This window comes from Streptomyces sp. NPDC058683 (assembly GCF_042716195.1).
GTDB lineage: Bacteria > Actinomycetota > Actinomycetes > Streptomycetales > Streptomycetaceae > Streptomyces.
Genome location: NZ_JBHXSK010000010.1, coordinates 168,686 through 225,218, shown reverse-complemented (window position 1 = coordinate 225,218; position 56,533 = coordinate 168,686). Strand labels below are relative to the sequence as shown.

At 69.5% G+C, this 56,533-nt stretch carries 48 protein-coding genes and 1 riboswitch (2 of these 49 cut by a window edge); of the genes, 22 read left to right on the top strand and 26 right to left on the bottom strand.

The features are described from left to right. Positions 1-200: the beginning of an HNH endonuclease signature motif containing protein gene (locus ACFWXC_RS13550; protein WP_384477823.1), read on the bottom strand. It extends 442 nt beyond the left edge of the window; only the first 200 of its 642 coding nucleotides appear in the window; its start codon is at positions 198-200; its stop codon lies beyond the left edge, outside the window. 139 nt (positions 201-339) lie between these two features. Further along, the gene (gene bcp / locus ACFWXC_RS13545; RefSeq protein ID WP_384477820.1) at positions 340-807 is read right to left on the bottom strand and encodes a thioredoxin-dependent thiol peroxidase; all 468 of its coding nucleotides are present in this window, start codon (positions 805-807) and stop codon (positions 340-342) included. A gap of 96 nt (positions 808-903) precedes the next feature. On the opposite strand from bcp, the gene ACFWXC_RS13540 reads away from it, so the two are divergent. The 3 genes from ACFWXC_RS13540 (at position 904) to ACFWXC_RS13530 (ending at position 2,088) form a co-directional block, all read left to right on the top strand. Continuing rightward, the gene (locus ACFWXC_RS13540) at positions 904-1,233 is read left to right on the top strand and encodes a DUF3618 domain-containing protein (RefSeq protein WP_384477817.1); all 330 of its coding nucleotides are present in this window, start codon (positions 904-906) and stop codon (positions 1,231-1,233) included. A 72-nt stretch (positions 1,234-1,305) separates the two neighbouring features. Then, a complete protein-coding gene (locus ACFWXC_RS13535; protein ID WP_382536575.1) occupies positions 1,306-1,608 on the top strand; it encodes a GroES family chaperonin in 303 nt (100 codons plus the stop codon). A 53-nt stretch (positions 1,609-1,661) separates the two neighbouring features. Beyond that, positions 1,662-1,735, top strand: a riboswitch (guanidine-III (ykkC-III) riboswitch). Positions 1,736-1,767: 32 nt separating this feature from the next. Further along, a complete protein-coding gene (locus ACFWXC_RS13530; RefSeq protein ID WP_384477815.1) occupies positions 1,768-2,088 on the top strand; it encodes a DMT family transporter in 321 nt (106 codons plus the stop codon). A 20-nt stretch (positions 2,089-2,108) separates the two neighbouring features. Here ACFWXC_RS13530 and ACFWXC_RS13525 read toward each other — a convergent pair whose 3' ends face one another. Next, positions 2,109-4,856 carry a transglycosylase domain-containing protein gene (locus tag ACFWXC_RS13525; protein WP_384477812.1) on the bottom strand — a complete coding sequence of 916 codons (2,748 nt, stop codon included), beginning with the start codon at positions 4,854-4,856 and terminating at the stop codon, positions 2,109-2,111. A 221-nt stretch (positions 4,857-5,077) separates the two neighbouring features. Between ACFWXC_RS13525 and ACFWXC_RS13520 the strand changes: the two genes are divergently transcribed. From ACFWXC_RS13520 to ACFWXC_RS13505, 4 genes are read left to right on the top strand one after another with little or no spacing between them, the layout of a single operon-like run. Next, the gene (locus tag ACFWXC_RS13520) at positions 5,078-5,863 is read left to right on the top strand and encodes an ABC transporter permease (protein WP_384477919.1); all 786 of its coding nucleotides are present in this window, start codon (positions 5,078-5,080) and stop codon (positions 5,861-5,863) included. A 43-nt stretch (positions 5,864-5,906) separates the two neighbouring features. Continuing rightward, a complete protein-coding gene (locus ACFWXC_RS13515; RefSeq protein WP_384477917.1) occupies positions 5,907-6,671 on the top strand; it encodes an ABC transporter permease in 765 nt (254 codons plus the stop codon). Positions 6,672-6,711: 40 nt separating this feature from the next. Next, positions 6,712-7,758: an ATP-binding cassette domain-containing protein gene (locus ACFWXC_RS13510; RefSeq protein ID WP_384477914.1), complete on the top strand. Its 1,047-nt coding sequence runs from the start codon at positions 6,712-6,714 to the stop codon at positions 7,756-7,758. A gap of 32 nt (positions 7,759-7,790) precedes the next feature. Then, positions 7,791-8,570 (top strand): DUF1707 domain-containing protein, encoded by a 780-nt coding sequence (locus tag ACFWXC_RS13505; protein WP_384477810.1) that lies wholly within the window; start codon positions 7,791-7,793, stop codon positions 8,568-8,570. A 287-nt stretch (positions 8,571-8,857) separates the two neighbouring features. On the opposite strand, the gene ACFWXC_RS13500 is transcribed toward ACFWXC_RS13505, so the two are convergent. Next, a complete protein-coding gene (locus ACFWXC_RS13500) occupies positions 8,858-10,198 on the bottom strand; it encodes an SGNH/GDSL hydrolase family protein (protein WP_384477808.1) in 1,341 nt (446 codons plus the stop codon). A gap of 171 nt (positions 10,199-10,369) precedes the next feature. On the opposite strand from ACFWXC_RS13500, the gene ACFWXC_RS13495 reads away from it, so the two are divergent. Both ACFWXC_RS13495 and ACFWXC_RS13490 read left to right on the top strand, forming a co-directional pair. Beyond that, positions 10,370-11,725 carry a DUF445 domain-containing protein gene (locus ACFWXC_RS13495; protein ID WP_384477805.1) on the top strand — a complete coding sequence of 452 codons (1,356 nt, stop codon included), beginning with the start codon at positions 10,370-10,372 and terminating at the stop codon, positions 11,723-11,725. Between the two features lie 79 nt (positions 11,726-11,804). Next, entirely contained in the window at positions 11,805-13,313 is a 1,509-nt protein-coding gene (locus ACFWXC_RS13490) for an MFS transporter (protein ID WP_384477802.1), read from the top strand. A 246-nt stretch (positions 13,314-13,559) separates the two neighbouring features. Here the strand turns inward: ACFWXC_RS13490 and ACFWXC_RS13485 are convergent, their stop codons facing one another. Beyond that, entirely contained in the window at positions 13,560-13,928 is a 369-nt protein-coding gene (locus ACFWXC_RS13485) for a cytochrome C oxidase subunit I (protein ID WP_384477799.1), read from the bottom strand. After that, positions 13,925-15,619, bottom strand: coding sequence for a cytochrome c oxidase subunit I (ctaD, locus tag ACFWXC_RS13480; RefSeq protein ID WP_384477796.1), 1,695 nt, complete (start codon positions 15,617-15,619; stop codon positions 13,925-13,927). Before ctaD ends, ACFWXC_RS13485 begins: the two co-directional genes overlap by 4 nt. A gap of 259 nt (positions 15,620-15,878) precedes the next feature. Between ctaD and hutH the strand changes: the two genes are divergently transcribed. Beyond that, positions 15,879-17,420 carry a histidine ammonia-lyase gene (gene hutH / locus ACFWXC_RS13475; RefSeq protein ID WP_384477793.1) on the top strand — a complete coding sequence of 514 codons (1,542 nt, stop codon included), beginning with the start codon at positions 15,879-15,881 and terminating at the stop codon, positions 17,418-17,420. A 13-nt stretch (positions 17,421-17,433) separates the two neighbouring features. On the opposite strand, the gene ACFWXC_RS13470 is transcribed toward hutH, so the two are convergent. From ACFWXC_RS13470 to ACFWXC_RS13445, 6 genes are all read right to left on the bottom strand, one after another. Then, positions 17,434-20,088, bottom strand: a complete 2,655-nt coding sequence (locus ACFWXC_RS13470) for a LuxR C-terminal-related transcriptional regulator (protein ID WP_384477790.1) — start codon at positions 20,086-20,088, stop codon at positions 17,434-17,436. 163 nt (positions 20,089-20,251) lie between these two features. Beyond that, positions 20,252-21,766: a GMC family oxidoreductase gene (locus tag ACFWXC_RS13465; RefSeq protein WP_384477788.1), complete on the bottom strand. Its 1,515-nt coding sequence runs from the start codon at positions 21,764-21,766 to the stop codon at positions 20,252-20,254. 254 nt (positions 21,767-22,020) lie between these two features. Continuing rightward, positions 22,021-23,868, bottom strand: a complete 1,848-nt coding sequence (locus ACFWXC_RS13460) for a stealth family protein (protein ID WP_384477785.1) — start codon at positions 23,866-23,868, stop codon at positions 22,021-22,023. 15 nt (positions 23,869-23,883) lie between these two features. Beyond that, positions 23,884-25,581: a stealth family protein gene (locus ACFWXC_RS13455; protein WP_384477782.1), complete on the bottom strand. Its 1,698-nt coding sequence runs from the start codon at positions 25,579-25,581 to the stop codon at positions 23,884-23,886. Positions 25,582-25,757: 176 nt separating this feature from the next. Then, positions 25,758-27,254 (bottom strand): alginate lyase family protein, encoded by a 1,497-nt coding sequence (locus ACFWXC_RS13450; RefSeq protein ID WP_384477779.1) that lies wholly within the window; start codon positions 27,252-27,254, stop codon positions 25,758-25,760. 54 nt (positions 27,255-27,308) lie between these two features. Further along, entirely contained in the window at positions 27,309-27,839 is a 531-nt protein-coding gene (locus tag ACFWXC_RS13445) for a hypothetical protein (RefSeq protein WP_384477776.1), read from the bottom strand. A 144-nt stretch (positions 27,840-27,983) separates the two neighbouring features. Between ACFWXC_RS13445 and ACFWXC_RS13440 the strand changes: the two genes are divergently transcribed. The 6 genes from ACFWXC_RS13440 (at position 27,984) to ACFWXC_RS13415 (ending at position 34,914) form a co-directional block, all read left to right on the top strand. Beyond that, entirely contained in the window at positions 27,984-28,943 is a 960-nt protein-coding gene (locus ACFWXC_RS13440; RefSeq protein WP_384477773.1) for a GlxA family transcriptional regulator, read from the top strand. 367 nt (positions 28,944-29,310) lie between these two features. Beyond that, a complete protein-coding gene (locus tag ACFWXC_RS13435; protein WP_384477770.1) occupies positions 29,311-29,880 on the top strand; it encodes a dihydrofolate reductase family protein in 570 nt (189 codons plus the stop codon). An 8-nt stretch (positions 29,881-29,888) separates the two neighbouring features. Continuing rightward, entirely contained in the window at positions 29,889-30,833 is a 945-nt protein-coding gene (locus ACFWXC_RS13430; RefSeq protein WP_384477767.1) for a GNAT family N-acetyltransferase, read from the top strand. A gap of 19 nt (positions 30,834-30,852) precedes the next feature. Then, positions 30,853-31,803, top strand: a complete 951-nt coding sequence (locus ACFWXC_RS13425; protein WP_384477764.1) for a virginiamycin B lyase — start codon at positions 30,853-30,855, stop codon at positions 31,801-31,803. After that, positions 31,800-32,150, top strand: a complete 351-nt coding sequence (locus ACFWXC_RS13420; RefSeq protein ID WP_384477761.1) for a YciI family protein — start codon at positions 31,800-31,802, stop codon at positions 32,148-32,150. The genes ACFWXC_RS13425 and ACFWXC_RS13420 overlap by 4 nt, the downstream gene beginning before the upstream one ends. 79 nt (positions 32,151-32,229) lie before the next feature. Continuing rightward, positions 32,230-34,914 carry an ATP-binding protein gene (locus tag ACFWXC_RS13415; protein ID WP_384477758.1) on the top strand — a complete coding sequence of 895 codons (2,685 nt, stop codon included), beginning with the start codon at positions 32,230-32,232 and terminating at the stop codon, positions 34,912-34,914. 237 nt (positions 34,915-35,151) lie between these two features. Here ACFWXC_RS13415 and ACFWXC_RS13410 read toward each other — a convergent pair whose 3' ends face one another. From ACFWXC_RS13410 to ACFWXC_RS13390, 5 genes are all read right to left on the bottom strand, one after another. Continuing rightward, complete coding sequence (locus ACFWXC_RS13410; RefSeq protein WP_384477755.1) at positions 35,152-35,454, bottom strand: hypothetical protein; 303 nt, start codon at positions 35,452-35,454, stop codon at positions 35,152-35,154. Positions 35,455-35,575: 121 nt separating this feature from the next. Beyond that, a complete protein-coding gene (locus ACFWXC_RS13405) occupies positions 35,576-36,868 on the bottom strand; it encodes a hypothetical protein (RefSeq protein WP_384477752.1) in 1,293 nt (430 codons plus the stop codon). A 29-nt stretch (positions 36,869-36,897) separates the two neighbouring features. Further along, positions 36,898-37,404 carry a SigE family RNA polymerase sigma factor gene (locus ACFWXC_RS13400; RefSeq protein ID WP_384477750.1) on the bottom strand — a complete coding sequence of 169 codons (507 nt, stop codon included), beginning with the start codon at positions 37,402-37,404 and terminating at the stop codon, positions 36,898-36,900. Between the two features lie 138 nt (positions 37,405-37,542). Next, on the bottom strand, positions 37,543-38,718 hold the full coding sequence (locus ACFWXC_RS13395; protein WP_384477747.1) for a serine hydrolase domain-containing protein: 1,176 nt from the start codon (positions 38,716-38,718) through the stop codon (positions 37,543-37,545). A 115-nt stretch (positions 38,719-38,833) separates the two neighbouring features. Further along, positions 38,834-40,789, bottom strand: coding sequence for an N-acetylmuramoyl-L-alanine amidase (locus ACFWXC_RS13390; RefSeq protein ID WP_384477744.1), 1,956 nt, complete (start codon positions 40,787-40,789; stop codon positions 38,834-38,836). Positions 40,790-41,242: 453 nt separating this feature from the next. Here ACFWXC_RS13390 and ACFWXC_RS13385 point away from each other — a divergent pair, with 453 nt between their 5' ends. Together ACFWXC_RS13385 and ACFWXC_RS13380 are read left to right on the top strand one after the other, a co-directional pair. Next, positions 41,243-41,629, top strand: coding sequence for a hypothetical protein (locus ACFWXC_RS13385; protein ID WP_384477741.1), 387 nt, complete (start codon positions 41,243-41,245; stop codon positions 41,627-41,629). 286 nt (positions 41,630-41,915) lie between these two features. Then, entirely contained in the window at positions 41,916-42,557 is a 642-nt protein-coding gene (locus tag ACFWXC_RS13380; protein ID WP_384477738.1) for a hypothetical protein, read from the top strand. Positions 42,558-42,920: 363 nt separating this feature from the next. Here the strand turns inward: ACFWXC_RS13380 and ACFWXC_RS13375 are convergent, their stop codons facing one another. The 4 genes from ACFWXC_RS13375 to ACFWXC_RS13360 form a co-directional block, all read right to left on the bottom strand. After that, positions 42,921-43,433, bottom strand: coding sequence for a nucleoside deaminase (locus ACFWXC_RS13375; RefSeq protein WP_384477735.1), 513 nt, complete (start codon positions 43,431-43,433; stop codon positions 42,921-42,923). A gap of 39 nt (positions 43,434-43,472) precedes the next feature. Next, entirely contained in the window at positions 43,473-44,018 is a 546-nt protein-coding gene (locus ACFWXC_RS13370; protein WP_384477732.1) for a hypothetical protein, read from the bottom strand. Further along, positions 44,015-45,727 carry a hypothetical protein gene (locus tag ACFWXC_RS13365; protein ID WP_384477729.1) on the bottom strand — a complete coding sequence of 571 codons (1,713 nt, stop codon included), beginning with the start codon at positions 45,725-45,727 and terminating at the stop codon, positions 44,015-44,017. Before ACFWXC_RS13365 ends, ACFWXC_RS13370 begins: the two co-directional genes overlap by 4 nt. Before the next feature lie 231 nt (positions 45,728-45,958). Beyond that, complete coding sequence (locus ACFWXC_RS13360; RefSeq protein ID WP_384477726.1) at positions 45,959-46,990, bottom strand: hypothetical protein; 1,032 nt, start codon at positions 46,988-46,990, stop codon at positions 45,959-45,961. A 101-nt stretch (positions 46,991-47,091) separates the two neighbouring features. On the opposite strand from ACFWXC_RS13360, the gene ACFWXC_RS13355 reads away from it, so the two are divergent. Continuing rightward, on the top strand, positions 47,092-47,667 hold the full coding sequence (locus ACFWXC_RS13355) for a hypothetical protein (RefSeq protein ID WP_384477723.1): 576 nt from the start codon (positions 47,092-47,094) through the stop codon (positions 47,665-47,667). Here the strand turns inward: ACFWXC_RS13355 and ACFWXC_RS13350 are convergent. Continuing rightward, complete coding sequence (locus tag ACFWXC_RS13350) at positions 47,660-47,863, bottom strand: DUF397 domain-containing protein (protein ID WP_384477721.1); 204 nt, start codon at positions 47,861-47,863, stop codon at positions 47,660-47,662. The genes ACFWXC_RS13355 and ACFWXC_RS13350 overlap by 8 nt on opposite strands. A gap of 2 nt (positions 47,864-47,865) precedes the next feature. Next, complete coding sequence (locus ACFWXC_RS13345; protein WP_384477719.1) at positions 47,866-48,711, bottom strand: helix-turn-helix domain-containing protein; 846 nt, start codon at positions 48,709-48,711, stop codon at positions 47,866-47,868. A 177-nt stretch (positions 48,712-48,888) separates the two neighbouring features. Here ACFWXC_RS13345 and ACFWXC_RS13340 point away from each other — a divergent pair, with 177 nt between their 5' ends. Further along, the gene (locus ACFWXC_RS13340) at positions 48,889-49,563 is read left to right on the top strand and encodes an ATP-binding protein (RefSeq protein WP_384477716.1); all 675 of its coding nucleotides are present in this window, start codon (positions 48,889-48,891) and stop codon (positions 49,561-49,563) included. Positions 49,564-49,578: 15 nt separating this feature from the next. On the opposite strand, the gene ACFWXC_RS13335 is transcribed toward ACFWXC_RS13340, so the two are convergent. Further along, positions 49,579-52,662, bottom strand: coding sequence for a DUF3427 domain-containing protein (locus ACFWXC_RS13335; protein ID WP_384477911.1), 3,084 nt, complete (start codon positions 52,660-52,662; stop codon positions 49,579-49,581). Between the two features lie 456 nt (positions 52,663-53,118). After that, positions 53,119-54,129 (bottom strand): hypothetical protein, encoded by a 1,011-nt coding sequence (locus tag ACFWXC_RS13330; RefSeq protein ID WP_384477713.1) that lies wholly within the window; start codon positions 54,127-54,129, stop codon positions 53,119-53,121. A 77-nt stretch (positions 54,130-54,206) separates the two neighbouring features. Here ACFWXC_RS13330 and ACFWXC_RS13325 point away from each other — a divergent pair, with 77 nt between their 5' ends. Then, entirely contained in the window at positions 54,207-54,497 is a 291-nt protein-coding gene (locus ACFWXC_RS13325; RefSeq protein WP_384477711.1) for a DUF1905 domain-containing protein, read from the top strand. 50 nt (positions 54,498-54,547) lie between these two features. Here the strand turns inward: ACFWXC_RS13325 and ACFWXC_RS13320 are convergent, their stop codons facing one another. Continuing rightward, on the bottom strand, positions 54,548-56,020 hold the full coding sequence (locus ACFWXC_RS13320) for a beta-1,6-galactanase (RefSeq protein WP_384477708.1): 1,473 nt from the start codon (positions 56,018-56,020) through the stop codon (positions 54,548-54,550). A 337-nt stretch (positions 56,021-56,357) separates the two neighbouring features. Here ACFWXC_RS13320 and ACFWXC_RS13315 point away from each other — a divergent pair, with 337 nt between their 5' ends. Further along, positions 56,358-56,533 carry the beginning of a class E sortase gene (locus ACFWXC_RS13315; protein WP_384477706.1) on the top strand. It continues 595 nt past the right edge of the window, so 176 of the gene's 771 nt are visible here — the first part of the coding sequence; it begins with the start codon at positions 56,358-56,360; its stop codon lies off the right edge, out of view.

Sequence of the window (56,533 nt, the reverse complement as noted above, 5' to 3'; positions counted from 1 at the left end):
TCAAGCACCTCTCGTGTCCACTTCACCCCCTCCCGCTCGAAGTGCGACACGTCCACCCCGAGCTTTCTCATCCGCTCGGACACATACCGCCGCGTCGAGCTCCCCGGATCCACCCCCAGCCTCCCCAACGCCTCCGACAACGTCCGCGCTCCCCGAGCCGCCTCTTCGAGCCGCTCCCTGGTGTACGCACTGGCCCCCATCGAGCCCCCTCCGTTCCGGCCACGCGTTCGCGGCCCGTACGGAGTAACGAACCGGTTATCGGACAGTCACGCCCGGAGAAGAGAGAACGGCCCGCGCCAGGTCGCTCCTGGTGCGGGCCGTCAGTGGCAGGTGCGGGGGTCAGATACCCAGGTCCTTGATGATCTTGGCTACGTGGCCGGTGGCTCGGACGTTGTAGAGGGCTCGTTCTACCTTGCCCTCCTCGTCCACGATGATCGTGGAGCGGATGACGCCCAGGTAGGTCTTGCCGTAGTTCATCTTCTCGCCGTACGCGCCGAACGCGTCCAGGACCTTCTTGTCGGGGTCGGCGACGAGGGTGACCCTGAGGTTCTCCTTGTCGCGGAACTTGCCGAGTTTCTCCGGCTGGTCGGGGGAGACGCCGATGACGTCGTAGCCCGCGCCGGCCAGCAGGTCGAGGTTGTCCGTGAAGTCGCAGGCCTGCTTCGTGCAGCCGGGCGTCAGCGCGGCCGGGTAGAAGTAGACGATGACCTTGCGGCCCTTGTGGGCGGAGAGGGACACCTCGTTGCCGTCGGCGTCGGGGAGGGTGAAGTCGGGGGCTACGTCCCCGGGCTGGAGTCGCTCGCTCATCGGTCCAGCGTAACGGGGGGTCCTGACAGTGCGGGGGCGGCGAGAACTGACAGACTGTCCAGGACAGGGAGCACGGGAGACTTCGGAGGGCCCACGGTGGCGGACACGTCGGACACCAGAACCCCGGCGCAGATCGAGGCGGACATCAAACGCCGCCGCGATGTGCTGGCCGAGACGCTGGACGAGATCGGGGTGCGGGTGCATCCGAAGACCATCGTCGGCGACGCGAAGGCCAAGGTCGCGGCCAACGTCGATCACACCCTCGGGCGGGCCTACGTCCAGGTCAACCGGGTCGTGAGCGATGTGCGGGCCCAGTTCGTGGACGAGGAGGGCGCGCCGCGGCTCGAACGTGTGGTGCCGGTCGCCCTCGTCGCCGTGGGTGTGGTCGGTCTGCTCGTGTTCGGTAGCCGGCGGCGTAAGCGCTGAGCGGAAACAGGTAGGTTCAAAGGCGTGAGCGCCAACAGAAACGACACCCATCACGACAAGCTGCCCATCCGTATGCTGCACGACCGGGTCCTGGTCAAGCAGGAGACCGGTGAGGGTGAGCGGCGGTCGGGCGGAGGGATTCTCATTCCCGCGACGGCGGCCGTCGGGCGCCGGCTGGCCTGGGCCGAGGTGGTCGCGGTCGGGCAGAACGTGCGGACGGTGGAGCCCGGTGACCGGGTGCTGTACGACCCGGAGGACCGTGCCGAGGTCGAGGTGCGCGGGGTGGCGTACGTCCTGATGCGCGAGCGTGATCTGCACGCGGTGGCCGCCGACCGGTTCGAGGGCTCGGAGGACTCGACCGGCCTGTATCTGTGATTCAGTGACTGAAAGGGGCCTGGTGACTGCGGTCACCAGGCCCCTTTGTCGTTCCTTTGCTACCTTCGAAGGAGCCAGCCCGACGAGACGCGCCGTACCGGGACCGCTGAGGCAAAGACGACGCACCCCGTTCAGTGAAACGTCTCGGAGGTGCCTGTCATGGCCTGGGTTCTGCTTGTCGTCGCCGGTCTGCTCGAAGTCGGCTGGTCGGTCGGGATGAAGTACACCGACGGGTTCACCCGGCTCGTGCCCAGCCTGCTCACCGGCGGCGGGATCGTCGCCAGCATGCTGCTGCTCTCGTACGCCGCCCGGACCCTGCCCATCGGTACCGCGTACGGCGTCTGGGTGGGGATCGGGGCGGCCGGGGCGGCGGTGTTCGGGATGATGGTGCTGGGGGAGCCGGCCACCGCCGCGCGGATCTTCTTCGTGTGCCTGCTGCTGGTCGCCGTGGTGGGACTCAAGGCGACCAGCAGTCACTGATCAGGCATGACGCCGGTCGGCTACTGGAATCCGAGGCCGCCGCCGTCGTCGCCCGCGGTGATCCCGGTCGTGGTGCCGGCGTCGGTGGTTCCGGACGTCGTACCCGTACTGGTGCCGTCGGTGGTGGTGCCGGTGGTGGTGCCGGAGTCGGTGCCCGAGGTCGTCGTACCGGAGTCGGTGCCGGAGGTCGTCGTACCGTCCGTGGTCGAGCCGTCGGTGGTGGACCCGTCCGTGGTGGAGCCGTCGGTGGTGCCGTCGGTGGTGGAGCCGTCCGTCGTGCCGCCGTTGTCCTGGTCGCCGCCGGTGGTGCCGCCGTTGTCCTGGTCCTCGCCGGTGGTGCCGCCGTTGTCCTGGCCGCCGGTGCCCGGGGTGACCGGGTTCTGGGTGGCCGGGGCCACGGTCTCGGCGCCGGGCTGCAGGTCGAGGTCGAAGGCGGAGGCCGTGACGCCGTCCAGGGCGTCCTTGGTGTACTGCGACCAGATCTCGGTGGGGGCGCCGCCGCCGTTGATGCGGGCGAGGCCGAGTGCGCCGTAGAGCGGCTTGTGGGCGGCGGTGACCGGGTCCTGGCCCATCACGGAGACGACGGTGGCGAGGTCGGGGGTGTAGCCCGCGAACCAGGCGGCGGTGTCCTCCTCGGCGGTGCCGGTCTTGCCGGCCGCGGGGCGGCCCGCGGCCTGGGCGGCGGTGGCGGTGCCGTTCTCCACGACGCTCTGCAGGATCGAGGTGGTGGTGTCGGCGGCCTGCCGGCTGATGGCCTGCTTCGTGACCGACCGGGGCAGCTTGATCTCCTCCGTGCCGTCCTTGGTGATCTTCTGGACCATCGTGTACGTGCCGTGCTTGCCGTGGTTGGCGAGCGTGGCGTACGCCTCGGCCATGTCCAGGACGCTGGCGGTGGCGGTGCCGAGGGCGATGGACGGGTACGGCTGGAGGTCCTTGGTGTCGGACGGGATGCCCAGGTCGACGGCGGTCTGCTTGACCTTGGACGGGCCGACGTCGACGGCCATCTGCGCGTACACCGCGTTCACCGACAGGTCGGTGGCCTTGCGGACGGTGATCTGGCCGTAGGACTTCTCGTCCTCGTTCTCCGGCGCGTAGCTGCCGCCGTTCCAGCCCTGGACGGGGCGCTTGTCGGTGCCGTCGTAGTAGGTGTTCGGGGTGATGGTCTGGCCGGACTGGGTGGTGGAGCCGTTGTCGACGGCGGAGGCGAAGACGAAGGGCTTGAAGGTGGAGCCGACCTGGAAGTCACCGCGGGTCGCGCCGTTGGTGTACTGCTTCACGTAGTCGATGCCGCCGTACATGGCGACGACCTTGCCGGTCTTGGGGTCGACCGAGGCGCCGCCGGCGCGCACGTAGTTGTCGGCCTTGTTGTTCTTCTTGTCCAGCTGGGAGATCAGCTTGTCGTCGACGGCCTTGACGAAGGCGTTCTGCTTGTCCTTCTCGATGGTGGTGGTGATGCGGTAGCCGCCGGCCTCCAGGGAGTCGGAGTCGATGATCTTGTTCTTGATCAGGTAGCTCTTGACGGCCTCGACGAGGTAGCCGCGCTGCCCGGACATGCCGGTGGAGGCGGTCTGTTCCTTGGGCATCGGGAACTTCATCCCCTGCCGCTCGGAGACGTCGAGCCAGCCCTTCTTGACCATGCCGTCCAGGACGTAGTTCCAGCGGGCGACGGCCGCCGCCTTGTTCTCGGGGTGGGCGACGACGTCGTACTCGCTGGGCGCGTTGACGAGGGCGGCGAGGTAGGCGGCGCGGGCCGGGTCGAGGTCGGTGGCGTCCTTGCCGTAGTAGGCCTGGGCGGCGGCCTGGATGCCGTAGGCGTTGCGGCCGAAGTAGCTGGTGTTGAGGTAGCCCTCGAGGATCTCGTCCTTGGACTCGCTGCGGTCCAGCTTGATCGAGATGAAGAACTCCTTCACCTTTCGGGTGACGGTCTGCTCCTGTGCGAGGTAGTAGTTCTTCACGTACTGCTGGGTGATCGTCGAGCCGGACTGGGTGCCCTTGCCGGTCGCGGTGTTCCAGGCGGCGCGCAGCATCGCCTTGGGGTCGACGGCGGACTCGGTGTAGAAGTCGCGGTCCTCGGCGGCGAGCACGGCGTGCTGGGCGTCCGCGGAGACCTGGGAGAGGTCCACGTTCTCCCGGTTGACCTCGCCGTCGCGGGCGAGCTGGGAGCCGTCGGCGTACAGGTACACGTTGGACTGCTTGGTGGCGAACGCGTTGGCGGCCGGGATCTTCACCATCGAGTAGCCGAGGAAGAACAGGCCGATGAGCAGGAGTATCCCGATCACGAAGGTGCCGAGCAGCATGCGCCAGGTGGGGAGGATCCGCCGCCATCCGGTCCGCTTGGGTCGCTTCATCTTCTTCTTGCCCCCGTTCGTCGGCACGTCGGCCGCGGGCGGCTCCGCCCCGGGCGCCGTGGGCGCGATGGGGGCGGTGACCGCGGTGACCGCCGTGGGCGTTTCCGCCTTCGGCGCCCTGACCGCCGCGAGCTGCCGTGTCTGCGTGTCCTGGCTGTCCTGCCGGTTCTGCCGGTCCTGCGTGTCCTGTGTGTCCTGTCTGTTCTCGGCCGCCGCGGGCGGGCGCGCCCTCGGCACCGTGACCGCCGTGAGCTGACGCGTCTGCGGGTCCTGCGGGTCCTCGGCCGCCGCGGGCGGCTCCGGCTGCTTCGCCTCGGTCACCGGCTGCGCTGGGGTCTGCTTCTCCTCGGCCGCGGCCGGCGGTTCCGTCGGGCCTCCGCCGCCCTGGTTCGGCTGTTGCGGCTGCGGCTCGTCGCTCATGTAGTGCACGGACTCCTGTTTCGCGTCGTACGTTCGTTCCCGTACGACCTCGTACGCTTCTGCGCCCCCTGTTGAAGACTCTCGCACCGTGCGTTCCGTTCCCGGATTCCGGCACGCTTCGGTCACGGAAATTGCGTGGCCTGCGATGTCGTCCGCGCAGTAGGCTCCTGCGCTTCGGTGTCGGGCGGTCCGGGAGGTCGGTTGGCGTGGGCGCTGGACGGTTGTACACGGCCGTCGCGGCGGGGGGTTTCAGACGGTACGCGACGTATCGGGCGGCCACGGCGGCCGGGGTGTTCACCAATACGGCCTTCGGGATCATCCTCGTCTACACGTACTTGGCGCTGTGGGACGAGAAACCGCACCTCGGAGGCTATGACCAGGCGCAGGCGGTGACCTATGTGTGGCTCGGGCAGTGCCTTTACGCGACCCTCGCGATCCAGGGCGGGGGCGTGGAAAAAGACCTGATGGAGCGTATCCGTACGGGCGCGATCGCGATCGACCTGTATCGTCCGGCCGATCTTCAACTGTGGTGGCTGGCGACCGATTTGGGTCGCTCGCTGTTCCAGATGCTGGGGCGGGGGGTGATCCCGTTCTTGGTCGGCGCGGTGTTCTTCCCGATGGCGCTGCCCGCGGACGCCGGTACCTGGGCCGCCTTCCTGGTCGCGCTGCTCCTCGCGATGCTCGTCAGCTTCGGCATCCGCTACCTGGTCGCGCTGAGCGCGTTCTGGCTGATGGACGGGATGGGCGTCAACCAGGTCCTGATGATCACGGGGATCTTCTTCTCGGGCATGACCCTGCCGCTGAACGTCTTCCCGGGCGCCTTCGGGGAGGTCGTCCGCGTCCTGCCGTGGGCGGCGCAGATCCAGATGCCGGCGGACGTGCTGATGGGGGAGACCGGTGTGGCGGGGGCGTTCGCCTTCCAGGCCGCGTGGGCGGTGGCGCTGCTGGCGGCGGGGCGGCTGCTCCAGTCGGTGGCGACCCGACGGGTGGTGGTGCAGGGTGGGTGAGCGTGTCCGGGAGGGCCTTCGGGCGTACCTGTTGATCGCCGGGATGTGGATCCGTTCCACGATGATCTACCGGACCTCCTTCGCCATCACGATGGCCGGGAACCTGCTGGTGACCGGCCTGGACTTCGCCACGATCCTGCTGATGTTCTCGCAGGTCGACTCGCTCGGCGGCTGGTCGCTGCCCGAGGTCGCCTTCCTGTACGGCCTGTCGGCGACCGCGTTCGGCGTCGCCGACCTGGTGCTGGGCTCGATGGACGTGCTGGGCACCCGGATCCGCGACGGCTCCTTCGACACGCTGCTGGTCCGGCCGGCCCCGGTGCTGGCCCAGATCGGCGCGGACCACTTCGCGCTGCGCCGCCTCGGCCGGATCACCCAGGGTGCGGTGGTGCTGGGCTGGGCGCTGGTCTCCGCCGGCATCGCCTGGACGCCGGCGAAGGTGCTGCTGATCCCGCTGATGCTGGCCGCCGGCGCGGCGATCTTCTGCGCGCTGTTCGTGGCGGGCGCGGCCTTCCAGTTCCTGGCGCAGGACGCGGCGGAGGTGCAGAACGCGTTCACGTACGGCGGTACGACGCTGCTCCAGTACCCGCCGACCGTGTTCGGGAAGGACTTCGTGCGCGGGGTGACGTTCATGCTGCCGCTGGCCTTCGTCAACTGGGTGCCGGCCGCGTATGTGCTGGGGCGGCCGTATCCGCTGCGGCTGCCGGCGTGGACGGCGTGGTCGTCGCCGCTGGTGGCGGTGGTGTGCTGCGCGCTGGCGGGGCTGGCGTGGCGGGCGGGCCTCAGGGCGTATCGAAGTACGGGCAGCTGATCCGATGACCGGAGTGAGGAGAGCTGATCTTGTGTCGGACATGTCCGGCGGGGCCGACGGAACCGGCGAGGTGTTCATCGAGGTCGACGGAGTGGAGAAGGTCTTCGAGGTCCGCAAGAAGGCCGGGTTCCTGAAACGGGAACGCCGGCAGGTACGGGCGGTCGACTCGCTCTCCTTCACGGTGCAGCGCGGCGAGATGGTCGGCTACATCGGCCCGAACGGCGCCGGGAAGTCGACGACGATCAAGATGCTGACGGGGATCCTGACGCCGAGCGGCGGCCGGCTGCGGGTGGCCGGTATCGACCCGTCACGCGAGCGCACGAAACTGGCCCACCGCATCGGCGTCGTCTTCGGCCAGCGCACCACACTGTGGTGGGACCTCCCGCTGATCGACTCGTACCGCCTGATGCACCGCATGTACCGGATCCCCGACGCGCGTTACCGGGAGAACCTGGACCGCCTGGTCGAACTCCTCTCCCTGGAGAGCCTGCTGGACGTCCCGGTACGGCAGCTCTCGCTCGGCCAGCGGATGCGCGGCGACATCGTGGCGGCGCTGCTGCACGACCCGGACGTGCTGTATCTGGACGAGCCGACGATCGGTCTGGACGTGATCTCCAAGGCCAAGGTCCGCGACTTCCTGCGGGAGCTGAACACCGAGCGCGGCACCACGGTTCTGCTGACCACCCACGACCTTCAGGACATCGAGCAGTTGTGCTCGCGCGTGATGGTCATCGACCACGGGCGGCTGGTGTACGACGGTCCGCTGGCCGGCCTGCACGAGGCGGGGGAGAGCGAACGGACCCTGGTGGTGGACCTGGAGCGGGAGCTGCCGCCGGTCGAGGCGGGCGGGTCGGCGCGGGTGGTGAAGGTGGAGGGGCCGCGGCAGTGGCTGGCGTTCCCGGCGTCGGAGTCGGCGGCGCCGCTGGTGGCGCGGATCGCGGCGGAGTACCCCTTGGCGGACCTCTCCGTCCGGGAGCCGGACATCGAGACGGTGATCGCGAAGATGCTGCGTTCCTTGGAGACACCGGGGACACAGGGGACACCGGGGGACGCCCCTCAACCCCCCTCGGAGCGTACGACGGCATAGTGCCCGGAGGCCGGAACTCGTAGTCTGCACCTATGACCGACGATGCCCCGGAGCTGCGCGCCTCCGACGCCGATCGCGAACGAGTCACCGAGATCCTCAGGGACGCCCTCGCGGAGGGGCGGCTCGACATGGAGGAGTTCGAGGAGCGGCTGGAGGCGACGTACAAGGCCCGCACGTACGGTGAGCTGACGCCGATCACGAGGGACCTGCCCGCGGCGGCCGGTTCGCCGGCGGTGCCGGTGTCGCTGCGCAAGCCGCCGGTGGAGAGCGGCAGTTGGGGAAGCCGGATAGTCGGCGGCGAGGGCTCGTCCTCCTGGGCGGTGGCCGTGATGTCCGGCTTCCAGCGCAAGGGCCGCTGGACGGCGCCCAAACGCTTCAACAGCCTCGTGTTCTGGGGCGGCGGCGAGATCGACCTGCGCGAGGCGAACTTCGCGGACCGGGAGATCGAGATCAACTGCGTCGCGATCATGGGCGGGATGAGCGTGATCGTGCCGCCGGGCGTCGAGGTCGTGATGCGGGGCATCGGCATCATGGGCGGCTTCGACCACCGCGAGGAGGGCACCGCGCCGGACCCGGCCGCACCGAGGGTGATCGTGACGGGCTTCGCCTTCTGGGGCGGCGTCCAGGTGGAACACAAGGTCACCAGGGCAGAACGCCAACGCCTCAAGGAGGAACGCCGCCAGGAGAAACTGGACCGCAGATCCTCCCGCCACGAACTGCACGCGGCCCGCCACGAGTTGCGCCACGAGCGCAGGGAACAACGCGAGGAACTCCGCGAGGAACGGGCCCGGCGCAGGCACGGCCACCACTAGACCGGCGCCGGGACTGTTGAGCGCCGGCTGGACCGCCGACCCAGGGGCGCGGGGAACTGCGCGATCAGCCCCCACCGGCCCGCGGGGGACCACCGGCCTGTTCGGCACCGCCGGATACCGCCGTCGCGGCTTGATCGCCGTTGCGACGGGATTCGGGGGCGAGGCAGTGGGAGTCGGGACTGTCGACCGGCGTCGGGGCAGTCAACCCTGGGGCGCGGGGCTGTTTCATATGCGGCTTCGCCGCGTGGGCGCGGCGGGAGTTGGGGGGCAGCCGTGTGCGGTGCCGTTCACAGTTCCGTCGAGCCGGCGGTCCTCAGGTCGGGCAGGTTGAACTCTTCGGCCATCTTTGTGAAGCCGCTGTCGTTGGGGTGGAGGTGGTCGCCGGAGTCGTAGTAGGGGCGGAGGCGGTTCGGGGCGTAAGGGTCGCGCAGCGCCTTGTCGAAGTCGGTCACCGCGTCGTACACCCGGCCCGACCGGATCCGCTCGTTGATCTCCTGGCGCACCGTTTCCCTCGCCGGCGTCCAGCCGCGGTGGCCCTCGAAGGGCATCAGCGTCGCCCCCACCACCTTCACCCCGCGCGCATGGGCCGCGCGGACGAGTGAGCGCAGCCCGGCGACGACCGCGTCGGGGTCGGCCGGCCGGCGGCTCCGCAGGATGTCGTTGATCCCGAGATCGATGACGACGACCTTGACGTCCGGACGGGACAGGACGTCACGGGCGAAGCGGCCGACACCGCTCTCGTTCTCCGCCGGCCGCCCGAGCCCGTCCGCGAGGACCTGGTTGCCGCTGATCCCCTCGTTGACCACGCTGTAGCGCGGCACGTCGGAACCCCCCTGCACGGCCCGCCGCAGCCGCCCCGCCAGCACGTCCGGCCACCGCCGGTTGGCCCCCTGCGTCGAGGTGATCCCGTCGGTCAGCGAGTCCCCGAACACCACCACCGTGCCGTCGGAGTCGTCGCTCAGCACGTCCAGCGCGGTGAGATACCGCCAGTACGGCGTCTGCCCGGTGTACGCGGACGCACCCGCGTCCTCCGTACGGTCGCCGTCCGCGACGTACGACACCTGACGGGCCCGCGGGTGATAGGTCACCGGCCCGGACGGCGTCGGGGAGTACGTGGTGACCAGCATGTCCGCGCCCCGCGGCACCCGGATCGCCACCGCGTCGCTGACCGCCTGCCCGCCCGCCGGTACGACGACGGACGCGGAGCCGCCGAAGGTGAGCCGCCGCATCGTCCCGGCGTCGGCCGCGGCCGTGTCGTGGCCGGCCGCGAGGGCGATCGAGGCGTGGGTGAGGGTGAGCGCCGACCGGCCGTACAGGTTGGACAGCGTGACCCGGGCGCTCGTACCGGACGCGGTCGTGTGCACGACGTTGCGCACCGACCGGCCCGCCAGCCCGTTCGTCCCGGTGCCCGGCTCGCCGCCCACCGGGGACGCCGACCAGGCGCCGACCCAGGTACCGGCCGACACGGGCGCCGCCGAGGCGCCGTGGCGGCGGCCGGCTCCGTCCGCGGCGGCGGCGCCGCGGGACGTACCGTCGGCGGCGACACCGGCGTAGAGGGCGGCGGACAGGGCCACGATCAGCGCGACGATCGCGCCGAGCAGGGCGTAACCGTGGTGACGCCGGGTCATGCGTGTTCAGTTCTCCTCGACCGAGGGCAGGCCCCTGACGGGCCGACCTGCCGGAATTTCCCGAACAGACAGACGACGGGAACTCTTGTTCCGTTCCGGGAGTAGGTCAGGAAGGGACAATATGTGCGGGATCACCATGAGGGTGCGACCGGCTGCGAACGGGTGGAGCAGATGGAGGAACGTACGGAAACGCCGGACGGCGACGGTCGGGCGGGAGCCCGGGCGGGGGGCACCCCGGCCCCGCCGGCCCCGTCGTACAAGTCGATGAACGCCTTCACGCCCGCCGACGAGGAGCGCCAGCGCGGGGTACGGCGCATGAAGACCACGGCGACCGGCCTGCTGCTGCTCGTCGCCCTGGTGTACGTGCTGGCCAAGTGGGCGTCCGGCGCGGGCGCGGGCTCCTGGGCGGACTATGTGGCCGCGGCCGCCGAGGCGGGCATGGTCGGCGCGCTCGCCGACTGGTTCGCGGTGACCGCCCTGTTCCGCCACCCGCTCGGCCTGCCCATCCCGCACACCGCGATCATCCCGACGAAGAAGGACCAGCTGGGTGTCTCGCTGGGCGAGTTCGTCGGCGAGAACTTCCTCTCCCAGGACGTCGTACGGCAGCGGTTGCGCGCCGTCGGCATCGGCAGCCGGCTCGGCGCGTGGCTGGCGGAGCCGAAGAACGCCGACCGGGTGACGGCCGAGCTGGCGACCGCGCTGCGCGGCGCCCTGACCGTGCTGCGGGACTCCGACGTGCAGGCCGTGGTCGGCGAGGCGATCACCCGGCGGGCGGATGCCCAGGAGATCGCCCCCGGCATCGGCAAGATGCTGGACCGGGTCGTCGCCGACGGCGGTCACAATCGGGTCGTGGACCTGGTCGTCACCCGGGCGTACGACTGGCTGGTGCAGCACGGGGACTCCGTCATGGACGCCGTCCAGGGCGGGGCGCCCGGCTGGACGCCCCGGTTCGTGGACCGGCGGGTCGGCGAACGCGTCTACAAGGAACTGCTGCGCTTCTGCGCCGAGATGCGGGACATGCCGTCGCACCCGGCGCGCGGCGCCCTCGACCGCTTCCTCACGGACTTCGCGAACGACCTCCAGTCCGACACCGACACCCGGGCCCGGGTCGAGCGGCTCAAGGGCGAGGTCCTGGGCCGGGGCGAGGTGCAGGACCTGATCGCGTCCGCCTGGACGGCCGTAAGGTCCATGATCGTCTCGGCGGCCGAGGACGAACGCAGCGAGCTGCGGCTGCGCGTCCGCGCCTCCCTGATCTCGCTGGGCGCCCGGATGGCCACCGAACCCAAGGTCCAGGACAAGGTCGACAGCTGGGTCGAGGGCGCGGCCGTGCACGTCGTGTCGACCTACCGCAAGGAGATCACCTCCCTGATCACCGACACCGTCGCGGGCTGGGACGCCGAGCACACCACCCGGAAGATCGAGGCGCACATCGGGCGCGATCTGCAGTTCATCCGGATCAATGGCACGGTGGTGGGGTCGCTGGCCGGAGTGCTGATCTTCACGGTGTCGCGGGCGCTGGGCGCGTAGCGCGCTTCGGGCGCTTCAGGGGCCCGGAGCTGGGCACTCGGCCGGGGGTTTCGGTTCCTTCCCGGCCGAGGAGGCGCGGATGGCTGCGGGTGCGGACGTGGGCGTGGACGGGGTGGACGGCGGCAGCGGCCGCGGCCGGACGATCACCACCCGCATCCCGGCCCGCCTGGACCGCCTGCCCTGGTCCCGCTGGCACTGGTCGATCGTCATCGGCCTGGGCACGGTCTGGATCCTGGACGGCCTGGAGGTCACGGTCGTCGGCAACATCGCCAGCCGCCTGTCGGAGCCGGGCAGCGGGCTCGCGATCTCGTCGTCCCAGGTCACCGGCACGGCTGCCGCGCTGTACGTGGCCGGCGCCTGCGCCGGTGCCCTCTTCTGGGGCCGCCTGACCGACCGGCACGGCCGCAAGAAGCTCTTCATGATCACCCTGGCGGTCTATCTGGCCGCCACCGCCCTGACCGCGGTCTCCTTCGCTCCCTGGTGGTTCTTCACCTTCCGTTTCCTGACCGGCTTCGGCATCGGCGGCGAGTACGCGGCGATCAACTCCGCGATCGACGAACTGATCCCGGCGTACTACCGCGGCCGCGTCGACCTCATCATCAACGGCAGCTTCTGGGTGGGCGCGGTCGGCGGCTCGCTGCTCTCGATCGTCGCCCTGAACACGGACTTCCTGGCGAAGGACGTGGGCTGGCGCCTGACCTTCGCGCTGGGGGTCGTCCTGGGCCTGGTCATCCTGCTGGTACGACGGAGCGTCCCGGAGAGCCCGCGCTGGCTGCTGATCCACGGCAGGGAGCGGGAGGCGGAGGAGATCGTCTCGTCCATCGAGCGTCAGGTGGAGGCGGAGAAGGGCGAGCCGCTCCCCGAACCGGCGAGCGAGCTGGTGATCCACCAGCGGTCCGGTGTCAGCTTCCGGGAGATCGCCCGCACGGTCTTCCACGACTACCGCCGCCGGGCCGTCCTCGGCTTCTCCCTCTTCGTCGGCCAGGCGTTCCTCTACAACGCGATCACCTTCGGCTTCGGCGTGATCCTCACCAAGTTCTTCGACGTGCCGACGGGGGACACGGGCTACTACTTCGCGGTCATCGCGGTCGGCAACTTCCTCGGCCCGCTGCTGCTGGGCAAGCTCTTCGACACGGTGGGGAGGCGGGTGATGATCTCCTCGACGTACCTCGGGTCGGGGCTGCTCCTCTTCCTCACGGCCTGGCTGTTCGGCCGGGGCGTGCTGACGGCGGGCACGCTGACGGCGTGCTGGTGCGCGGTCCTGTTCTTCGCGTCGGCGGGAGCGTCCAGTGCGTACCTGACGGTGTCCGAGATCTTCCCGATGGAGACGCGGGCCATGTCGATCGCGTTCTTCTACGCGCTGGGCACGGCGGCGGGCGGCATCAGCGGGCCCCTGCTGTTCGCCGACCTGACGGGGACGGGGAAGGTCGGCGACACGGTGCTGGCCTTCCAGATCGGGGCGGGGCTGATGTGCGCGGCGGGGCTGGTGGCGGCGGTGTGTGCGGTGAACGCGGAGCGGCGGTCGCTGGAGGACATCGCGCCACCGCTGACGGCGGCGCCGGGCGGGGCGGCGAAGGCGGGGGCGTAGGGGCGGGCACCGGTCGTGCTGCCCAGGGCGACGGTTGCGCGGCCCGGGGCGACGGCCTCGCGGCCCGGGGCGGCGGTTGCGCGGCCCGGGGCGACGGCCTCGCGGCCCGGGGCGGCGGTTGCGCGGCTCGGGATGACGGCCTCGCGGCCCGGGGTGACGGTTGCGCGGCCCGGGACGACGGCCTCGCGGCCCGGGGCGGCGGTTGCGCGGCTCGGGATGACGGCCTCGCGGCCCGGGGGAGAGGGCTCAGCGGCCCAGTGAGACGGCCGCCGCCAGGAAGGCGACGCCCGCGCACACGGCCACTGCCCATCCCGTACAGCGCGCCCGCAGCCCGCGGTAGCGCCGCTCGTACTCGCCCCGCAGGGAGACGCACCGGGCGGCGATCCGTTCGAGGTCCTGCCGGGCGCGCTTGAGGCTGTCCTCGACGTAGTGGCGTTCGACCTCGTCACGCTGGGACGTGGTCAGCCAGTCCAGGCGCCCGGTGAACTCCCGGGCCCGCTGTTCGGCCTCCGTGACCCTGGCCCGCCACAGCAGGTATCCCTCCACCTCGTTGGCGAGTTCTCCGTCGGTTCCCCGCTGCGGTCTGCCGCCCACTCGGTGTCCCGAGTCGGTCATGAGTGGACGCCGTGCGCCTCGGCCTCGGCCAGGGCGATGTCGGGGTGGTGCAGGTCGAACGCCGGGGATTCGCTGCGGATCCGCGGCAGGGTGACGAAGTTGTGCCGCGGCGGCGGGCAGGAGGTCGCCCACTCCAGCGAACGGCCGTAGCCCCACGGGTCGTCGACGCCGACCGGCTTGCCGTACCTGGCCGTCTTCCACACGTTGTAGAGGAACGGCAGGATCGACAGGCCGAGCAGGAACGAACCGATCGACGAGACCGTGTTCAGGGCGGTGAAGCCGTCGGTCGCCAGGTAGTCGGCGTACCGGCGCGGCATGCCCTCGGCGCCCAGCCAGTGCTGCACCAGGAACGTGGTGTGGAAGCCGATGAACAGCGTCCAGAAGGTGATCTTGCCGAGCCGTTCGTCGAGCATCTTGCCCGTCATCTTCGGCCACCAGAAGTGGAAGCCGGAGAACATCGCGAAGACGACCGTGCCGAAGACCACGTAGTGGAAGTGGGCCACCACGAAGTACGAGTCGGAGACGTGGAAGTCCATCGGCGGCGAGGCCAGGATGACCCCGGTCAGACCGCCGAACAGGAACGTCACGAGGAAGCCCGTCGCCCACAGCATCGGTGTCTCGAACGACACCGAGCCCTTCCACATGGTGCCGATCCAGTTGAAGAACTTCACCCCGGTCGGTACCGCGATCAGGAAGGTCATGAAGGCGAAGAAGGGGAGCAGGACGCCGCCGGTGACGTACATGTGGTGCGCCCAGACGGTGATGGAGAGGCCGGCGATCGAGATGGTGGCCGCGACCAGGCCCATGTAGCCGAAGACCGGCTTGCGGGAGAAGACCGGGAACACCTCGGTCACGATGCCGAAGAACGGCAGGGCGATGATGTACACCTCGGGGTGGCCGAAGAACCAGAAGAGGTTCTGCCACAGGAGCGCGCCGCCGTTGGCCGCGTCGAAGACGTGGGCGCCGAACTTGCGGTCCGCCTCCAGCGCGAACAGCGCGGCGGCGAGGACCGGGAAGGCGAAGAGGACCAGGACGGCGGTCAGCAGCACGTTCCAGGTGAAGATCGGCATCCGGAACATGGTCATGCCGGGGGCGCGCATGCAGATGATCGTGGTGATGAAGTTGACCGCGCCGAGGATGGTGCCGAAGCCGGAGAAGGCCAGACCCATGATCCACATGTCGGAGCCGAGGCCCGGTGAGCGGATCGCGTCCGACAGCGGGGTGTAGGCGAACCAGCCGAAGTCGGCCGCGCCCTGCGGGGTGAGGAAGCCGCCGACCGCGATGGACGAGCCGAACAGGTAGAGCCAGTAGGCGAACATGTTCAGCCGTGGGAACGCGACGTCCGGCGCACCGATCTGGAGCGGCATGATCCAGTTCGTGAAGCCGGCGAACAGCGGCGTCGCGAACATCAGCAGCATCACCGTGCCGTGCATCGTGAACGCCTGGTTGAACTGCTCGTTCGAGACGATCTGCAGGCCCGGCCGGGCGAGCTCGGCGCGCATGAGCAGCGCCATCACGCCGCCGATCAGGAAGAACGCGAACGACGTGATCAGATACAGGGTGCCGATCGTCTTGTGGTCGGTGGTGGTGAGCCACTTGATGACCACGTTGCCGGGCTGTCGGCCGCGCAGCGGCACCTCGCTGTCGTAGTGCGGGACGGCCGAGGGCTCGGGGTCGTTGAGAACGGTCACCTGTGTGTGTCTCCAGACGCTCGCGGTTCACCCGCACCATGGCTGACTCTCCGGTCATCCTGGCCGCTCGGAGCGGGGAGAGAAGCCCTGAGCAGCCCGCCGTACGGCCGATCGGGCGGTCAGGACCCACGAGTGGAGCAAACCCGGCGCCGGTCCGGCCCTGATTCCGGTCGCCGGCCGCACCCTTGCCAAGCCCTAAATAAAGTGATTCATTGTCGTGGCAAGTGAATGGATGCATGTCAAATGCGGGGAGGGTCGCATGCATGCCCATGAGATCACCGCTGTCACCTTGGGTGCGGAGCCGGTCGGTATCGAGCAGTTCGTCGCAGTGGCCCGGTACGGCGCCCGGGTCTCCTTCGACGCGACCTATGCCGACCGGGTGCGCAAGTCACGCGCGCTCGTGGAACGCTTCCTGGCCGAGAACCGCCCGGTGTACGGCGTCACCACCGGATTCGGCGACAACGTCACAGAGGTGATAGACCCGGCGGACGCCGAGCGGCTGCAGCGCAACATCGTGCGCTCGCACGCCGTGTCGGTCGGCGAACCGCTGCCCACCGAGATCGTCCGCGGCATCGCGCTGATGGAGCTGGTCGGCCTCGGCGAAGGCTATTCCGGCATCCGGTTGGAGACCCTGGAGCTGATCCGGCGGATGCTCAACGCCGGGGTCACGCCGCACGTCCCCGGCGAGGGGTCCGTCGGCTATCTGGCCCCGGAGGCGCACATGGCCCTCGTGCTGCTGGGCGAGGGCCGGGCCCGGTACGGCGGCGAACTGCTGCCCGGCGCCGAGGCACTGGCCCGGATCGGAGCGCAGCCGACCCGGCTCGCCTGCAAGGAAGGGCTCTCGCTCACCAACGGAACGCACTCGGTCACCGCGATCGCCGTCCTGGCCGCCCATGACGCCGGCGTCGCGGCGACCACCGCCGACGTCGCCGCGAGCCTGTCGGTGCAGGCGCTCAAGGGCACCCTCCGCGCCTACGACGCCCGGATACAGGAGCGCAAGCGCCATCCCGAGCAGGCCGCGGTCGCCGAGAACCTGCGGCGGCTGACCGAGTCCAGCGCCCTCAGCGCCGAGTTCCTCGACCACCGGCTCCAGGACAGCCTCTCCCTGCGCGCCGTTCCGCAGATGCACGGTGGTGCGAAGCGGGCGCTCGCGCAGGCCCGGGAGGTCATCGTCGAGGAGCTGCACTCCGTGGGCGACAACCCGGTCATCCACCCCGAGGGCGAGGACGGGGTGGCGCTGAGCGGGGCGAACTGCGACAGCACGTTCGTCGGCATCCAGGCCGACTCCATGGTGAACGCGATGACGGTGCTGGCCAAGGTGTCCGAGCGCCGCACCGACCGCATGGTCAACAGCAACTTCAGCGAGCTGCCCGCCTTCCTGGTCCGCCGGCCGGGACTCGACAGCGGCTACATGATCGCGCAGTACACGGCCGCCGCCCTGACCATGGAGATGCGCGGCATGGCGGTGCCCTCGTCCGCGGACAACGTCACCACCTCGGCCAATCAGGAGGACGTGGTCAGCAACGCCTACCTGGCGGCGCTGAAGGCCTACCGCGCGGCGCGCAAGCTCGGCTACGTCGTGGCGATCGAGCTGATGTGCGCCGTACAGGCACTGGACCTGCTCGCGCCGCGCTCGCCCTCGCCGGCCGCGCAGGCGCTGCGGGCCAGGATCCGGGAGACCGTCCCGACCGTGAACGAGGACCGGGTCTTCCACACCGATGTGGAGCACATCGCCGAGCTCGTGCGCAGCGGAGAGGCACTACGGACCGTCGAGGACGTGACCGGCCCGCTGTCCCGCTGAGACCGGCCCGCGCTCAGGTGCGGCCCAGGGAGAGCAGGCGCAGCTCGCGGCTGCGCTGCACCGCCGCGGACCGGTCGGTGGCGCCGAGCTTGGCGTAGATCCGACGGATGTGGGTGCTGACCGTGTTCACCGAGACCGACAGTTCGGTGGCGATCTCCGGTCGGGACAGGTTCGTCGGCAGGTAGCGCAGCACGCGCAACTCGCTGGGGCTGAGCGCCGGGGCCGGTTCCCGGGCTGCCCGGTCGGCTCTGGTCCGGGCGCTCCCGTGGACGGCGTCGAGGACATCGGTGACCATCGCCGCGTGCGACGTTCCCTGCGGTGGCAGGGTCTTCAGCAGCTCCCACGCGCCGGTCATCACGAAGGGCAGGATCAGCCGGTCCGGCTCGGCAAGGTGCAACGCCCGGTCGACGGCCGCGTGCGTCGCGTGCTCCTCGCCGAGGTCACGGCAGGCGAGCGCATCCAAGAGCTGGGCCTCCACCCGCGTGAGGTAGGAGTTGACGTGCGCGGTGCCGTCGAGAACGGCGCGCAGTTCACGCCGGGCCGACGCCGGGTCCTGCTCGGCCAGCCGGATCACCGCGGCCGTGTTACGGATCTCGCCGACGGCTGCCTGCCGCTCGTCGACGGTCTCAAGTGCCGCCTGTGCCTGGTCCACCAGCCCGAGCCGGGCCCGGGTGGCGATCTCCCAGGCGATCACCCGGGTGGTCAGCGCGTGCTCACCCACCATGCGTGCCTGCAGCTGCCGGGCGGCGGTGAACTCCTCCAGCGCCCGGTGATGAGAGCCCTGTGCTGCCGAGAGAATCGCGGCGGTAAGGCTGACCAGCAGCCGCATGGCCGGTTCACTCGTGGCGTCACAGGTGTGCTGGGCGCGCTTCAGCCAGTGCGCGGCGTGCTCGAACTCCCCCGTCCAGACAAGCGCGTTGGCGAGCGTCGCCTGCGCCGGGGCGATCACCGGATCGTCACTCCAGCCGTGCCGTTCAGCGAGTGCCAACGCTTCCTCACAGCGCTGCCGGGCCAGCGAGAAGGAGTGGTTCGTGGAGGCGAACCCCAGGTGGCCGAGGCAGGAGACCTCCAGATAGGGGCGGCCGATGCGGCGGGCGAGCGTGGCGCCTTCCTCGAGATGCCGCATGCTGTCGGCCAGTCGCAGCGACCAGGCCTCGGTGACGCCGAGATTCAGCAGGGCGTCGGTCCGCAGGTCCGCGCTGAGCGTGACATCGGTGACCGACTGTCCGCCGGCAGGTGTGAGAAGCGTGCCCACCTGGTCGAACACCCCGTCGAAGTGCCCGCGCAGCCGCGCCAGGCGCAGGCCCAGCGAGCCGACGGCCATCCGCAGGCGGCGTCGGCGGTCGGGCGCAGTGGTGGCGGCGTGGGACCCGGCCGCCTTGAGATGCGCAGCCGCCTGGTCGAGGCGGAGCTGGTCCAGCGCGGCGATGGCGTGCACCAGGGCCAGCTCCGCGGAGTCCGTGCCGTTCTGAGCGGGGAAGGCACCCAGCAGTGCCGCCAACGTCCCGGCCTGTCCGTCGAGGGTGAGGCTGATGGCGTGGTCGGTGAGCAGACGCGCCGCTTCGGTCCAGTCGCCGGCGGCCTGCAGATGGCCGACGGCACCGGCGGCGTGCCCGTGCTCGCCGAGCCAGTGTGCGGCGAGCCGGTGCAGTCCCGGGATGTCCCCGGGGAACGTGCGACGCAGTTCCAGCTTCAGCTGGTCACCGAACATGCGGTGGTAGCGGAACCAGGTACGGCCGGGATCGAGCGACACGGTGAACGCGTTGGCGTCCTCCAGGCCCAGCAGGATGCCCTCCGACCCCGTGGTGCCGGTGAGCAGGTCGGCCAGCTCGCCGTTCACCCGGTCCAGTACGGAGGTGCGCAGCAGCAGGCTCTGGACCTCCGGGGGCTGCCTCTCCAGCAGTTCGGCCATCAGGTACTCGGCGACCGTACGGTCGCTTCCGGAGAACTCGGCGACGAACCGTTCGGGGTCGGGGTGTTCGGAGAGAGACAGCACGGCGAGTCGTAACCCGGCCGCCCACCCCTCGGTCCGCTGGTGCAGCGTGGTCACGGTTCCCCCGGGCAGCGCGATCCCGGCGACGGCCAGGAGACCGCGGGTCTCTTCCTCGGTGAAGCGCAGGTCCGCGGCCCGGATCTCGGCCAGTTCCCCTTCCAGCCGGAGCTGGTGCAGGCGAAGCGGCGGCGCGTGCCGGGTCGCCACGACCGCGTGGACACCCCGGGGCAGACCCGTGAGCAGCGAAGTCAGCTGTTCAGCGGCTTCGGGTGAGCTCAGCTCGTGCAGGTCGTCGACGACCAGCACCAAAGGACCGGTGGCTCTCGCGAACTCGGACAGCACCTTGTCCACCGTGGCGCCGCTGAGGCCCAGCGTCGTCGGCAGCGGTTCCCCGCCGCCGTCGGTGTGGGACGCGGTCCGCACCGCACTCAACACCGCGCCCCAGAACAGCTGTGCGTCCCGCAGACCGGGCCGTACGGACACGAAGGCGATACGGCGATCCTGACCCCTCCGGTCCGTCCACGCCCGCAGCAGGGAGGTCTTCCCGCTGCCGGCCGGCGCCGAGATGACCGTGACCTGCTTCTGGATCGCTCGGTCCAGTGCGGAGACCAGGTCGTGACGGTGGATCAGTCCCCTGGAGCCCGGATCCGGTATCGCCCGTACGTCGATCGTCATATCCGGGTGTATACCGCGCTGCACCCAAGACGTGCAGCGCGGAGTCGTTCCAGTTGTCTCATGGTGCGCGGGTTTGCTTCCTGGGGTGAGAGGAGCAGGTGGTCGAAGCCGAACACGCCCCGGCCGAGGTCCACGGGGAACGCCATGGGCGGCGCAGAGGGGATCAGCCGGCGTAGACGCGCTGGTAGATGTGTTCGGCCAGCATGATGACGGTGACGTTGGTGGTGGCGGAGGGGACCTCGGGAATGATCGACGCGTCGGCGACCCGGAGCCCGCTGACGCCCTTGACGGCGCCGACGGAATCGACGACGGCCCACGGGTCACCCGAGCCGCCCATCGGCACCGTGGACGTGGGGTGACCGTAGATGGCGGGATTCGCGGCGATGTTCTGCGCCAGGGCGGCGTCGTCGGTCACCGCGTCACCGGGGGCCATCTCCGCCGCGACGAACCGTGCGAAGGCCGGGTTGCGGGCGATGGCGCGCCCGAGCTTGACGCCTTCGAGCATGCGGCGGGCGTCGCGCGGAGTGCCGAGGAAGTTGGCGTCGATGAGAGGAGCGGTCTCGGGATCCCGGCCGGCCAGCTTCAGCGTTCCCGTCGACTCGGGCCGGACCAGCGCGGCCATCAGGACGATCGCCCCTCCGGTGGGGCTGAAGGAGCCGTCCATGAGGTGGGTGGCGGTGACGTGGAGGTCCAGTTCGTCGCCGGCGGCCTCGCTGGAGGCCGTCCAGAGCAGGGAGCCCACGGCGGGGGACATCTCCAGATGGTCAGGGGCCAGCGCGTAGGCGTTGTAGTAGCCCACCTGATCCTGAAGGCGCTGTCCGACGGGCAGATCGGCGACGACCGGGATGCCCAGGGCGGTGAGGTCGGCGGCCGGGCCGATGCCGGAGCGCAGCAGGATCGCCGGGCTGCCGTACGCGCCGCCGCAGAGGATCACTTCGCGGCCCCGGTACACCGTGCCGTCCGCGGCGAGGACACCGGAGGCGGTGGTGCCCTCGAACAGCACGCGGTCGACGGTGACATCGCCGCGGACGGTGAGGTTGGGGCGGCGCCGTACCTCGTCGGTGAGGTAGACCAGGCCCACGTTCTGCCGGACTCCGTCGACCACGTCGACCGGATAGCCGTCGGCGCCGTTCTGCTCGGCGCCGTTGAAGTCGTGCACGCGCTTGAAGCCGTGCGCGACGGCCGCCTCGACGAATCCCCGCAGGGACGGCGTCAGTTCGCTGTCCGAGCGCTGCCTGATCGGGAGCGGACCGGTCCGCCCGTGATAGGCGTCGTCACCGGCGGGGGTGTTCTCCAGCAGCTTGAACACCGGGAGTACGTCGTCGTAGGACCAGCCCTCCACGCCGTGCTCGCCCCACTTGGCGAAGTCGGCGGCGCGGGCCCGGAGCGCGACGCAGGCGTTCACGGCGGAGCTGCCCCCGAGGACCTTGCCCCGGGGAGTCGGAAGCGGCGGCGCCTGGTCCGTGCCGTGCGAGGTGTAGCCCCAGTCGTGATCCGGGTCCGCGATCCGGTTCGCGTCGAGCAGCGCGGGAGGGTAGGCGCCGGCTGCATAGACACGTCCGGCCTCCAGTAACAGGACCGTTCGTGCGGGGTCCTGGCTGAGGCGGGCGGCGAGGACCGCGCCGGCCGAACCTCCGCCGACGACGACCACGTCGGCCGTGGCGGACACCTCGGACATGGCGATCTCCTTCTCTGTGGGGGAGTTGGTGCCAGTTTGCGAGCGTGACGGTATGCAACGACCTCGACGTCATGGTGGCTACGGAAACGATCCGTTCCGACATTCGCCGTGAGGCAGGTGAGCGGACGTCACTGGATTCAGGTGATTCGCCGGTCCGCCCGACAAGTGGCGCGATCTCGTGCCGGCGAGCCGCACCAGGAGGAACGGTCTGCCCCGGTCCGGCGCGGCGTCCGCCTCGTCAGGGACCGGCCTGTTCACTCGCGGCGCTGTGCTTCCTCCCGCGTCGGCTGGGAGGGGACTCTCGTCGTGAGCGGTGCGACAGGGCGGGCGGTGCTGCGGGCTGCCTCTTCGAAGCGGCTCGGAAACGGGTACTTCCGGTCCAGGAAGGTGCGGATCGCGGCCCGGGCGGCCGGTCGGGTCTCCGGGGGCGTGTCCACGTCGTTGAGGCAGAAGAAGTCGATGTCCTCGCCGGCCGTGAGACGGGCCAGGCGGCGGCGCATGTCCGGTGTGCCCAGCTGGACGTAGCGGAAGCGGTAGTCGGCGGGGACGGCCCGGCCGGTCGCCATCGCCCAGTGGTGGTGGAGCGTGGACGCGGGGGCCACGTCGGAGGTGGAACGGAAGCGCGAGTAGGCGGTCCGTTCGAGTTCCTCGATTCCGAGGCCCTCCATCTCCCGCATGACCGACAGCAGTTGGGGATGCGGGGTGTGCAGCGACTTGTGCGTGATGTGTCTGCCGTGGAAGCGCCTGATCACCTCGCGGGCGTTCTTGCCGGCGGAGTTCGGGGCCGGTTCGAGCGGGTGCGGGGCGCCGACTCCGAGTTTCAGGGGGGACAGCGGGATACGGGCGATGCCGTTGCCGTGGAAGAAGTGCTCGGGTCCTACCGGGCGGTTGATGAAGACGTCGTCGTTGAAGTAGAGGTAGTGCTCCGACAGGCCCGGGATGTGGTGCAGGCCGCTTTCGATGGCGTGGGAGTTGAAGACGGGAAGCGCCTCGGACGGGAGGATGTCCCGGTGGTCGATCACCGTCAGACCCTCCGCGTCCGGGTCCAGCCAGGCCGGGACCTGGGAGTCGGTCACGAGGTAGACGCGCCGGACGAACCCGGCGTACATCTCCAGTGAGCGCAGTGCGTACTTCAGTTCGTCATGGCTGGTGTAGCGGGACGCGCCGGTCTCGCGCGGGGCGATGACGTTGTCGGAGAGCTCCTGATGGGCGCTGCGCTTCGCGGCCATCGCCGGGTCGTCCCCGTCGACCCAGGTGTACACGGCGTCGACGGGGAACAGCACCTCGTCGATGCCCGGCTCGGCGAACGGGGCGAACGTCGGGACGGTGCGGCGGCGACCCGCCGCCGGTTGCCGCGCGGCCACCGGCAGCACCTCCGCCACGGGGTTGCGGCGCGGGGCGACGAGCGCCGGGCCGAAGACGTCCGGCAGCCGGCTGCCGGGCACGGTGAGCCAGGCGGGATCGGCGCCCGCGGCCGTCCCCGGGGTGATGCCCGCAGCCGTGTCCGGGACGGTACCGAGATCCCGGCCGTGCCGCCAGAACTCGATGTCGCACCCCGTTTCGAGGCCGCTGAGCACCTGCCCTCCCGGGCCGAGGCGCACCACACCGGTGCGGAGCACCGCGGCCCGCCTCAGGGCCCGCGGCAGCCTGCCGTCGGCCCACAGCACCGCGGTCGTCACGGCGCCGTCCGGTCCGACGGCACCGACGTACCCGGCGGTGCCCGCGAAGCGCTGGGCGGCCCGGGCGAGGACCGCGCCGCGGTACGACTCCTCGACGCCCACGACCTGCCGCGGCGCGCCGTGCCCGTGGTCGGAGGGGACCAGGAAGTACGGGACACGCAGCCCTTCCAGGAGCGTGCAGACGCGTTCGAGATCGGCTTCGACGGCGTCCGCGGCGGTGTACGCGGCGACCGTACGGCCGTACAGCCGCGTCGGTCCGAGGGTGGTCCCCCGCGTTCCGGGGACGGCGGCCCGCAGGCGCCGTCGGGCCCGGGTCGCGCGCAGTGCCCAGAGCCCGGCCGACACCCAGGTCCACAGGCTCACCAGAAGGCTCCCGGCGGCGCGCAGACCCGTGGGCGCCGTGAGACGGTGACGGATGTCCATGCCCCCCGGCCCCCGTCAGTCCTGCTTCTCGAAGGGGCTCGCGAAGGGGAAGTAGTCCTCCAGGAACTCGTTCATCCGGACGCCGACCCGCTCCCGTTCCTCGGGCGGCACGTCGACGTCGTTGAGGCAGAAGAAGTCGAAGCGCCGGTTGCGGCGCAGCTCGGCCAGGCGGGCCTCCGCGTCCGGGCGGCTGATGTTGACGTACCGGAAGCCGAACCGGCCCGGCACGCCGTGGCCGGTCATCAGCGCGTACTGGTAGAGCAGCGGGGCCGTCACGGCGATGTCCTGCGGCGAACGGAAGCGGGACGCCGTGGTGCGGCGGATGTCCTCCGGGAAGAGCTCCTCCAGGGCCCGCAGCGTCTCCCGCCGCTGCGGCAGCGGGGTGTGCATGAAGTTGTTCGTCGTCATCCGCCCGAACCTCTCCAGCAGCAGCCGGCGGACGTTCTTGCTCGCGGAGTTGGTGGCCGTCTCCTCGGCGTGCGGCTTGCCGACGCCGATCTTGAGCGGGGACACCGGGATCTTCATCAGACCGCTGCCGTGGAAGAAGTGCTCCGCGGTGACCCGGCGGCCGACGAACACGTCGTCGTTGAAGTAGAGGTAGTGCTCCGACAGGCCCGGGATGTGGTGCAGCCGGGTCTCGATCGCGTGCGAGTTGAACACCGGCAGGACGTCCGCCGGGAAGATGTCCCGGTGGTCGACGACCGTGATCCCCGGGGCGGTGTCGTCGAGCCAGTGCGGCTTCTGGCCGTCGGTCACGACGTAGATGTGGCGGACGAAGTCGGCGTACATGGCGAGCGAGCGCAGGGAGTACTTCAGCTCGTCGTGGCTGGTGTAGCGGGAGGCGTTGGTCTCCTTGTCCAGGATCTCGGCGGTGCCGCGCTCCTGGTACCGGGCGCGCTTGGCCCGCATCTCGGGCTCCTCGCCGTCCACCCAGGTGTATACGACGTCGACGGGGAAGGTCACGTCGTGCACGGTCGGCCGGGTGAGCGCGGCGAAGCTCGGCAGTTCCCGGTCGCCGATCCGCACCAGGGCCGGCTTCTGCTCGGACGCCGGCAGTACGTCCGTGACGCCGTTGTTCCGCGGTGCGACGAGGGACTCCGCGAAGATGTCCTCGGACGCCTGCGGCTGGACCGCGGCCAGGCGCCGGGGGCCCTTGTCGGAGGCGAGGAGTGCTGCCCCGTCCTCCCAGAACTCGACGTCGCAGGCGAGCTCCGGGCCGGCGAGCAGCTGGCCCGCCGGGCCCAGGTGGTTCTCCCCGACGCGCAGGACCGGGGCCGTACGCAGCGGGGCCGGCAGGACACCGTCCATGAACAGGGCGGGGTGCTTGAGCTTTCCGCCGGGCAGCGGTCTGCCGATGAACACCGCCTTCCCCGCGTTCCGCGCCTCGAGGGCGGTGAGGAGACGCTCCCGGTCGAGGGCGTTCACGCCGATGGTGTGGCGGGTGCGCGAGGCCGGCACCAGGAAGTAGGGGATGCCTTCCTGCTCCAGCGCGGCGAGCACCAGGCCGAGGTTGGCGGCGGCCGCCTCGGCGGCGGTGAACCGGGTCACGACCCGTCCGTACAGCTGCTGGCCGCGCACCGCCACCGGGCGGAGCACCGGATCCGTGACCGCTGCCCTGCGGCGGCGCCGCAGGGTACGCAGCTGCCACACCTTCTCGGCGGCCTTCCGCTCGACTCGCGGTCGCACCCGCCGGGCAAAGGAACGCACGGTCACGTTCTGAGCTCCTCTACATCAACCCCTACACACCCTTGTGTTAACCAGACGGACACCTAAGACGGATGGTTGTAGAAATCTTCTCGGAGAATTAAGGAAAATCCGATCTTGCCCACAACCGACTCATGCAAGCATGTGCTATAGGTCGCCGGCTCCACCGCCGCCGGCACCTTCCGCTAGCCGGCCCGGCGCTCTCGCTCCCGCCCTCGCCTCCGCAGCAACAGCAGCCCGCCCGCCAGCGCGGTGATCCCCGTGGCCGCCGTCCATCCGACGACGTCACCGGACCCGGTGGCGGCGAGGTCGTCGCCCTTGCCCATCACCGACGGGGAGGACGACGCCGACGCCGAGGCCGGAGCGGACGCGGACGCGGATGCGGAAGCCGATGCCGATGCCGGTGCCGTCGGACTCGGGGAAGACGTCGCACCCCCTGCCGCCTCCGTCCGGTCCCGCGTGAACGTCAGCGTCCCGAAGCCCAGTTGGTCGTACCCCCCGCTGTTCGGCCCGTAGTCCCCGCCACCGCCCTCCGGCGCGGCCTTCGCCGCGATCCGGGTGACGTACGTCGCCGGCAGGCCCCGCCGCTTGGTGTAGTGGTTGGCGATCATCGCCCAGACGGGCCGCGTCATCGACGGATCGACGCCCGCCGCTGCCGTCACCGTCTCGCTCCCCGACCACCCCCCGATCGCACCCTTGCGCCGCGTGCTCGCGGTGAACGGCACCTGCCCGCCCATGCTCCACTTGGCGACGTACTGCGCCCCCTTGAGGAACCGGCTGTCGTCGTACCCGTACAGGTCGATCCCCTGGTTCCAGGCCATCTCGCAGAACGTGCCCATGAGCCCGACCCCGAGCAGCGCGTGCCCCTGGTCGCGCCCCGCCTCCAGCCACTCGCCCAGCCCGCCGTCCGCCTCCTCGTCGTACACGACGGGAATGGCGTTCCTGATCGCCCCGAGCCCGTCGCCGTGCTTGAAGTAGTCGACCGCGCGGGCGACCTGGGCGCGGTCGTCGCAGAAGATGCCGGTGGCGAGGACGCAGGCCATGGCGGCGAGGTCCCAGTTGGTCCAGTAGTTGGAGACGACGGCGCCGTTGTGCCGGACGAGGAAGTCGTCGCTGACCGCGCCGAAGCGCTTGCTCAGCATCTCCTGGAAGCGGGCGAGCTCGAAGTCCCCGTGGTCGCGGACGAGTTCGGCGGCGTTCGCGAACTGGTAGCCGTACAGCCCGGCGGCCAGGAACCGGTCGGCGGACCCGTTGACCGCGGTGAGGGTGGACGACCAGGCGTTGAGGACGGCGACGGCGGTGTCGGCGTACTCGCTCTCGCCGGTGACGTGGTAGCGCAGGGCGTTCTGGTAGGCGGCGTGGACGTCGTTGTAGAGGAGCGCGTAGTTCTCCGGGGTGCCCGAGCCCCGGTACACGACGGCCTGCGGCCGCGCCTGCCAGCCGCTCTGCGCGTGCCGGTTGGCGGTGAGCCGGGCGAACCCGGCCGTGTAGGGGGCGGCGCCCGCCTTCACCTTGGCGGCCATGCGGTCGAGATCGGTACGGGTGTGCAGCAGGCCGGGATGGGCGAAGGCCCCGGCGGCGGAGGCGGGGCGGCCCGCCGCGGCGATCCCCGCGGCGGCCCCCACCGTCACTCCCGAGGCCTTCAGCAGACTCCGGCGGCTGATCTGTCGAGTCGTGTGCATGCCCTGGGAGACGAACCGGCACGGCCCCGATAACAGAAACCCGGAGCCGGTCGCTCAGGCACCGGTCGTGGACCCCGGCCGCACGATCATCAGGACCGTCACGGCGGCCCACAGCAGGTTGAACACACCGGTGAACATGGCGAGTTGGGCCGTCGCCTGCCGCGTGACAGCTTTCGCGCCGCCTGCCACGCCGCCCGCCGTGCCGCCCGCCACGCCGCCCGACGCGCCGTCCTCCGCGGTGCCCTTTGTGGTGCCCTCCACCAGTGCGCTCTGGCGGGGCAGCACCAGCGCGGCGAGGACGACGGCCGCGAGGGCGGTGAGCGCGATCGACGTGATCAGCCAGGCGCTGCCCAGCACATGCATGTTGCTCGCGGTGGCGAACCCGAACACGGGGACGGCGACGCCGACGACGGCGTACACCCGGCAGATCCGGTACAGCAGCTGGAGGGTCTCGGCGGCCCGGACGTCGTCCGGTGCCTCGATGGCGCGCCGGGCGGCCGGCGGGAACATGCTGGCGGCGACGGCGACGGGACCGATCGCGACGATCGCCGCGAGGACATGGACAGCGAGGAGGAACTTGGTCACGGCCTCGACCGTAGGCGGCCGCGGGATCTTGCAGAAGCGGCGATACTGCCACCACTCGACGGATTCTCGCCAGGACTGGGTCCCACGGCCACTGGATGTCCGCCCCCGGTTGGCGGTAACCCGTCGAACCGGTACGTTCTTGCCATGCACACCGTCGCCGTACTGGTCCTGGACCAGGTCATCCCGTCCGACTTCACCGTGCCGATCGACACCTTCGGCTGGGCCCGGCTGCCCGACGGCCGGGACGCCTACCGGGTGCGGGTGTGCGGGCCGGCGGACGAGGTGACGGCGGCGGGCGGCGCGTTCACCGTCAGGGCGCCGTACGGGCTGGACGCGCTGGCCGAAGCGGACACGATCATCGTGCCGGGCGTCGCGGATCCCGCCTGCGTCCTGCCGGCCGAGGTCGCCGAGGCCCTGCGCGCGGCGGCGGCGAACGGCACGCGGATCGCGTCGGTCTGCGTCGGGGCGTTCGTCCTCGCGGCCACCGGCCTGCTGGACGGCCTGCGCGCCACCACGCACTGGGTCGCGGCCGACACCCTGGCCGCGCTGCACCCGGGCATCGACGTCGACCCGAACGTCCTGTACGTCGACAACGGCCAGTTCCTGACCTCGGCGGGCGCGGCGGCGGCCATGGACATGTGCCTGCACCTGATCCGCAGGGACTACGGCTCGGCGGTCGCCGCCCACGCGGCCCGGATGTCGGTCATGCCGCTGGAGCGGGAGGGCGGCCAGGCCCAGTTCATCGTCCACGACCAGCCGCCGGCCCCGGCCGGTGCCACCCTGGAGCCGCTTCTGGCCTGGCTGGAGGACAACTGCGACCGGGACCTCACGCTGGAGGAGGTGGCGGCGCGGGCCGGCATGAGCACCCGTACCCTCAACCGCCGCTTCCGCGACCAGACCGGCACGACCCCGCTGCAGTGGCTGCACCGGGCGCGGGTGCGCAGGGCGCAGCACCTGCTGGAGACCACCGCGCACCCCGTCGAACGCATCGCGACCCAGTCGGGCTTCGGCTCCCCGACGGCCTTCCGGGAACGCTTCCGCAGGGTGGTCGGCACGAGCCCACAGGCATACCGCCGGGCGTTCCGCAGCGCGGATGCTTCCTGAGCGCGCGGTCCCGTAAATGATCTACGCCAGGTCGGTTGACCAGCTTGGTTTCCGTCGGCCGGCAAGGCCGAGGTTGTGGAGTCGGGCGATGCCGGGCATGGCGTGGTGGACGCCGTCGTCTTCGAGGCGGCAGTCGCGAAGGATCTTCCCGGTCTTCATGCGGGCGAAGTGCGCCGGCACCTGGGCGGTGGCACGGCCCGGACCCGGTCGGTCGTCGCGGAGCGCCCTACGCACCGACCCCGACACCGCTACCGATGCCGTCCCGGGCGAGGCGGGTCACGTTACGTCGCGATGACCGATGCCCTCCTGGATCGGGGTGCCTAATGTCATCTCGTCCCTGGTGGCAACGGATCGGAATCGGACCCGTATGCGTCTGCTCACGTACCTCGTCGGCTGCAGTGTCGACGGCTTCACCGCCGGTCCTGACGGACAGTGCGACCCCTTCGGCTTCGACGGCGATCTCAAGGCCGCCGTTCTGGCCGAGTACCCCGAGACCGTCCCGGACCATGTCCGAAGGCCGCTGGGCGTCGTCGGCACGGCGAACAGATTGTTCGACACGGTCGTCATGGGGCGCGGCGTCTACGAGTCCGCTCGGGCGGCCGGTGCCGGCAGCCCGTATCCCTGGCTGCGGCAGTACGTGGTCTCCTCGTCCCTGAAACGGCCCGCGTCAGGCGTCGATGTCGTCGCGGGGGACCCGGCGGAGTTCGTCCGCGGGCTGAAGCGGCGGCCGGGCATGGGCATCTGGCTGTGCGGCGGCCCGGTGCTGGCCGGGCGCTTGCTGCGCGAGGTCGACATGCTCGTGGTCCACCGCCACCCGGTGGTGTTGGGGGCCGGCGTTCCGCTGTTCCACGCGGCATTCGACCCTGCCGCCTTCACGCTGACCGGCTTCCGGGTCTTCGCCACCGGCGCGACTGTCACCACGTACACCAAGCAGTAGGAGCACCCATGTTGTTTCGCCCCACGACCGAGGCCGATCAAGAGCGTGTCGCAGCAGTCGTCGTGGATGAACCGGTGGGCTGGATCGACGCCGACCGCTACCTGGACGAGTTGAAGCAGGGGATGTACCGGCCGGAGTGGACCTGGATCGCCGAGGACGACGGGCGGATCGTGGGCCGTTCCTTGTGGTGGGGGCAGCAGGACAGCGCTCACCCCGTCGCCCTGGACTGTCTGCATGCCGACCCGACGCTCCCCGACCGCGCGGAGGTGGCGGCCGGGCTGCTGACCGCCGCGCTGCGGGCGTTCGCCGGCGCCGGTGCGCCCAGAACTCCGCTGTACAACCTGACGCTGCCCGTCGGCTGGCGGGACACCCCGGGCGCGGTGGCCGCCGTGGAGTGGCGGCGCCGGGCCGCCGTGGCAGCAGGCCTCACGCACGAGGTGGAACGGCTGCGCCTGCAATGGACGGCCGACGTCGGTCTCCCCGCGTCCAGAGACCGGCTGACGTTCGCCCCCGCTTCGGACGAGGAGTTCCTCCGGCTGTTCCGTCGGATCGCCGTCGGCAGCCTGGACGACGAGACCCGCAGGAACATCGCCGTCAAGGGCGCCGAAGCCACAGCCAGGGACGAGATGGACTTCTATCTCGGCTGCCCCGGTCGGCGCGAGTGGTGGCGCGTGGCCCACACCCCGGACGGGCAGGTCGCGGGCCTCGCCCTCCCCTCCGCGACACCGTATGCCCGCAACGTGGGCTATCTGGGAGTCGTCCCCGAGTTCCGCGGCCATGGGTACGTGGACGACCTCCTCACCGAGATCACCCTCATCCACGCGGAGTCCGGTGCCGAACTGATCACAGCCACCACGGACACCGGCAACGCCCCCATGGCCGCGGCCTTCGCCCGCGCCGGCTACCGGACTTCGGAGATCCGCATGCTGTATTCGGCGCCGGTGGCCGTATGAAGAGAGGAGAGCCGGTCTGATGCCGGTTTTCATCGAGGAGTTCACCTTGACCGGGAGCGGCAGCGGTCCCTACGCGCTCACCACGGGCCCGGACGGGGCGCTGTGGTTCACGCTGGTTCACAGCGGGGGTATCGGGCGTCTCGTGCCCGGTGGGGTACTCACACACCATCAACTCGATCCGGACTGCGGGCCGACGATCATCGCTGTCGGGCCGGACGACGCCTTGTGGTTCACCGAGCACCGGGCGCACCGCATCGGCCGGATCGCCCTCGACGGCAAGGTCGAGGAATTCACCGTGCCGACCGCGGAGTGCGGTCCGTTCGGAATCGCCGCCGGGCCGGACGGAGCGCTGTGGTTCACCGAGACCGCCGCCGACCGGATCGGCAGGATCACCACCGACGGCCGGGTGACCGAGTTCCCGCTGCCGGCCACCGGGACCTACCCCTCCGCGATCACCGCGGGCGCCGACGACGGGATGTGGTTCACCCTGAACCAGGCCGACGCGATCGGGCGGATCGGCATGGACGGAGCCGTCACTCTGCACCCGTTGCCGACCAGGTCCGCCGCCCCGGTGGGCATCGCGGCCGGGCCCGACGGAGCGGTCTGGTTCGTCGAGATCGGTGCAGGGCAGATCGGGCGGGTCACTCCCGACGGCGGGATCACCGAGTTCCCGCTGCCCGACCGCACGTCCCGGCCGCATGCCATCACCCCCGGCAGCGACGGCACGTTGTGGTTCACCGAGTGGGCCGGCAACCGGGTGGGCTCCCTCACCCCCGACGGCACCGTCACCGTGCACGACCTGCCGACCCCGGGCTCGGAGCCGCACGGGATCGCCCTGGGCCCGGACGGAGCTCTGTGGGCAGCGCTGGAAATCGGCGCACTCGCCCGTGTCGGCGTCCCTGTCCGCACGCAACGAAGCAACGAACGACGAAGCAACGAACGACGAAGCAACGAAAGGGAACGCTCATGAAGTACGCACTCGTGATCTTCGAGACCGATGAGTCGCGCCACCGGATCCGGACCGACCGGGCCGCTCACCGAGCGGCGTACGAGACCTGGATCGGCAAGGTCGCGGCGGCAGGCAAACTGATCGGTGGCGATGCCCTGGACACCGAGTCGGCCTCCGCGGCGACCGTGCGCAAGACCACCGAAGCAGCGCCCGCCACGGTGACCGACGGGCCCGCGCACCCCGGCGAGGAGACCCTGGGCGGCTGGTTCGTCGTCGACGTGGCCGACCGTGAGGAAGCCGTGGAACTCGCCAAGGGGCTCGGCACCTTGGAGACCATCGAGATCCGGCCGGTGCTCGAAGGCGCCTGAGGACGGCCCGTTGCGGCATCACCCCTCCCCGGACGTACAGTGTCGATCATGATGCTCGGTTGCCGGCGGGGGGCGGACGGTGCAGGGGCGCACAGAAGAACGACGCCACATCGAGCGGATGCTCGCCAACTCTCGGCGCGGAGCGAGCAGTTCACTGCTGCTGCACGGCGAGGCCGGCATCGGCAAGACCACTCTCCTTGAGCATGCGGCCGCCCACGCGGACGGCATGCGCGTGCTGCGGGTCGAGGGCATCGAATCGGAGATGGAGCTCGCTTTCGGAGGGCTCCATCAGCTCCTCCTGCCGGTGCTCGATCTGCTCGACCGGCTGCCGGGACCGCAGGCCGGGGCTCTGCGCGCCGTCTTCGGCCTGAGCGACGAGCCTGTACGGGACCGTCTCACCCTGGGGCTCGCCGCACTGTCCCTGCTGTCCGAGGCGGCCACGGACGACCCCCTGCTGTGCCTGGTCGACGACCTGCAATGGCTCGACCGGCCGTCCGGGGACGCGCTGACCTTCGCCGCCCGGCGGCTGCGGGACGAAGGCATCGTCATGCTCTTCGCCACTCGCGGCACCTCGCCGGAGAGCGGATCGAGGGCGCTGCCGCGCGTACACGTCACCGGTATCGACCGGCGGTCGGCCGTGGCGCTGCTGCCCGGCCTCGCTCCCCCGGTCGCCGAGCACATCCTCGACCAGGCGCAGGGAAACCCGCTGGCGCTGCGGGAGTTGGCCGCCGCGCTGACCCCGGCGCAGCGCGCCGGACAGCTGGGGCCGCTGGCGCCGGCCGAGGCGCGGCCCGAGCTGCCCCATCAGCTCCAGGACACGTTCGCACAGCAGATCCGCCGCCTTCCCGACGCGACCCAGCGCACGCTCACGGTGGCCGCGGCCGACGACACCGGGGACCTGCCCACCGTGCTGGCAGCCGCGGGCCGGCTCGACGGGGAGGTCACGGATCTGGAGCCCGCCGAGCGTGCCGGACTGGTCTTCGTCTCCGCCCAGAAACTGCGTTTCCGGCACCCCCTCATCCGGTTCGCCGCCTACCAACAGGCCCCGCTGGCCTGGCGGATCGCGGCGCACCGGGCGTTGGCGGCGGGCCTGGACGGCGCCCAGCACGCGCACCGGCGCGCCTGGCACCTGGCCGCCGCGACGACCGGCCCGGACGAAGAGGTCGCCGCGGAGCTGGAACGGGTCGCCGAGTGGGCCGGAAGCAGGCAGGCCATGGCGTCCGCGTCCGCGGCGTACGAGCGGGCCGCCCGCCTGACCGCCGATCCGCGCCGGCACGCCCGCCGCCTGATCACCGCCGCGCAGAAGGCGAGCGAGGCCGGCCAGGACGAACGGTGCCGCGCTCTCGCCGACCAGGTGACACTGCCCTTGCGGGACCCGGGGATGGCGGCGGACTTCGCCCGCGTACGCTCCGTGGTCGAGCTCGGCTACGGCAGCCCCCGCCGGGCCGCCCGCATCCTGGCCGACTGCGCGGACACGATCTCGGCCGACCGCCCCGACAAGCTCGCGCCGCTGCTGACCGACGCCCTCCACGCGGCCTTCTGCGCGGGCGACGCACCCCTCATGGTGGAGATCGGCGTCCGCACACCCCACCTGCCGATCCTGGCCGTGCCCGCCCACCTCCTGGCGGGCGACCTGCCCGGCGCGCGCCGGGCCCTGGACACGCTCGTACGGGCCGGACGCCTCGCCGACGTCGGGCTCATGGACCAGTTGGTGACCGCGATCCACTGCCACCTGATGGCCGATCACGCGACCGCGCACGAACTGGCCGCCGCGGCGGTCGCCCACTGCCGCGAGCAGGGCATCGGCGGATGGCTGCCCACCACGCTGCATCTGCGCGCCCAGGTGGAGCTGGCGCTCGGCCGGCTCGACGACGCGCACGCACACGCCACCGAAGCGCTCCGGCTGGCCGACGGCTACGACCTGGACCACCGAGCAGCCCATCTGCGCGCCCTGTCGGCGGTGCTGGCCGCCGTCCAGGGGGAGGAGGCGCAGACCCGGAAAATGGCCGAACAGGCACTGGAGTACACCCGCCCGCGCGAGGTCGGACGGGGCGCGGCGGAGGCGCTGTGGGCGCTGGGGCTGCTCGACCTCGGCCTCGGGCGGGCGCAGGACGCGCTGCACCATCTGGAGGCGGCCCGGCAGGCGGCGGGCCACCCCTTCCTGGCCCGGCACCTGTTGCCGGATCTGATCGAGGCGGCCGTGCGCGCCGGACATCCGGAAGGGGCGCGGGCACCCGCGGACCAGCTCATGACCTGGGCGGCCGACCTCGGACAGCTCCACTTCACGGCTCAAGCGCACCGCTGCGCGGCCCTGACCAGCCCGGACACTCAGGCCGAGCAGCACTATCTGGCCGCCTTGGACCTGCACACCGACGGCAACGACTTCGATCGGGCGCGCACCCAACTCCTCTACGGCGAATGGCTGCGCCGCTCGCGCCGCAAAATCGACGCCCGCGACCAGCTGCGCACCGCGCTGAAAATCTTCGATCAGCTGAACGCCCGGCCCTGGGCCCACCGCGCTCGCACGGAACTCCAGGCAGCCGGCGAAACCCACGACCCGTCCGACGCCACCGACTCCCCCCTGACCCGTCTGAGCGCCCAGGAGCGCGAAGTTGTCCGTCTCGCGGCCACCGGCGCCACCAACCGCGAAATCGCCACGCACCTGTTCCTGAGCCCACGCACCGTCGGCCACCACCTCTACCGCGCGTTCCCCAAGCTCGGCATCAGCTCCCGAACAGAACTCGCCGACCTGCTCACGCCCTGACGGGCGCAGAAGAACAGGCAGGTCAGGCGCCCTTCCCGACCACAGGCACAAGCCGGGCTGACCGGGACGCCAGCTGCGACCGAGAGAGATCCGCCCAGGGGGTACCCGCCTCGTACTGCTGGGCCTTGCGCAGTGCGGATGCTTCCTGGGCGTACCGCCGGGCCTTCCGCAGTGCGGCCGCTTCCCGGCGCGGATGCTCGCCGGCGCGGATGCCGCTCAGGCGCGCCGGTCGGTGACTCAGGCGCGCCGGTCGGCGACCGCCCAGGACGCCAGGGCCACCGCGCCCGCCACGCCGAAGACGGACGGCCAGGCGCCGACCTTCTTGGCCAGCGGATGCGACCCGGCGAACGCGGCGACGTACGCGACGGACAGCGCCCCGGCGGCCTTCCCGCCCGCCCGCTGCCGCCACTGCTGCGCGGCGGCGGCCCCGGCGACGGCCAGCACGGCCCCGCCCAGCGGCCGCTTCTTCGTCCACCGGGCCACGCCGTACCCTCCGACAAGCCCGCTCGCGGCGATCACCGAACTGGGAACCCTGGCCATGCCCGTCTCCTTCTGCCACCTTCTGGCTGGATTCCCCGAGGCTAACTCGGGGGCGGCGGCACGGACCGAACATGAGTCGACCCGTGTCAACCCTGCTCCTCCGCGGAGACGACCGCGGCCGTCATGACCTCCACTTGGGGCTGAGCGCGATGGCGCGCAGCTGCTTGATGGTCAGCGCCGGGGCGGAGCGGGTCGCGGCGGTCTGCTGGGAGCCGGAGTTGAAGGCGCTGATCACCACGCGGAAGCCGTCGGTGCGCATGGTGTCGACGGTCCACATGACGACCCCGTCGCCCCCCTTCTCCCCGGGCGCCTTCCGCTCGGCCACCTGCGTGCCGTCGGGGAGGGTCTCGGACCCGGCCCCGAACAGATCCCCCGCGACATCGGACATGTCCGGCTGCACGTTGATCTGGACGAGACTCCTGCCCTTGCCGTCGTCGACGACGAGGTAGGTGAACTGGTCGTCGTCATCCTGCGCGTGCGCCACCACCTTGAGCCCCTTGGGGATCAGCGAGGTGAGGGTCCCCCGGATCGCCTTGCCCCCGTCGCCGTCGTCCTGCCCCGTGGGCGGCTCCTGGGTCTGCCGGGGATCCTCCGGAATGGCGTCGACGACCCCACGCCAGTCCTCCGCGGCCGCGAGCGTCATCAACTGGGCGGCGGACAGCGGAGGCTGGTCCCGGCTGATCGGCGCGTCCTTCTCGGCGGCGGCGTTCCACTCGCTCACGGTGACGTGATGGCCGTCCGGGGTGACGAGGTTCGCGGTCCAGAGCTTGGTGTCCACCCGCCGGTCGGGATACTCGTACCCCTTGAGGACGGTGACGACGGAAGCGTCGGGCAGATGGCTGGTGACGCAACTGTCGTACGGGATGTAGACCTTGTCCGGGCACTGGACGGCCTGCCGGGCGTCGGACCCGCCGGGCAGCACCCGGTTCACGGAGACACTGATGGCCGCGGCGCCGTGCCCGTCGTCGTAGACGAGCTGCGCGTACGGCGCCACGAGCGGCGCGCCCTTGTCGATGCCCCGCCCCTGCGCCTTGCTGAACTTGCCCTTGGGCAGCAGCTTCTCCAGCGCGCGGATCATGTCGTCCGAGGTGACGGCGTGGGTGACGGGAGCGGTCGGGGACTGGGTGACGCGCGGGGTGGTGCTCACGGCGGCGAGCGGCCGTCCGGACGACGATCCGCCCCAGGGCACCAGCAGCGCACCGCCCACGCCGGCCAGCGCGACACCGGCGGCGCCGCCCAGCACGGTGGTCCGGCGTCGCAGCCGTAGCCGCCGCCCCCGCACCGTACCGGCGGCGGCGAGCGCGCCCCGGTCGGTGTCGAAGGTGTCACCGGCGTCGTGCAGGGCGGCGGAGAGCCGGGCTTCGAAAGGATCGCTGCTGCTGTTGCCGTCGCTGTGCTGCTGCTCCACGGGCATGACGAACCACCGTTTCCACAAGATCGAGGTCAGGAGCGGGCGTACTCGGCGAGGTCCTCGCCCAGCAGCTCCCGCAACCGTGCGAGGGCGCGCACGCACCGCGTACGGACGGCGGCCGAACTCATGTTGAGCGCGTCCGCGGTCTCGTGTATCGACCGGTCCTCCCAGTACCGCAGGACGACGACGGCCCGGTCCTTGGCGGGCAGCCGCGCGAGCGCGTCGAGAAGGGTCAGCCGCAGCGAGGGATCGGCGCCGGTGTCGGCGAGCTCGGGGAACGAGTCCCTGGCCCGCTCACTGCTGCTGAACCGGCGCCGGTGCGCGAGGAACGTCCGGGTGAGCACGGTCTGCGCGTACCCGGCGGGATTCCCGACCCGGGAGACCCGGCCCCACCGGAGGTAGATCCGCCCGAGAGCCTCCTGCACCAGGTCCTCCGCGAGATGCGTGTCCCCGGCCGTGAGCAGACACGCGGACCGGTACATGTGCCCGGCCCGCGCCGCGGCGAACCCGGCGAAGTCCTCCCCAGACCCCTGCCCCATCCGCAACCTCCCCCGTCCCCGGCGCTCTGCCGCTCCACCTCATTGATGCGGTGGGCCCGGGGAAATGTTTCAAAGAATTCTCAGGGGCGGCTCATTGCTCCCCGTTCCCCCCTTCTCGTCCCCCCTGCTTGTTCTTCGTCACCGGGCCAGCGCCTCCCGCACCGCGTCGACGAGCGCGGCCGCACGCGGGTCCTCCGCCCCTTCCACGATGCTGTTCATGACGTAACCGAAGCCGATGCCGTGCTCGGGGTCGGCGAAGGCCAGCGACCCGCCGCGCCCGGGATGCCCGAAGGCGCGGGGACCGGTCAGCGGGTTGGTCTCGACGGGCAGCATGTACCCGGACCCGAACCGGATCGGCAGCATGATGACCTTGTCCACCCCGGCGGCCTGCTCCGCGGTCGCGGAGGCGAGCGTCTCCGGCGTGAACAGCCGCACCCCGTCCACCTCCCCGATCAACGCGGCGTACATCCGCGCCAGCCCCCGCGCCGTGCCGATCCCGTTGGACGCGGGCAGCTCCGCGGCCTGCACCTCGGCCGAGTTGAAGTCGATCTCGGCGGGATCGGTGACGGCGAACGCCCTGTTGCTCAGCGAGTCCGGATCCTGCAACGCGGCGACCAACTCCCGCACCTCCGGCGGCACGAGGTCCAGCGGTACGGTGCTCAGATCGAACTCCGGCTTCGGATACACCATCCGGCTCACCCGGCCGCGCTCGGCCGCCGGCAGCCCGATGAAGAAGTCGAGCCCGAGCGGCCCGGCGACCTCCTCGGCGAAGAACCGCCCCGGCGTACGCCCGGACACCCGCCGTACGACCTCCCCGACCAGCCACCCGAAGGTCCGCCCGTGATACCCGTGCGCGGTCCCCGGCTCCCACTCGGGCCGCTGAACGGCGAGCGCGTCCACCATCGGCTGCCACCGCAACGCCGCCTCCAACGGCACCGGCGGTGCCACGGTCACCACCCCGGCCCGATGCGACAGCAACCACCGCACCGGGATCTCCGCCTTGCCGTTCACGGCGAACTCCGGCCAGTACTCGGCCACCGGCGCGTCCAGATCCAACTCCCCACGCTGGGCGAGCAGATGCGCGACGGTGGCGGTGGCCCCCTTGGTCGCGGAGTACACGAGCTGCAGGGTGTCCCGCTCCCAGGGCCGCCCCGTGTCGGGATCGGCGACCCCTCCCCACAGATCCACCACCGGCCGCCCGTCCCGGTACACGCACACGGCGGCCCCGACATCCCCCCGCCGCTCGAAACCGGCGGCGAACGCCTCCCGCACACCCTCGAACCCGGCCGCGACTTCCCCGTTGATTGTCGTCATGCCCTCATCCTGGCACCACGGCCGTGCAAGTCCATGCCTTATACAGCCAGGGGTGCCCAGGAGGCCGCAGCCCCTGGGCACCCCCTACCTTCTTCGGGATGCGGTCAGAGGACCGTCATCCGTCCGTGGCCGTGACGTCCGAGGCGTACACGAGGCCGACCCGGTGGTTGTACTGGATGGTGTACATCGCCTTGGCGCCGGTGACGACCCTGCCGCTGGACGGGAAGAAGTCGTCCGTGAGGGACGGCGCCACGGTGGCCACGTAGGCCTGACCGGCCGGCACGGAGTACATGCTCAGCGCGGCCTGCGTCGAGGGCGACAGGCCCGCGGGGTACTCGGCGGCGTCCGGGTAGCTGGAGCCGTACACCGCCACGGGGGAGGTGCCGGCCGCCGTGATCACCTTCACGCCGTGGGCCGGCGCGGTGTTGCAGCCGTGCGGGTTGTGGAACCACACCTTCGAGCCGCCGTACCAGACGGCGGTCCAGTCGCCGTCCTGCCCGGCGACCACGAACTGCTGTCCCGCCACCGCCGTGCTGCCCCAGTCGTTGATCCGGTCGGTGCCGGCCGCGCCCGGGTGCAGCGCCTGGTCCCCGAAGAGGGGAGCGGTGTCGCTCGGCCCGGTACGCAGGTAGACGAAGTCCGACGGCTGCTGCGTCTCGGTGCACGCGGTGGTGGCGCCGGTCGGGTCGTCGGAGGGGCAGATCTGGACGGTCTGCAGATTGTCGGCGAAACGGGGGGCGATGGTGACCACCGAGCCGACCGGGCCGACACCGTGCCGCCCGGTGTGCACACCGACCAGGCTCATGAAGTGGTTCCAGTCCCAGGACGGGCCCGGGTCCCAGTGCATGCCGGAGACGAGGGACGAGTTCGGCCCGGCGACGTTGTCGTGGCCGATGAGGTGCTCGCGGTCCAGCGGTATGCCGAAGCGGCCGGCGAGGTACTTCACCAGCTCGGCCGTGGCCTCGTACTGCGCCTCGGTGTACCAGGTGGCACCGTGCGCGGCGTAGCCCTCGTGCTCGATGCCGATCGAGTGCATGTTGGTGGAGTAGTTGCCCGCGTGGAAGGCGAGGTCCTTCGTGGGCACCATCTGCGTCACCGCGCCGTCGGAGGCCCGCATGACGTAGTGCGAGGCGGAGCCGCCCGGCCGCTGGAAGAGGCTGATGGCGGTGTCGTACGACGTCTCGGTGTCGTGGATGACGATGCTGTCGATCCGGATGCCGTTGGCGGGGCGGTCGGAGACCTGGCCGTTGGACGGCGACGCCGGCACGAAGGTGCAGGCGACGGTGGCCGGGCACTCGGTGCCGGTGTCCGCCGCGGACGTCAGATCCAGCGAGGCCAACTGGCCGGTCGCCGGGTCGACATCGCTGTCAGCCGACAGCTTCACGTGCTCGCCGTCGGCCGTGGTGCGGTGGGCACCCTTCCGCACGGTGGCGAAGACGCGGTCGGCGAAGGCCGCGGCGCCCTGCCGGTCGGTGGCCTGGCTGTAACGGGCGACGGCCGCATACCAGTTGCCCGGGTCCGTGGAGTCAGTGGAGTCAGTGGAGTCCGTGGAGCCCTTCGAGCCGGACCCGGTCACGGCCTTCTGGTAGGAGGCGAGCAGCGCCGCACCACCGCGGATGTTGGCCGCCGCATCGGTACGCAACTCCTCGGCCGGCAGACCGGTCAGCTTCGCGGCGGCCTGAAGGGAGTGCAGGGCAGGATCGCCGGCGAGCTTCGCCAACTCCCCACGTCCCGCCGCACCCGCGTCGCCGCCGGCCATCATCGCCGGCGTCACGTCCGTGAGATGCATCGGACCGAACCCGCCGTCGGTGCTGTGCTGCCCGGCATGTGTGTCCCAGGCAGACTCCTGGTATGCCACCGCCAGCAGCACCTGACGCGGCACGTGGTAGGCGTCGGCGGCGGCCGTGAAGTCCTGTTGCAGCGTGGTCGCCGCAACCGGGGTTCCACCGGCGGCCAGTGCCGGCACCGGCACGGCCGTCCCGCCCGCGACGGCGAGCGCGGCGACGGCGGTCAGCAGGGCCGGACGGCGGGACTTCGACGCGTCTTGGCGTCTGGGATTACTTGTGCTCATGAATAGGGTCCTCGAACCTCGGAGGATCAAGTGGCGGAATGGAGGATGCATGCGACGGGACATCGGTTCATCGACCGGGCCGGTATGCGCGCAACTCCGCGACCTACGCGGGGCTTCGTCCGTCGACGCCTGAGAGTGGATGATCCCTCCCGGCACGAACACGCGTCAACCTGGCTTGCGCAAAGCCGACTTGAGTGCAAGCGGGATCCGCACGCGACACCGGGCACCCGAACGGCGTCCCCGGGTGGTCCAGGTGCGTGCCACTTGTCTTCTTCCGCTCCCTGCGCGTCAATACGGCCGACACCTGACGCGACGTCAGGCGAAATCTCCGTAGGAGGAGTGAGCCATGAGACACACGAAGCGGAAGTTACGCGCCGCGGTGACCGCTGCCGCCTCCGCCGCGCTGCTGGCCGGCACGGTGGCACTGGCCCCGGGGCGGGTGCCGTGACACCCATGTGGGCCACGGCCCAGTACGACTGCGGAACCCTGGGGCGGACCACCGCCGATTTCACGGCCACCCAGAACGGCACGGACGCGACGATCACCGTCGAGTTGCCCGGGATCACCGCCCCCGTCACGATCCCGGCGTACACCATGACCACCACCCTGGTGCTCTACGACACCACCACCGGTGAGCCGACCACCTTCACCGGAACTCTCTCCAACCCGACCCTCTTCGCAGGCGACCCGCTCAACTCCGGCCCGCTCGAGGGCACGGTCGAACCCGGGCAGAGCCTGGACACCATCGGCGGCGTGTACGGCCTGAGTTTCGTGATGCTCGGCATCACGTTCACCTGCCGGGCGGCCACCCCGTTGTCCCCGGGCCCCTTCGTGTTCTGAACCGACTTCCCCACGGCCCGGCCGCCCGCCTCCGCACGAACCACACCAGACGCTTGCCGGTCGCGAGCCGCCCCGGGCCGATGCCGTTGACGGGTTCTCCTGGCCCCCCCCGGTTCTCAGGGCACCGAAGCCGCCTCCCGTCGTCCCCCTCGGACTCCTCTACGATCCCGACCGACGGCGTCGGCAGGGGAGGCGGACAGTGCAACCAGATCTCCGAGTGGGAGACATAGTCAGGGTCTCCTGCCCCGACACCCCCGCACGAGTCACCGGAAAGTCGAGTCATGACGTGTCGATCGAGTGGCCCTGGTGGTCGGCCGACCCGGACTGCGACTGGATCTACTGGAACGGACAGGTGTCCCTGGCCCACGACCCGACGTCGTACGACGGCCAGGACGGACTCGTCCGCACCACCCCGCCGGCCGACCACCTCACGCCCGGCGCCCCCTGCCACGTGGGCATTCCGCCCACCCTCGTACACGTGATCTCCGTCGACCGCTTCGACCCACCCCTGGAGACCGGCCGCCTGCCCCGCCCCCACCGCCTCGTCGTGGTCCTCCGCACCGGCCACTCCCACGACCCCGAACGGGAAGAGCAGGGCTTCGAGATCGACCCGGACGACGACATCCCGATCACCCTCGACCTGGTCTTCCGCCCCTACGCCTGCCTGACACCCGGCGACGAGGTGGCCGACGCGGCAGGCCGCGCGTGGCGCTTCGGCACCCCCTGGGACTGGTACCCCTTCGACGGCGCCGCCCCCGACGAGCCCCACTGGCCCCTCACCCTCCTGACCCGAGAAGGCCACCCAGCCGATCCAGACCCGGCCGCCACCGTCACCGACGCGACGAAGACCGGCTCGCACCACGAGGAACTGACCCGCTGGTCGAAACTGGCCCAAGCAACCCCCACCCGGACACCGCCAACCCCGTGAGCAGCGAAACCCCCGGCAAACAGCCCCTTGTAACCCACACAAGGGCCATCCAACGCAAGCCCCGCCGCATCCTTCCCGGCCGCCCGCTCGCTTCTTCCCCGTGCTGGAGTGAGCTGAGTCAAGGGTCGGCCGAAGGACGATCGGCGCCAGCCGACGCGGACGCGCAGCGCAGCGGAGCGGGAGCGCCCTTTACTCAGCTCACGGAGGCACGACCCTGAAAAAGAAGCGGGCGGCCGGGGGCACCTTGCAGCCGACGGCTGCGAACTCGGCCTTGGCGTCTCTCATCGGCTTCAGGAAGGGCCCTCTGCCTACTCAGATGCCACAGCCCAGCACCTGATCCAACAAGCCTTGTCAGTCGGTACTTCAGAGCTTCGGCTCCACCGGGAACCCCAGCTTGTCGGCCCAACTGGCCAGCGCCCCCGCCGCGATCTCCCGGGATTCGCCGCCGACGGGGGTTTCCGCGAGAAGGGTGCGCTCGGCGTTGGCGACGGAGAGTTCGCGGTAGTACTGAAGGTCCTCGAAGCCGTTGACCCCGACATCATGGCTGGTGGCGGCGTAGACGAGGCGTGAGACGCGGGCCCAGTAGCAGGCCACCAGACACATGGGGCACGGCTCGCTGCTGGAGTACATCACGGCGTCTTCCATGAGATGGCGCCCGAGTTTGCCGCCGGCGGCACGGAGGGCCATGACCTCGGCGTGTGCCGTCGGGTCGCGCAGTTCGACGACCGAGCTGGTGCCGGTGGCCACGACCTCCCCGCCGATGACGACCAGGGCACCGAACGGAGTCTTGCCCTCGTCCTCCAGAGCATGGCGGGACAGCTCGATGGCCTGGGCGAGAAAGACGTGGTCCTCGGGGGTCTCGGGGGAGAAGGGCACCTGGTCTCCAAGTTTCTGATGGGCCGCTCGCGGCCACGCTCACATGTAGATGGAGGGATCGGCGTCGCCGAAGGGGCCGTCCAGGTCCATGTCGTAGCCCGTGAGGGGCGTGGTTGCGCCGACCGTATGGATGATGTCCAGCGCCAGCCCGGCCCGCTGGTGGTCGGTCCAGTCGCCGTTGTCCAGCACTTCGACCATATCCGGGATAGGGGCGGACGACTGGTCACCGTTGAGGATGAGACGGTGGATCCGGGGCGCCGGTCGGTCGGACGCACAGAGCAGGAGGCTGGTGGCCGACAGCCGGTGGTGCCATTCCTCGAACGCCCGGTCGACAGAGGCGGGCCGGGCAGCGGCACCGGAGACGACAGGCAGGTTGTGCAGGATCACGCGGTCGACGGTGAGGCCGGCCCCGCGATGCAACTGGGCGTTCATGACGGCCTGATCGATCTCGTTGCGGAGGCTGACGAGACCCTGCTGGAGCCACAACAGACCGCACTGCACAAGGACGGCGGCCGTCACGTCGCTCGACTGGAGCGCGGCGATGCGCTCACGCCAGATGGCCATGTCTATGCCCGGTTCCGTCATGCCCCCTCCCGGGTGTGCGCCCCGACCAGGGTCAGGACCTTGAGACCCACGACGATTGCCTCGATCGGCTCGTTCTCCTCGGCCGCACCAGGAAGGACGCGGGCAGCCAGACCGGCGGTGGCCTTCAGCCCGGCGGAGGGAAGCGCGGCGAGGAAGCCGCGCAGTTCTGTGTCTTCCTGGCCGGGCGCGAGCGGGGCCAGTCGGCACGCGACGGCGAGGATCACCGCGGCGGGCCGCTGATGCGGCTCCACGTGCGGGGCGGGAACGCGGTACGTGCGACTGACCCGGCCGTGGTGTACCCGGTCGCTCACCGACCCTGCCGGGGCCGTCCGGGAGAGGAGTCCGAGCAGGGCCGTACGTGCGTGCTCGGCCGTGGCGAAATAGCGGTGAGTGGCGAACGTCCGAAGGTAGGCGCCCAGCAGTTGATGGTCAGGGGTGAACTCGGGACGTACCAGCTCCGGCGGGTGAGCGACGCGGCAGTCCCGTAAGGTCGCCAGCGCGGTCACCGAGGCCAGCGCCCAGAAGTGGTCGTACTCCTCGACGCCGCCGAACGCAGCACGAGTGGCGTCCGCAGCCGGGGTGGTCACGGCGTCGTCGCCACCGAACAGCGACTGACGTAACTGGGTGAGGATGGACGCGCCGTCCCAGTAGTTCCCCATGAACTTCGTGCCGGTGAGGATCTCGTAGACGCCGTACATGGCGCTGGCCTGGTGCGCACCGTGGAACTCGGCGAAGTCGGAACTCCACAGCAGGACTTGGCGAGGCTCGGTGAGGAGGGTGCCGAGTTCGTCGGGGTCGGTGGCTGACTTTGGGTCCGGGTCGACGCAACGCAGGATCTTCAGCCGGGCGTCGGTGCTCAGAGCGACCAGCTCACGGGCGGACCGATTGGACGCGACGCCACGTACGGACATCAGCAGCGCGGCGTCGGCCAGCCATGCCAAATAGCGGCTGAGGGCGCCGAGCGGCGGGGCGGGCTCGGGCAGGGTCCGGCACAGCCGTACGACGGAGTCGACGAGGGCGTGAGCACACGACGTCGCCTGGATCGGATCGGCCCCGCTGACCAGGGCGGCGCGGGCGAGCCGGTGCAGGACGTCGACATGGAGGGCGATCGCGTTCTCGGCCGCCTCCACCGCTACCTCGGCCTCGACCAGTTGGTCCACGAGGTTCCGGACAGCGGACGGATCGTTGCTGGTCACGGCCTGGCTGATGGCACCGAGGTAGGCGTTGACGACCGGGCCGTTCTCAAAGTCGTGGGCCGCCGAACCCATGTCCGGCCGGCCGAGCGCCTCGGCGAGCGTGCGGCACAGCAGCCGGTTACGACCGCCAACGCTGGCCAGACCGAAGAGCCGTATGAACGAGAAGATCCCGAAGATGTTGGCCAGCAGGAACAGCAACGCGCCGTAGGTGGCGCTGATCCTGTTGTCACCCAGCAGGCCACAGGCCGTGAAGAGCGCGGCGGCCCAGCCGATGAGCACCCACTCCCGGAAGGCGATGTGGCTGTCTATCGCCCGCAGTGACGGCCAGGAGCTCGCCGCGGAGAAGGTCAGCGCGAAGATCACGGCTTCGCCGGTCAGCAGCGTGGCAAAGAAGGCGATGCTGAACTGCGTCGCGGCCACTACGTCATCCGGGCTGCGCGGATAGAGGATGGCGAGAAGCGCGAGTACGACGGCACACACGCACAGCACGATCTGCCGACGCCTCTGCACCACAGCCCGCTCGCTCCCCCCGTGCCTCAGCCGACGGGCCAACTCTTGCAGGAGGTTGGGGAGTTGCCAACAGGGGCGGTGCCTCATGGCGGTGATCGACGCGATGTTGTTGGGAAGTTCCAAGCAGACCTGTTGGAGCGATCCGGGGCGCCTTCTCCGCACGACGCGATGGAGGTCGATGTCTCCCACCACTGATCCCGGATCGCTTCCCTCGATCACCGAAGGTGGTTGTCGCTACGCAGGCACCGGGCAATCCGCGCAGCGGAAGTTTCGCTGTGCGCCATTCGAGGCTGTGGGGTCGTCGAACTCGGAGAAACCGCCGCTGTCATTTCGATACACGATGCCGATCCCGTGTTCAGCAAGCAGGCCGCGGAGCTCTTCGTGGGGTAGCGACGGCGTAAGCACCATGAGGTGAAGGGGCTGATCGTGGTTGAGATCCCTCAAGTAGCGTCGAAAGCTGAGGAGTTGGGCAAGAGCCTGAGTGATGGACTCGCTTGCTGCGCTGGCTGTCGGCTCGTACACCGTGTTGTTTGTTTGGTTGTAAAGGTCGATTGAGAGCTGAGACGTCGAGTTTCGCATCGATAGTTCGAGTTGAACGAGGGGATGCCCGGCTGCGGTTTCACGCTCTTCGAAGGCTTCTGCCAGATCGTCGCGGGCTGCCTCCATCTGGTTGGCGTAGGTTGGCTGCTGATCTTGCCGCCACTGCCGTCGGTACTTCCGGCGGAGACGCCCTCCAGTCTGGTTAAATCGAAATCTTGAACTGGGGGTGGGCTGAAAGGTGTCGGAAGTCTCCCGAATGTAAGAACCGATAGGGCGTAACCGGAAGACAATAACGTTGCGATCCTGGCCTAATTCATCCTTGGCTTCCCGTATCTCGAATTGATTGCGTTCGTCTACCTTGAACTTACCTATATATTTATGTGTGCGAGTGTCGCTTCCTGGGACCTTGCCTACAGCTATGAAAAGATGTAGAGTGCGCCCTTTGTTTGTATGGTTGAGGATTGCTGCATTTCCACCACTGAGGGTCTGGTTGCCCTGCTTCCCGACTCCCGTGTAGGTGAATATCGGGCCTATGTCGTCATCTTCGGCGAGCCATCCATCGCGATACCCATAGCGCTCGCCGATCTTGCTGTCGGAAAACAGAAGAACGTTCTTTTTCTCCACTGCTGGGCAGATTCCGGCGTAGCCGCTGCCGCCGAGTACTGGATGGATTTGCGCACGTGTGAGGATGGCGCCGGGCTGAAACCCGGGTACGGGTGTTGTCATGGGTCGAGGCTAATGGTTCTCGTGCTCACGGCGTGCGGGGAGCGGTCGAGGTTGCTTCGAGGGGCGTTGTGGTAGCGCTGGGTTCGGGCGAGGATGGTGTGATGAGTGACGTAATGGGCACCGTTGTCTCGGGTGTTATCGCCTTCGCGGCCGCGGTCATCGGGGCTGTGATCGCTGGCAGATACGCCAAGCATGGAGCGGAAGTCGGCGGACGTAATGCAGTTGAGGCGGCGTTAGCGCAGGTGCATGGCCAGGCGGCAGCGGAGCACTGGCAGTGGGTGCGTAGCCAGCGGCATCAGTCCTATGCCGCCCTCATTGCGGCTTATGCGGCTCTAGATGACGTGTTCACCCGTGTTACGCCTGGGATCCTTAATGGGCAGGGACTTGATGGATCGACACGGCGCGAGGTGCATGAGCGAACACTCGAACTTCAAGCTAAAACCAGCCTATTGGCACTATGGGGGCCGGATGAGGCTAATTCGTTGGCCTATGCGCTTACCGGAACGTCGGTGGAAGCGGCGAGCACCTTGTTGCAAATGGGCGGCGTGAGCCCCTCGGGCTCGGGCGTGGATTTGTCCACGTTTAGTCAGGTTAGGAGTGAGATGGTGGAGGCGTATGCCGGCTTCCTCCAGCGAGCCGGAGAGATTGTCCGTGATCCCCGGCAGCCGGTCAGCTAGCGATTTCTGACTGTATGGATACTAGCGTTTGTATAAAGTCCCGCCATGCAGTATCACTCAATGTGATCTGCGGTCCCAAATTAACCTTGGAGTCGCGTACTGCGATTGCCTCGGCGAGTGCGGCTACCTCCAGGCACTCGCCCCCCATGCCGTTGCTGTAGCTGCTTCTGTGCCACTGGATGCTGGATGACGGCATTATCAAGAATGCTCCTTCATGATTCTTGTGATCAGTAGGGCTGAGCGTTGGGGGCTGAGTGCCAAGGCCCTGAGGTGATCAAACGCCTTCGCGTACAGGGCCACATCCTTGGGCTCTTCGAGGTAGACCGAATCGGTGAGCCCCTCTCTGTAAACCAAGTCGGGGTCCTCCTGCTCTGGGAAACCGAGGATCGTGTACGACCCCGTCGTGGGGTATGCGCCCGCGTCGAACGGCAGGATCTGGACAGTCACGTTCTTCAACTTGCCGATTTCCAGGATACGTTCGAGTTGGCGGGTCATGACCTGGCGGCTGCCGACCACGTGCGCCAGCGCACTCTGGTGGATGACAGCCCATAGGTCGGGCGCGCCCTCTCTGGTGAGTAGCTCCTGGCGACGCATCCGGACGTCGACCATGCGCTGAATCTCCTCCGGGGTGTGGTCGGCCCATGCACGGCACTGCTCGGCTGCGTACTCACTAGATTGCAGCAGGCCAGGGATGAACTCTCCTTGATAGCTCCGCAAGTTGGAGACTGCCTGTTCAAGGCCAACGTACACAGAGAACCAGGCAGGGATCGCGTCGCCATGAGCGTGCCACCACCCCTTGGTCTTGGCCTCCTTGGCCAGCGACTTCAGGAGATCGCGTAGCTCTTCAGGGGTTGCGTAGAAACGGCAGAGTGCATCGACGTCAGAGGCTTGGACGCGCCCCTGCCCCGTTTCCATCCGGCTCACTTTGGAGCTGCTCCAGTCCAACTCCTTGCCCACCTGGCTACAGGTGAGGCCACTCTCCTCGCGCAGCCGCTTGAGCTCGATCGCAAGTCGGCGCCGGCGGGCCGTGGGGGATCCGGCCATGTCAACTCCTCGTGGGTTAGCGGAACATCCATCCCATCGGAAGAGGTGCGAAAGACCAATCACCCTAACGAGGGAATCCCTTCGTGCACGTTGCAGGAAGGGATTCCCTGCTGCGAATCTCTCACTGAGAGTCATCGCGTGGTGTCAGTACGCAACGGTGCGTGTGGAAGGTGAGCAATGGCGATCTACGTAAGTGGGCGTGCCGCGCGGGAGCCCTGGCGGCACGAGTTCACTGCCCATCCGAAGGAAGTCGCTCAGCTGAGGCAGATGTTGAGACTCCGGCTCATCCTGTGGGGGCTGCGTGATCACGTGGACGCAGCGCAGATCTGCGTATCGGAGCTGGTGACCAACGTCATTCAGCATGTCGGCGAAGGAACACCCGCGACCCTGCGCATGGAGCTCAATGAGCCGCATCTACGTCTGGAGGTGGAGGATCCCGATCCGCGGGCGTTGCCCACCTTGCTCGCTGCCAGCGATGTCCTGGAGTCGGGGCGGGGCATGGCACTGGTCGACACGGTGACCGACCACCGGTGGGGTGTGATCCTTCACGGCAAAACGAAGGTGGTGTGGTGTGAGCTTACGGTTGATGCCTCCGCCGCCTGTCGGCCAACAAGCGGTCCTCGCATCACGCGGGCTATGGCGATCCTTGAACTGTATGGGTCTTGGCCACTCCCGCGCGGTAGGGACATGGCCGGGGGCGCCAGCCTGTTGAGTATGGCGGTGGCAGAAGAGGCCGCCATTGAGGTCATGGCTGACGTGCTGCACTGGTTGCGTGCGCACGGTCATGACCCCGATGACGTACTGGACCGGGCCCAGACTCACTTTGAGGCTGAGAACGGTGGACCCGTGTGAAGGTCGTTGAGCCTGCTAACCGGCGGTGATGGCCGAGTACGACCACACATCCGCAGGCAGCTCATGGTGCAACTGCCAGGTGATGGCTATGGGTTTGCTGCCCTCGTGCTGGACGTACGTCGCAGGGCCGAGCAGCATCCATGGTTGGGCTTTGCCGATGTCGGTGTCCTTGTAGCGGCGCATGAACAGCAGCACGTGGCTGCCGCGCTGAGCGTGTTGCTGATAACGCAGTCCTGTGGGTGAGGTGTCTGCAATCGTGCTCTGGGACTCCCAGTGGAAAAGGACACGGCTCAACGCATAGTCCTTGTAGCGGACGGTGGGGGAGAAGTCCTTCTCGTTCTTCTCAAGAGTGATCAGCAGGGCGTCCGTCTGGTTTGGTTCGTCCCACACGACGCCCTGGGCGAAAGACCCAGGCATCTGCCCGCCGAGGCGAGCGACGCCAAGCGCGGCCAGGATCTCGGAGCGGTTGTACGCGCTGTGGATCTTCAGGGGGATGTGCGCGTGCGGGCCCTCCAGGGGAATGGGGAAGTGGTCGGCCTGCTCCATTACACGGTCGAGTACCTGCCGCAGTTCGCTGCGGAGGGCTCGCTGCTCGCGCAGGGATTCAAGCCCCTCAGCATAGGAGGTGAAACCACCAGCCTTGTCCCAGAGGTTAAAGAAGAGCATGCGCGCGTACGTTGCGTCCCTCTCATTGAGGGCCTCGTACGCCGGGGCGTCATCGCTCAGCAGGCGGGTATACGCCTCGGCTCGTTCGCGGTCGTCGATGTGCAGGAACGCGTGGACCCGCTTCAACAGGTCTTCCTCGCCTGCCTGTTCAGGCACATCGGCCAGGTCAGCGCGGCGCAAGATGGACGTCCACGAATTGCTCGACTTGTACAACTCCTTGATCTCGCGGCGGCTCTCTCGAAGATAGTCGGCGAGAAGCGGCGTATGGAAAGCCCTGACCTCCTTGGCGAGGGTCTGGACGGTCGCTTTGATTTGCGTACGGATGTTCTCCAGCACGAGGTCCTTGGACTTGCCCTCAAGGATGATCTGGCAGCCGGAGGGCAGCAGAGGAAAGTCATGCTCAGCGTGCTCCAGGAGCCGGTTGCGCGACAAGTTCGTCATCGCACGGAACTGCTCCTCGAACCGGAACTCGGCACGATGCTGGCCGATGAAGTCGAGCACGGTGAGTACGGGCTTGTCGGGCGTGCGGCGCAGGCCTCGACCAAGCTGCTGAAGGAAGACCGTGGCGCTGTTCGTCGGGCGTAGGAGCAGCAGCGTATCGACGTCGGGAATGTCCAAGCCCTCGTTGAACAGGTCTACGGAGAAGATGACCTGGATCTCTCCGTTCTTGAGCTCGGACAGGACCTGGTCACGGACCTCGGGCTTCGACTCACTGTCCAAGGCAGCAGCCTTGAACCCTGCCTCCTGGAAGCACTTCGCCATGAAGTGAGCGTGCTTCCTGGTGACGCAAAAGCCGAGCGCCCGCATCTTCTTCGGGTCGGATACCTTGTCCTGCACCTGCTTGATGACGATACGGGCCCGGAAATGGTCGGCGGAGAACAGGTCACCGAGTTGGCTCTGGTCGTACGTCCCCGAACGCCAGTTGAGGCGGGTGAGGTCCGTACCGTCGGGCACACCGAAGTAGTGGAACGGGCAGAGAAGGTCGTTGTCGAGTGCCTCCCACAGCCGCATCTCGGCGGCGATCCGGCCTTCGAAGAACTCATCCTGCACGTTTAGCCCGTCGGCGCGCTCAGGAGTGGCGGTCAGGCCAAGCAGTTGCTTCGGCTTGAAGTGGTTGAGGACGCGGCGATATGTCGTAGCCGTGGCGTGATGGAACTCGTCGACGACGATGATGTCGAAGTGTTCCGGGTCGAACTGATCCAGTCGCTGATCGGTAAGGGACTGGACGCTCGCAAATACGTGTTCCCAATCGCGTGGCAGCTCACCGCTGAAGAGCGGTTCCCCGAAAGACGCGTCATTGAGCACTTCACGGTACTTGCGGAGCGACTGCTTGAGGATCTCTTTGCGGTGTGCCACGAAGAGTAGCCGCGGGTACCGCTTGCCGCCCCACTCCTTATGCAGGGAACGGTAGTCAAGCGCGGCCATGACCGTCTTGCCCGTCCCGGTCGCGGCGACCAGCAGGTTGTGATGGTGACCGCGGACCTCACGCTCGACGTGTAGCCGTTCCAACATGTCAGCTTGGTGTGGGTATGGCCGAACCTCAAGGCCCGAGAGACTGATCTTGGAGTCTTGGCTGGACATCGGGCCACCCGCGACATCCAGAGCCTCGTCCAATTTCCGGGCGTCGCGATCAGGGTCGTAGGCCTCGAAGGCGATGTCATTCCAGTACGAGTCGAAGCTGGCCTCGAACTTGGTCAACACGGCGGGTGTGGCGACGGACGACAGGCGGACGTTCCACTCCAAGCCGTCGAGAAGTGCGGCCTTGGAAAGGTTGGAACTGCCGACGTACGCAGTGTCGAAGCCACTGTTGCGTCGAAACAGCCAGGCCTTGGCGTGCAGGCGCGTTGAGCGGGTCTCATAGTTGACCTTCACTTCCGCGCCGAAGTCTCGGACGAGACGGTCGAGGGCATGTCGGTCGGTGGCGCCCATGTACGTCGTGGTGATGACGCGAATAGGCACGCCGCGCTGGGCTGCTTCCCGAAGCGGGCTCTCTAGAACACGGATGCCATACCACTTCACGAAGGCGCAGAGCAGATCAATGCGGTCCGCCGTGGCCAGCTCAGCACGCAGTTCGCTGCCGAGGCTGGGGTCCTCGGCGGAGTTGGTGATGAGCGCGGCTTCAGACAATGGTGTAAGTGGTCGGATTGCGTAGACACCGGGAGCTTCCATCTCGGCGAGGGCCAGGAGCTGGCGAGGGCCATCGGCGATTAGGTCGACAACATCGCTGCTTTCAAGGTCGGCAGAGCTGGAAGCGAGTGATTCGATGATTTGGTTGGCGACGGCGACGCGCTTCTCCTGCGGCAACTGGCTGAGCCGCTGCCCTACAGCACGGCTGATGTGCCGAGCTAGGACATACGGTGACGATTCATCGCTGACCTCGTCATCGATGGCCTTCCAACCAGCAGTACGCAGCTGCTTCATCTGCTCCTGCATGCGCTGGGTGACGAGTTCTTCGTATACACCCGCGACAGGCTGTGACAGGTCCCCCGGCTGAGCCACGCTGATTCCCCAATCCCTCAAAGCACAGCAATGGCTCTGTTGTAGCAGGTGACGCTGACAGTCCCCACGGAGGACTTCAGCTTCTATGGAGTTGCCGTTGGACCGCCCGCTTCTTTCTCAGTGTCGTGCCTCCGCGACCCGCCTCAAGGGCGCTCCCGCTGCGCTGCGCTGCGCGTCCGCGTCGGCTGCGCCGATGGCCCTTCGGGCCACCCTTGACCCGGGCCGCTCCAGCACGGGGTAGAAGCGAGCGGGCGGCCCGGGGAATGTGGGCGGCTTGCCGGGGTGGGTCCTGGGTGGGTTGCGATCGCGGCCGGGGTTGGGGCGCGTCGGGTGGGTGGGGGCACGCCGGGTGGGTTCGGCGGCGGGGGGATGTCCGTGGTGGTGGGTGGGTTACGAGCCGTGGCAGGCGTCGTACGGCTGTGTCTCGCCGCACCAGCACTCCGACGTCCGCTGCGGCGGCCAAACCACCGCTCGCCCCCGTGCCGCCAGTGTCGTCGCATACTGCGGGAGCAGCGTCGTGTCGCCCGGGGATGAGCCCTCCGACGCTGCGAAGGCCTCGTACGAGGGGACCGTGGCCGTCACGATGCCCAGGTTCGCCGTGCCGGAGGCGGAGAGTTCGCGGAGTGAGGACTCTATGGTCGAGAGGTGTTCGGGGTGGGACGGGTACTCCGTCTCCAGGTCCGGGTACGCCGACAGGAGTTCCGTCAGTTCTTCCGCCGGCCAGTGCAGGACCGCTACCGGGAAGGGGCGGGAGAGGGCCTCGCGGTAGGTGCCGAGTTCCGCTCGGAGGCGGGAGATTTCCGCTTCCAGTTCCGCAGGGTTGTCGGAGCCGAGGGACCAGACGCGCTTCGGGTCGTGGAGTTCGTCCAGGGAGATCGAGGACGAGTGGAGGGTGTCCGCGCGGGCGTCCCAGTCGTCGTGGGGGAGGCCCAGCATGCGGCGGACCCGGTGGCGGCCGATCAGCACCGGGTGCGTGGCGTAGGGGGGTTCCGTCACGTCCGTGAGGAGGAGGGTCGCCGCCTCCGTGAACGTGTCGTGCGCCGCTTCCAGCTCGTCGTGGGATTCCAGGGATTCGGCCACGATCACCCAGGGGGCTGGGTCCCGGGGGGCTGTGGTGCGGATGCCGTCGATGATCGCGCGCGCCTCGGCCTCGTGGTCGTACTCCCACAGGTTCGACGCCTTCAGGGCGCGGACCAGCGGTGCGTTCTCCAGGGTGTCCGGGGTGGAGAGCAGGCGGTCGTAGAGGGCGGTCGCGGCGGGGCGGGCGTCGGACAGTTCCAGGTGGGCCGCGGCCTGGAGCAGCAGGGCCTCGGCGTCCTCGGGGTAGAGGCCGGCGGTCCGTTCCAGGCGTGCCGCTTCGGCGGAGTGGTCGACGTTCTCGGCAGGCGTGTCGGGGCGCATGAACGACACGGTACTGCCCGTCGGTGTCAAAGAAGAGATAGAGATGGGGGGCAGTCGGTTGCGAGGGGAGTCGTTCTGTGGAGTTCGCGTTCCGAGGGCGCGTCGTCGAGTGGCGGGGGCCCGCGCCGTACTACTTCGTTCCCGTACCCGAGGAGGAGTCCGGGGAGATTCGGGAGGTCGCCGCCATGGCCTCGTACGGGTGGGGGGTGATTCCTGTCCGCGCGACGGTCGGCGGGGTGGCCTTCGAGACCTCGCTGTTTCCCCGGGACGGCGGGTATCTGCTGCCGCTCAAGAACGCCGTGCGCAAGCCGCAGGGGCTGGGGGCGGGGGACGAGGTGCGTGTGGAGATGGGGGTTCGGTTGCAGTAGTGGCGCCGGGGGCATGATGGGTGGGCTGCGTGCCCCCGGCGCCGGGGCGCCTAGATCGTGACCCCGTCTATCTGCAGTGTCTGTACCGCCTTCGCCGGGACCGACACCGCCACCGTCTTCCCCGACACGTACGTATCCGAGTAGGACTTGTACAGGTCCCCGCCCGTCGTCACCGTGTTCCAGCGGGGGACCAGGCCGCCTGTGCCGCCGGTCACCGTGGTGAAGCCGGAGAGGTTGAAGGTGAAGGTCTGGGCGGCGGTGGCGGTGTTGAGGGCGACTATCACCAGGCGCTTCGCCGACGAGTCGTAGGCGGCCACCGCGTTGCTCACGCCCGTGTCCAGGATCCTCATCCCGGGACGGATGTGACGGCTGAACTGCGCCATCACGTAGTACTTGGTGGTGACTGCCCCTGCCGCCAGGGTGTTCGCGTCGTACGCGATCATCGCCCAGTTCGAGGACGGGTCCATGACCTGCCAGTAGACCCAGGCGGTGGGGTGCAGCCAGCGGAAGTCGTAGAGGAGGTTGAAGGCGAGGGTGTAGCCGGTGCCGTCGTTGTCGCCGGTCTCGGAGTTCCAGAGGGGCTTGCCGGCCGTCGTCACGACGTCCGTGTAGAGCAGGTCGCGGCGACCGCCCGAGCCCTGGTAGCCGTGGACGTTCACGCGGTCCACGTAGCCCTTCGTGGTGGCGGAGAAGGCGCTCCAGGTGGTGCGGGCCAGGTCGTAGCTGGTCTCGTCCGAGGCCGAGATCTTGGTGGTGGTCAGACCCCGGCTGTTCAACTCGCTTCTCACATAAGGAAGTACGGCTGCCTGGACCGTCGAGTCGATGTGGCAGCCCTCCTGGGTGCCGGTCGCCGTCCACCAGGAGGACGAGGGCTCGTTGAAAGCCTCGACCGTCGCGAAGTTCACGCCCCAGTTGTTCTTGGCGTAGAGGGCGACGGCGGCCAGGTGGGAGGCGTGCTGGCGGTAGTTCCAGGACTGGAGGTTGTTGCCGCCGTCGGAGGCGCCGGACGGGTTGTGGTTGTAACACATCCACCACATGGGGGAGTTGGCGAAGAGCTCGGCCGTCGCGCCCCGGTTCACCGCCTTCACGAGCATCGCTCGCTGCGTGGCGTCCGCGGTCCAGTCCCAGGCCGAGGAGGTGGGGTCCTCGTTGTTCCAGTCCTGCCAGTAGCCCTCGATCTGCTTGAACGCGGGGATGTTGGCGGAGGCCACCATGCTCTCGCCGTTCACGGTGTTCCAGCTGCATCCGCCCAGGTTGTAGCGGGCGATGTTCAGGCCGAGGCCGGGGAGCGAAGTGCTGTTGTACGTCGTCGACTTGGTGGTGAAGAAGATGTCGGCGAAGTCGTCGCGGGCGCCGAAGACGTTCGCCCACCAGGCCAGTGAGGTGCCCCAGCCCTCCCAGGTGCCGTACGAGGTGGATGGGCTGACGGCGATGGTGGCGTCGGCGCGGGCCGTGCCGGTGGCCAGGGCGCTGCCCAGGAGGCCGCCTCCCGCGGCGGCCAGGAGTGTTCTGCGTCGGATCATGGCTGTTTCTCAACCTCTCCGTGCGGCTCAAGCACCGGTTCGCCTTGACCCGGGCCGGTGTTGACTCGTCCCCCCGCATGCCAACACGAAGCATCGGGTGTGGTGTGTGAGGTTGTCGAGGGATGTGACAGCGGTTTCTAAAACCCGTGGAGGAAGTGATCGTGGAGAAGGGTGGAGAAGGGCGGAGAAGGGGCGGGGAGAGGGATCGCGGTGAGGGGCCGCGGCGAGGGGAGGGGCGGGAATCCCTACGGCTCTGGTGACTTGGCGGTGTTCGCCTTATCGTGCGGCACCGGTCGGCGTGCGGCACCGGCCGTGGGTGGCGGGAGGTGCGTGCGCGGTGCGAGTCGTGGGGCACGGTGACCGGCGGTGGCGGGCGCGGCGCCGGCGGGTGCTGTGGAGCGGGGGCGAACTCCTCGTCACCGTGGGCGTGGTGCTCATGCTCCTCGTCGTGCACCAGCTGTGGTGGACCAACCGGGAGGCCAGGCAGGGGGCCGAGCGGAAGGTGGAGGCGCT

What these genes read in the sequence shown, in the direction of transcription:
- ACFWXC_RS13505 (WP_384477810.1), top strand. Translation starts at nt 7,791, where the DNA reads ATGACCGACGATGCCCCGGAGCTGCGCGCCTCCGACGCCGATCGCGAA.
- bcp (WP_384477820.1), bottom strand. Translation starts at nt 807, where the DNA reads ATGAGCGAGCGACTCCAGCCCGGGGACGTAGCCCCCGACTTCACCCTC.
- ACFWXC_RS13370 (WP_384477732.1), bottom strand. Translation starts at nt 44,018, where the DNA reads ATGACGGAACCGGGCATAGACATGGCCATCTGGCGTGAGCGCATCGCC.
- ACFWXC_RS13465 (WP_384477788.1), bottom strand. Translation starts at nt 21,766, where the DNA reads ATGTCCGAGGTGTCCGCCACGGCCGACGTGGTCGTCGTCGGCGGAGGT.
- ACFWXC_RS13535 (WP_382536575.1), top strand. Translation starts at nt 1,306, where the DNA reads ATGCTGCACGACCGGGTCCTGGTCAAGCAGGAGACCGGTGAGGGTGAG.
- ACFWXC_RS13320 (WP_384477708.1), bottom strand. Translation starts at nt 56,020, where the DNA reads ATGATCCGACGCAGAACACTCCTGGCCGCCGCGGGAGGCGGCCTCCTG.
- ACFWXC_RS13385 (WP_384477741.1), top strand. Translation starts at nt 41,243, where the DNA reads ATGTGGGCCACGGCCCAGTACGACTGCGGAACCCTGGGGCGGACCACC.
- ACFWXC_RS13410 (WP_384477755.1), bottom strand. Translation starts at nt 35,454, where the DNA reads ATGGCCAGGGTTCCCAGTTCGGTGATCGCCGCGAGCGGGCTTGTCGGA.
- ACFWXC_RS13515 (WP_384477917.1), top strand. Translation starts at nt 5,907, where the DNA reads ATGTGGATCCGTTCCACGATGATCTACCGGACCTCCTTCGCCATCACG.
- ACFWXC_RS13450 (WP_384477779.1), bottom strand. Translation starts at nt 27,254, where the DNA reads ATGCACACGACTCGACAGATCAGCCGCCGGAGTCTGCTGAAGGCCTCG.
- ACFWXC_RS13340 (WP_384477716.1), top strand. Translation starts at nt 48,889, where the DNA reads ATGGCGATCTACGTAAGTGGGCGTGCCGCGCGGGAGCCCTGGCGGCAC.
- ACFWXC_RS13350 (WP_384477721.1), bottom strand. Translation starts at nt 47,863, where the DNA reads ATGCCGTCATCCAGCATCCAGTGGCACAGAAGCAGCTACAGCAACGGC.
- ACFWXC_RS13330 (WP_384477713.1), bottom strand. Translation starts at nt 54,129, where the DNA reads ATGCGCCCCGACACGCCTGCCGAGAACGTCGACCACTCCGCCGAAGCG.
- ACFWXC_RS13395 (WP_384477747.1), bottom strand. Translation starts at nt 38,718, where the DNA reads ATGACGACAATCAACGGGGAAGTCGCGGCCGGGTTCGAGGGTGTGCGG.
- ACFWXC_RS13355 (WP_384477723.1), top strand. Translation starts at nt 47,092, where the DNA reads ATGAGTGACGTAATGGGCACCGTTGTCTCGGGTGTTATCGCCTTCGCG.
- ACFWXC_RS13400 (WP_384477750.1), bottom strand. Translation starts at nt 37,404, where the DNA reads ATGGGGCAGGGGTCTGGGGAGGACTTCGCCGGGTTCGCCGCGGCGCGG.
- ACFWXC_RS13490 (WP_384477802.1), top strand. Translation starts at nt 11,805, where the DNA reads ATGGCTGCGGGTGCGGACGTGGGCGTGGACGGGGTGGACGGCGGCAGC.
- ACFWXC_RS13460 (WP_384477785.1), bottom strand. Translation starts at nt 23,868, where the DNA reads ATGGACATCCGTCACCGTCTCACGGCGCCCACGGGTCTGCGCGCCGCC.
- ACFWXC_RS13495 (WP_384477805.1), top strand. Translation starts at nt 10,370, where the DNA reads ATGGAGGAACGTACGGAAACGCCGGACGGCGACGGTCGGGCGGGAGCC.
- ACFWXC_RS13525 (WP_384477812.1), bottom strand. Translation starts at nt 4,856, where the DNA reads ATGAGCGACGAGCCGCAGCCGCAACAGCCGAACCAGGGCGGCGGAGGC.
- ACFWXC_RS13335 (WP_384477911.1), bottom strand. Translation starts at nt 52,662, where the DNA reads ATGCAGGAGCAGATGAAGCAGCTGCGTACTGCTGGTTGGAAGGCCATC.
- ACFWXC_RS13530 (WP_384477815.1), top strand. Translation starts at nt 1,768, where the DNA reads ATGGCCTGGGTTCTGCTTGTCGTCGCCGGTCTGCTCGAAGTCGGCTGG.
- ACFWXC_RS13430 (WP_384477767.1), top strand. Translation starts at nt 29,889, where the DNA reads ATGTTGTTTCGCCCCACGACCGAGGCCGATCAAGAGCGTGTCGCAGCA.
- ACFWXC_RS13510 (WP_384477914.1), top strand. Translation starts at nt 6,712, where the DNA reads ATGTCCGGCGGGGCCGACGGAACCGGCGAGGTGTTCATCGAGGTCGAC.
- ACFWXC_RS13390 (WP_384477744.1), bottom strand. Translation starts at nt 40,789, where the DNA reads ATGAGCACAAGTAATCCCAGACGCCAAGACGCGTCGAAGTCCCGCCGT.
- ACFWXC_RS13470 (WP_384477790.1), bottom strand. Translation starts at nt 20,088, where the DNA reads ATGACGATCGACGTACGGGCGATACCGGATCCGGGCTCCAGGGGACTG.
- ACFWXC_RS13435 (WP_384477770.1), top strand. Translation starts at nt 29,311, where the DNA reads ATGCGTCTGCTCACGTACCTCGTCGGCTGCAGTGTCGACGGCTTCACC.
- ACFWXC_RS13360 (WP_384477726.1), bottom strand. Translation starts at nt 46,990, where the DNA reads ATGACAACACCCGTACCCGGGTTTCAGCCCGGCGCCATCCTCACACGT.
- ACFWXC_RS13440 (WP_384477773.1), top strand. Translation starts at nt 27,984, where the DNA reads ATGCACACCGTCGCCGTACTGGTCCTGGACCAGGTCATCCCGTCCGAC.
- ACFWXC_RS13405 (WP_384477752.1), bottom strand. Translation starts at nt 36,868, where the DNA reads ATGCCCGTGGAGCAGCAGCACAGCGACGGCAACAGCAGCAGCGATCCT.
- ACFWXC_RS13420 (WP_384477761.1), top strand. Translation starts at nt 31,800, where the DNA reads ATGAAGTACGCACTCGTGATCTTCGAGACCGATGAGTCGCGCCACCGG.
- ACFWXC_RS13345 (WP_384477719.1), bottom strand. Translation starts at nt 48,711, where the DNA reads ATGGCCGGATCCCCCACGGCCCGCCGGCGCCGACTTGCGATCGAGCTC.
- ACFWXC_RS13500 (WP_384477808.1), bottom strand. Translation starts at nt 10,198, where the DNA reads ATGACCCGGCGTCACCACGGTTACGCCCTGCTCGGCGCGATCGTCGCG.
- hutH (WP_384477793.1), top strand. Translation starts at nt 15,879, where the DNA reads ATGCATGCCCATGAGATCACCGCTGTCACCTTGGGTGCGGAGCCGGTC.
- ACFWXC_RS13485 (WP_384477799.1), bottom strand. Translation starts at nt 13,928, where the DNA reads ATGACCGACTCGGGACACCGAGTGGGCGGCAGACCGCAGCGGGGAACC.
- ACFWXC_RS13425 (WP_384477764.1), top strand. Translation starts at nt 30,853, where the DNA reads ATGCCGGTTTTCATCGAGGAGTTCACCTTGACCGGGAGCGGCAGCGGT.